At 63.0% G+C, this 57,671-nt stretch carries 47 protein-coding genes, 1 tRNA gene and 1 other RNA gene (2 of these 49 running past the window's edge); 21 read left to right on the top strand and 28 right to left on the bottom strand.

Annotated features, from left to right (window positions below):
* The 5 genes from HY556_09950 to HY556_09970 form a co-directional block, all read right to left on the bottom strand.
* A protein-coding gene (locus HY556_09950; protein ID MBI4394100.1) for a hypothetical protein crosses the window boundary here: on the bottom strand, window positions 1-350 show its 5' portion. Its footprint begins 16 nt before the window's first position; the window shows 350 of its 366 coding nt (coding positions 1-350); its start codon is at window positions 348-350; the stop codon falls past the left edge of the window.
* The gene (locus HY556_09955; GenBank protein MBI4394101.1) at window positions 347-2,050 is read right to left on the bottom strand and encodes a glutamate--tRNA ligase; all 1,704 of its coding nucleotides are present in this window, start codon (window positions 2,048-2,050) and stop codon (window positions 347-349) included. Before HY556_09955 ends, HY556_09950 begins: the two co-directional genes overlap by 4 nt.
* A 10-nt stretch (window positions 2,051-2,060) precedes the next feature.
* Window positions 2,061-3,062 (bottom strand): polyprenyl synthetase family protein, encoded by a 1,002-nt coding sequence (locus HY556_09960; GenBank protein MBI4394102.1) that lies wholly within the window; start codon window positions 3,060-3,062, stop codon window positions 2,061-2,063.
* Between the two features lies 1 nt (window position 3,063).
* Window positions 3,064-4,410 (bottom strand): RNase J family beta-CASP ribonuclease, encoded by a 1,347-nt coding sequence (locus tag HY556_09965; protein MBI4394103.1) that lies wholly within the window; start codon window positions 4,408-4,410, stop codon window positions 3,064-3,066.
* A gap of 204 nt (window positions 4,411-4,614) precedes the next feature.
* A complete protein-coding gene (locus tag HY556_09970; GenBank protein ID MBI4394104.1) occupies window positions 4,615-5,331 on the bottom strand; it encodes a hypothetical protein in 717 nt (238 codons plus the stop codon).
* Window positions 5,332-5,574: 243 nt separating this feature from the next.
* Here HY556_09970 and HY556_09975 point away from each other — a divergent pair.
* Window positions 5,575-5,658: transfer RNA gene (locus HY556_09975), tRNA-Ser, on the top strand.
* Between the two features lie 275 nt (window positions 5,659-5,933).
* On the opposite strand, the gene HY556_09980 is transcribed toward HY556_09975, so the two are convergent.
* The 3 genes from HY556_09980 to HY556_09990 form a co-directional block, all read right to left on the bottom strand.
* Window positions 5,934-6,821, bottom strand: a complete 888-nt coding sequence (locus tag HY556_09980) for a hypothetical protein (protein ID MBI4394105.1) — start codon at window positions 6,819-6,821, stop codon at window positions 5,934-5,936.
* Window positions 6,822-6,926: 105 nt separating this feature from the next.
* Window positions 6,927-7,360, bottom strand: an RNA gene (gene rnpB / locus HY556_09985) — RNase P RNA component.
* Window positions 7,361-7,419: 59 nt separating this feature from the next.
* Window positions 7,420-9,981: an ATP-dependent helicase gene (locus tag HY556_09990; protein MBI4394106.1), complete on the bottom strand. Its 2,562-nt coding sequence runs from the start codon at window positions 9,979-9,981 to the stop codon at window positions 7,420-7,422.
* Window positions 9,982-10,129: 148 nt separating this feature from the next.
* Between HY556_09990 and HY556_09995 the strand changes: the two genes are divergently transcribed.
* Window positions 10,130-10,807, top strand: coding sequence for an HAD-IB family phosphatase (locus HY556_09995; GenBank protein MBI4394107.1), 678 nt, complete (start codon window positions 10,130-10,132; stop codon window positions 10,805-10,807).
* Window positions 10,808-10,840: 33 nt separating this feature from the next.
* Here HY556_09995 and HY556_10000 read toward each other — a convergent pair whose 3' ends face one another.
* A complete protein-coding gene (locus HY556_10000; protein ID MBI4394108.1) occupies window positions 10,841-11,965 on the bottom strand; it encodes a winged helix-turn-helix transcriptional regulator in 1,125 nt (374 codons plus the stop codon).
* Between the two features lie 244 nt (window positions 11,966-12,209).
* On the opposite strand from HY556_10000, the gene HY556_10005 reads away from it, so the two are divergent.
* The 8 genes from HY556_10005 to HY556_10040 all read left to right on the top strand — a co-directional run bounded on the left by HY556_10005 (window position 12,210) and on the right by HY556_10040 (window position 20,080).
* Window positions 12,210-13,583 (top strand): DUF1743 domain-containing protein, encoded by a 1,374-nt coding sequence (locus tag HY556_10005; protein MBI4394109.1) that lies wholly within the window; start codon window positions 12,210-12,212, stop codon window positions 13,581-13,583.
* 2 nt (window positions 13,584-13,585) lie between these two features.
* On the top strand, window positions 13,586-14,566 hold the full coding sequence (locus HY556_10010; GenBank protein ID MBI4394110.1) for a bifunctional N(6)-L-threonylcarbamoyladenine synthase/serine/threonine protein kinase: 981 nt from the start codon (window positions 13,586-13,588) through the stop codon (window positions 14,564-14,566).
* Window positions 14,563-15,405 carry a Kae1-associated serine/threonine protein kinase gene (locus HY556_10015; GenBank protein ID MBI4394111.1) on the top strand — a complete coding sequence of 281 codons (843 nt, stop codon included), beginning with the start codon at window positions 14,563-14,565 and terminating at the stop codon, window positions 15,403-15,405. Before HY556_10010 ends, HY556_10015 begins: the two co-directional genes overlap by 4 nt.
* Before the next feature lies 1 nt (window position 15,406).
* A complete protein-coding gene (locus HY556_10020) occupies window positions 15,407-15,784 on the top strand; it encodes a hypothetical protein (GenBank protein ID MBI4394112.1) in 378 nt (125 codons plus the stop codon).
* The gene (locus HY556_10025) at window positions 15,781-16,290 is read left to right on the top strand and encodes a tetratricopeptide repeat protein (GenBank protein ID MBI4394113.1); all 510 of its coding nucleotides are present in this window, start codon (window positions 15,781-15,783) and stop codon (window positions 16,288-16,290) included. The genes HY556_10020 and HY556_10025 overlap by 4 nt, the downstream gene beginning before the upstream one ends.
* A gap of 88 nt (window positions 16,291-16,378) precedes the next feature.
* Complete coding sequence (locus HY556_10030; GenBank protein MBI4394114.1) at window positions 16,379-16,942, top strand: XTP/dITP diphosphatase; 564 nt, start codon at window positions 16,379-16,381, stop codon at window positions 16,940-16,942.
* A gap of 153 nt (window positions 16,943-17,095) precedes the next feature.
* Window positions 17,096-18,439: a signal recognition particle protein gene (gene ffh, locus HY556_10035; protein MBI4394115.1), complete on the top strand. Its 1,344-nt coding sequence runs from the start codon at window positions 17,096-17,098 to the stop codon at window positions 18,437-18,439.
* A 462-nt stretch (window positions 18,440-18,901) separates the two neighbouring features.
* On the top strand, window positions 18,902-20,080 hold the full coding sequence (locus HY556_10040; protein MBI4394116.1) for a hypothetical protein: 1,179 nt from the start codon (window positions 18,902-18,904) through the stop codon (window positions 20,078-20,080).
* Window positions 20,081-20,962: 882 nt separating this feature from the next.
* Here the strand turns inward: HY556_10040 and HY556_10045 are convergent.
* The 4 genes from HY556_10045 to HY556_10060 form a co-directional block, all read right to left on the bottom strand.
* Entirely contained in the window at window positions 20,963-21,457 is a 495-nt protein-coding gene (locus HY556_10045; GenBank protein ID MBI4394117.1) for a hypothetical protein, read from the bottom strand.
* Window positions 21,458-21,475: 18 nt separating this feature from the next.
* Window positions 21,476-21,946: a hypothetical protein gene (locus HY556_10050; protein MBI4394118.1), complete on the bottom strand. Its 471-nt coding sequence runs from the start codon at window positions 21,944-21,946 to the stop codon at window positions 21,476-21,478.
* On the bottom strand, window positions 21,946-26,904 hold the full coding sequence (locus HY556_10055) for a hypothetical protein (GenBank protein MBI4394119.1): 4,959 nt from the start codon (window positions 26,902-26,904) through the stop codon (window positions 21,946-21,948). Before HY556_10055 ends, HY556_10050 begins: the two co-directional genes overlap by 1 nt.
* A gap of 382 nt (window positions 26,905-27,286) precedes the next feature.
* Window positions 27,287-28,630 (bottom strand): DUF63 family protein, encoded by a 1,344-nt coding sequence (locus HY556_10060; GenBank protein ID MBI4394120.1) that lies wholly within the window; start codon window positions 28,628-28,630, stop codon window positions 27,287-27,289.
* A 122-nt stretch (window positions 28,631-28,752) separates the two neighbouring features.
* Between HY556_10060 and HY556_10065 the strand changes: the two genes are divergently transcribed.
* From HY556_10065 to HY556_10075, 3 genes are all read left to right on the top strand, one after another.
* On the top strand, window positions 28,753-29,511 hold the full coding sequence (locus HY556_10065; GenBank protein ID MBI4394121.1) for an alpha/beta fold hydrolase: 759 nt from the start codon (window positions 28,753-28,755) through the stop codon (window positions 29,509-29,511).
* Between the two features lie 109 nt (window positions 29,512-29,620).
* Window positions 29,621-30,682 carry an NAD(P)-dependent glycerol-1-phosphate dehydrogenase gene (locus HY556_10070; protein MBI4394122.1) on the top strand — a complete coding sequence of 354 codons (1,062 nt, stop codon included), beginning with the start codon at window positions 29,621-29,623 and terminating at the stop codon, window positions 30,680-30,682.
* Between the two features lie 60 nt (window positions 30,683-30,742).
* On the top strand, window positions 30,743-31,177 hold the full coding sequence (locus tag HY556_10075) for a UPF0179 family protein (GenBank protein MBI4394123.1): 435 nt from the start codon (window positions 30,743-30,745) through the stop codon (window positions 31,175-31,177).
* A 57-nt stretch (window positions 31,178-31,234) separates the two neighbouring features.
* On the opposite strand, the gene HY556_10080 is transcribed toward HY556_10075, so the two are convergent.
* From HY556_10080 to HY556_10105, 6 genes are all read right to left on the bottom strand, one after another.
* Window positions 31,235-31,759, bottom strand: a complete 525-nt coding sequence (locus HY556_10080) for a VOC family protein (protein MBI4394124.1) — start codon at window positions 31,757-31,759, stop codon at window positions 31,235-31,237.
* 179 nt (window positions 31,760-31,938) lie between these two features.
* Window positions 31,939-32,784: an FKBP-type peptidyl-prolyl cis-trans isomerase gene (locus HY556_10085; GenBank protein MBI4394125.1), complete on the bottom strand. Its 846-nt coding sequence runs from the start codon at window positions 32,782-32,784 to the stop codon at window positions 31,939-31,941.
* A 104-nt stretch (window positions 32,785-32,888) separates the two neighbouring features.
* Window positions 32,889-33,572 carry a hypothetical protein gene (locus HY556_10090; GenBank protein ID MBI4394126.1) on the bottom strand — a complete coding sequence of 228 codons (684 nt, stop codon included), beginning with the start codon at window positions 33,570-33,572 and terminating at the stop codon, window positions 32,889-32,891.
* Between the two features lie 388 nt (window positions 33,573-33,960).
* Window positions 33,961-34,197: a hypothetical protein gene (locus HY556_10095; GenBank protein ID MBI4394127.1), complete on the bottom strand. Its 237-nt coding sequence runs from the start codon at window positions 34,195-34,197 to the stop codon at window positions 33,961-33,963.
* Window positions 34,198-34,348: 151 nt separating this feature from the next.
* Window positions 34,349-34,834 (bottom strand): hypothetical protein, encoded by a 486-nt coding sequence (locus HY556_10100; protein MBI4394128.1) that lies wholly within the window; start codon window positions 34,832-34,834, stop codon window positions 34,349-34,351.
* A gap of 160 nt (window positions 34,835-34,994) precedes the next feature.
* On the bottom strand, window positions 34,995-36,350 hold the full coding sequence (locus tag HY556_10105) for a PKD domain-containing protein (GenBank protein ID MBI4394129.1): 1,356 nt from the start codon (window positions 36,348-36,350) through the stop codon (window positions 34,995-34,997).
* A 440-nt stretch (window positions 36,351-36,790) separates the two neighbouring features.
* Here HY556_10105 and HY556_10110 point away from each other — a divergent pair, with 440 nt between their 5' ends.
* Window positions 36,791-37,657, top strand: coding sequence for a hypothetical protein (locus HY556_10110; GenBank protein ID MBI4394130.1), 867 nt, complete (start codon window positions 36,791-36,793; stop codon window positions 37,655-37,657).
* Between the two features lie 1,633 nt (window positions 37,658-39,290).
* On the opposite strand, the gene HY556_10115 is transcribed toward HY556_10110, so the two are convergent.
* Window positions 39,291-41,561: an NADP-dependent malic enzyme gene (locus tag HY556_10115; protein MBI4394131.1), complete on the bottom strand. Its 2,271-nt coding sequence runs from the start codon at window positions 41,559-41,561 to the stop codon at window positions 39,291-39,293.
* Between the two features lie 52 nt (window positions 41,562-41,613).
* On the opposite strand from HY556_10115, the gene HY556_10120 reads away from it, so the two are divergent.
* The 7 genes from HY556_10120 to HY556_10150 all read left to right on the top strand — a co-directional run bounded on the left by HY556_10120 (window position 41,614) and on the right by HY556_10150 (window position 45,772).
* On the top strand, window positions 41,614-41,958 hold the full coding sequence (locus HY556_10120) for a hypothetical protein (protein ID MBI4394132.1): 345 nt from the start codon (window positions 41,614-41,616) through the stop codon (window positions 41,956-41,958).
* A 347-nt stretch (window positions 41,959-42,305) separates the two neighbouring features.
* Entirely contained in the window at window positions 42,306-42,866 is a 561-nt protein-coding gene (locus HY556_10125) for a hypothetical protein (protein ID MBI4394133.1), read from the top strand.
* 5 nt (window positions 42,867-42,871) lie between these two features.
* Window positions 42,872-43,180, top strand: coding sequence for a hypothetical protein (locus HY556_10130; protein ID MBI4394134.1), 309 nt, complete (start codon window positions 42,872-42,874; stop codon window positions 43,178-43,180).
* The gene (locus HY556_10135; GenBank protein ID MBI4394135.1) at window positions 43,134-43,775 is read left to right on the top strand and encodes a hypothetical protein; all 642 of its coding nucleotides are present in this window, start codon (window positions 43,134-43,136) and stop codon (window positions 43,773-43,775) included. Before HY556_10130 ends, HY556_10135 begins: the two co-directional genes overlap by 47 nt.
* A gap of 263 nt (window positions 43,776-44,038) precedes the next feature.
* On the top strand, window positions 44,039-44,614 hold the full coding sequence (locus HY556_10140; GenBank protein ID MBI4394136.1) for a hypothetical protein: 576 nt from the start codon (window positions 44,039-44,041) through the stop codon (window positions 44,612-44,614).
* Between the two features lie 8 nt (window positions 44,615-44,622).
* The gene (locus HY556_10145) at window positions 44,623-45,180 is read left to right on the top strand and encodes a hypothetical protein (GenBank protein MBI4394137.1); all 558 of its coding nucleotides are present in this window, start codon (window positions 44,623-44,625) and stop codon (window positions 45,178-45,180) included.
* A 4-nt stretch (window positions 45,181-45,184) separates the two neighbouring features.
* A complete protein-coding gene (locus tag HY556_10150; protein MBI4394138.1) occupies window positions 45,185-45,772 on the top strand; it encodes a hypothetical protein in 588 nt (195 codons plus the stop codon).
* 11 nt (window positions 45,773-45,783) lie between these two features.
* Here the strand turns inward: HY556_10150 and mscL are convergent, their stop codons facing one another.
* The 8 genes from mscL to HY556_10190 all read right to left on the bottom strand — a co-directional run.
* Window positions 45,784-46,227: a large conductance mechanosensitive channel protein MscL gene (gene mscL / locus HY556_10155; protein MBI4394139.1), complete on the bottom strand. Its 444-nt coding sequence runs from the start codon at window positions 46,225-46,227 to the stop codon at window positions 45,784-45,786.
* Between the two features lie 130 nt (window positions 46,228-46,357).
* A complete protein-coding gene (gene fdhF, locus HY556_10160; protein MBI4394140.1) occupies window positions 46,358-49,159 on the bottom strand; it encodes a formate dehydrogenase subunit alpha in 2,802 nt (933 codons plus the stop codon).
* Between the two features lie 68 nt (window positions 49,160-49,227).
* The gene (locus HY556_10165) at window positions 49,228-50,547 is read right to left on the bottom strand and encodes a HAMP domain-containing histidine kinase (protein MBI4394141.1); all 1,320 of its coding nucleotides are present in this window, start codon (window positions 50,545-50,547) and stop codon (window positions 49,228-49,230) included.
* Window positions 50,548-50,613: 66 nt separating this feature from the next.
* Window positions 50,614-52,419 (bottom strand): type II secretion system F family protein, encoded by a 1,806-nt coding sequence (locus tag HY556_10170; GenBank protein MBI4394142.1) that lies wholly within the window; start codon window positions 52,417-52,419, stop codon window positions 50,614-50,616.
* 2 nt (window positions 52,420-52,421) lie between these two features.
* Window positions 52,422-53,255: a type II secretion system F family protein gene (locus tag HY556_10175; GenBank protein ID MBI4394143.1), complete on the bottom strand. Its 834-nt coding sequence runs from the start codon at window positions 53,253-53,255 to the stop codon at window positions 52,422-52,424.
* Between the two features lie 90 nt (window positions 53,256-53,345).
* Window positions 53,346-55,220, bottom strand: a complete 1,875-nt coding sequence (locus HY556_10180; GenBank protein MBI4394144.1) for a type II/IV secretion system ATPase subunit — start codon at window positions 55,218-55,220, stop codon at window positions 53,346-53,348.
* 154 nt (window positions 55,221-55,374) lie between these two features.
* Window positions 55,375-56,244 carry a hypothetical protein gene (locus tag HY556_10185; protein ID MBI4394145.1) on the bottom strand — a complete coding sequence of 290 codons (870 nt, stop codon included), beginning with the start codon at window positions 56,242-56,244 and terminating at the stop codon, window positions 55,375-55,377.
* Window positions 56,244-57,671 carry the final stretch of a type IV pilin gene (locus HY556_10190; GenBank protein MBI4394146.1) on the bottom strand. The gene runs 2,754 nt beyond the window's last position, so the window shows 1,428 of its 4,182 coding nt (coding positions 2,755-4,182); its start codon lies off the right edge, out of view; its stop codon occupies window positions 56,244-56,246. Before HY556_10190 ends, HY556_10185 begins: the two co-directional genes overlap by 1 nt.

The following is a 57,671-nucleotide window of genomic DNA, read 5'->3' on the forward strand; positions in this document are numbered from 1 at the left end:
TGGGCCGAAAGCTCAAAAAACTCGCGTCCGTAGAAGATGTGCACAACGCCTTCTCCGGGCCACGGTGGCTGCGGTGAAATGTCTTGCAGTTTCTTGATAACGGCCAGCCCCTCGGCGTATGGCGTTTCGACTTCCGCCTCGTCGCCGCCATTCGCGAGCCATTTCTGGTGGACGTTTTGAAGAGCCGGTGTCGGGAACGCGACCCCTGTGGCGTTCACGAAGTGCCCGGGTTCGGTCGCGAGAAGGTGGAGTCGCAGCACGGGTCCGTTGTTTGAACCGGGGGTGATGCAGCCTGCGATGGAAATGGCGACGAGGGCGAGAGCAGTGAAGATGCGCGCTTTTTCCCTCACGGATGCGCGTAATAACACAACAACTCCGTCCCCGGCATGTCTATCCTGACAAACCCGAATCTCTCGAACTGCACGACCTTTCCGACCTCTTTCCACGCTTCTGCCTCGACGACTCCTGTGATCTCCGTGCCGTCCGGCATGATGACCCTGCAAGGTCTCGCGTCCGGCGGGCACCAGTGGATGATGCGCGCCCCTTGTTTGAGTATCCCGATGTCGTTTCCGATGTAATGGGCCGTGGGCCCCGTCGGGGTGGTCTTGATGAGGAAGTTCCCGAGGTCCTTGAGCCGGATCTTAACGTCGTTTTGGAGGAGGGGAAGGTCCTTTGGCGTGATGCTTACGGTCAGTTTGCCGCCCTTCGGCGCCAGGTGATGCGTCCTCGTTCCCCGCTCCGGGTGGTCTGGGTGGCGCGGCGGGTGGGCGTTCATCTGCGAGTCGTTGTGTATCTCAAGCGGTTGCGGGTCTTCCACGAAGAAGTAACGGTTCGCGTCGTCGTCAACGAGTTTCCTATTCTCCGCGTAGAGGTTCTCCGCCGGCACTTCGATGTCCTGCATGGACATCCCAAAACTTAGGATGAAGCGGCGAAGTGCTTCCGGCCGGATGCCACGCTTTTCGAGCGATTGGATCGACCATGTGCGGGGATCATGCCAACCCTTGTACTGGCCCGACATTACGTCGGAGCGGGACTTGCTCTTGGAAAGTTTCGCCTCGGCCACGCGAAGAATGCCGAAGTGACTGAAGTGGACGTCACGCTTCGCTCCTTCAAGGGCCCAGATGAAACGCTCCATCTCGTCCTCTATTACGAGGTCCTTTCCCCGAACGACATGCGTGATGCCGAGTTCCTGGTCGTCGACGGCCCAGGAGAATTCGAGCATCGGCCAGACGCGGTACTTCGTCCCGACGCGCGGGTGAGCGCGTGTGCTGATTCGAAGAAGCACGCGGTCGCGAAACGCCGGGTTCTTGTGGCGCATGTCGGTCTTCAACCGCACGATGGCGGACCCTTCGGCGTACTCGCCTGAGAGCATCTTCTCCCAGTCCGAGAGGTTCTCTTCGACAGATTGGGCGCGGTGGGCGCACTCCTCGCCAGCGTCGCGGCGCCGTTTCACCTCGTCGCCCGGGCATTTGCACACGTACGCGTTGCCGGCTGTCAGGATCTTTCGAGCATGCTCGTAGAAGAGCTTCAGCCGGTCGGACTTGTAGACCTCGTCGGCGATTTTGACGCCCATCCATTTCAACGCGCCCCGGATGAGGTCGTACGCCTCGAGAACAGGGAACTTCTCCTCGCTTCCCGCGGTGTCGTCGAAGACGAGAAGCATCTTCCCCGAGTGGCGTCTCACGTACTCGTCGTTCAAGATCACCATGCGGGCGTTCCCGATGTGAAGCGGGCCGGACGGGTATGGGGCAAGGCGCATCACGACCTGTCCGTCCACCGCGCCCGGCAATGGTGGCAGGACGTGGGTCTCGTCTTTCTTTTCGACGACAAGGAGTTCGGGCGCTTCTTTTTCGAGAGCAGCACGTCTCGACGCCGTGTCCATCGCCTTCACGCCCGCGATCGCCTCGCGAACTACTTGGTTGACTTCCTTCGCCCGGGATCGAAGGTCGGGTCGGTCGGCCATTATCCTGCCCATGACCGGCCCGGGCTCCGGTTCGGACCCGTGGAGGACCGCGTTCTGGAGAGCGAAAAGCCGTGCCTTCCGGCGCACTTCCTCCATCCTAGGCGTCCCTCTTGCACGAATAATCGGACAACGAAAGGAGGAGGCGACGAGCGTCCGATTGCGGCAACGTCATGAGGCCTTTGCGGCCCTCGGCCGCATACTCGTCGACCATCTTCTGCGCGGCCTCCAGGGCACCGGTGGAGCGGAAAATGCCGACGACCTCCTGCACCTCCTTGTCGGAGGCCTTGGCGTTGCCGACTATCGCATCCAAGCGCTTACGCCCCGCGGCACTTGACCGGGCCCGCGCGGTGATGAAGATTATCGTGCGCTTCCCCTTACGGATGTCGGAGCCGACGGGCTTTCCGATCTTCTTCTCGTCTCCGAGAATGTCGATGAGGTCGTCTTTTATCTGGAAGGCGATGCCGAAATCCTTCCCGAACGTCCCGAGGGCCTGCGCTTGGTCGCGCGAGGCGCCTCCGACGAGGCCCCCCGCGTAAGCCGCGCACTCGTAGAGGCGCGCGGTCTTCCTGTAGACCATCTCGATGTACTCGTCCTCGTCCACGTCCTTCGACTCGGCGGCCGCGGCGCGGGCCTCGAACTCCATGTCCATCTGCTGGCCCTCGCAGATGACGCGGGCGGCCGCGGCCACGTCGGCGAGGATCGCGACGAGCGTGTCGGAACCGGCGCGCACGCGCGCGAGCTCCTCGAACGCCTTCGCGTAGAGCGTGTCGCCCGCGAGGATAGCGGTGGGCTCGTCGAACGCGACGTGCACGGCCTTGATGCCGCGCCGGAGTTCGTCGCGGTCCATGATGTCGTCATGGACGAGGCTGAAATTGTGGATGAGTTCGAGCGATATCCCGACCGGAAGTGCATCGTCCTGGTTTCCCCCGACGGATTCGGCCGCGAGCATCGCGACTATCGGGCGCAGGCGTTTTCCGCCGGCCGAAGGGTAATGCATGCTGGCCTTTCGAAGCCTCTCGGGAACGATGTCCGAAAGCACTTCGGAGAGCTCACGGTCGACTTTCGCCCTGAGCGGTTTGAATTCGCCGTCGAGTTCCACTTCAGGGCCTCCCGAGAGTCACCTTCTGTCCGTTCCTGATGAAGTGGAGATTACGCCCGAGTTCGTACCCGAAGTCCTCGGCCATCTCGACGTAGTGGGCCTGCATGATGACGGTCCCGTGGTTCGGGATCACGTGCTGGGGTTCGAGCATTCGAAGGAGTTCCCTGTGGTCCTCGCGGCTCCCGTGGCCTGAGACGTGCGCCCCACGAGTGATGCGGGCACCTTGGATCTTGAGCTTCGTCTCCAGCACATGCCGGTTCGCGACGTTGACAGGGTTCGGGATGACGTTGGCCGAGAAGATCACCTGCGTCTTCTTGCCCACCCTGTACGGCGTCTCCTCGTCGGCGATCCTCGACATGAGGCTGTTCGGTTCGCCTTGGTGGCCCGTGGCGACGATGAGGTACTTCTCCGGGCCTTTTCGCATCACGTCCCCGAGGGCCTTGTTTATGGAGTGGGCGTCGCCGATGATGCGGGCCCGCCGCGGAAGATGCAGGTGCTTTCCCTGCACGGAGAGGTTCACGTACTTCTCCATGCTCCGCCCGACGAACATCACCTCACGGTCGAGTCTTTCAGCGAACTCCGAGATGGATTTCATCCGCGCCGTGTGGCTGGAGAAGGTGCTGACGATGATGCCGGAATCCCCGTTGTCCACACCGAAGAGGAAATCCTTGAGAAGGTCCCGGGCGATCGTCTCGCTCGGTGTCTTCGTGTCGTCGCCCGCGTTGGTCGATTCCACGATGAGCGCCAGCACGCCCTCGATGGCGAGTTCATGCATGCGGTCGTAATCGGATTTCGGGCCGATCACGGGGTTGTTGTCGAGCTTGAAATCGCTCGCATAGACGACGGCGCCTCGGGCCGTGTGGATGACCGGCATCGTCGCGTCGCAGATCGAGTGCGTCACGTGCACGAACTCGATGCGGATGTTCTTCGAGAGCTCGATTATCTTCCCCGGCTCCACCTTGTGGATGGGGTTACGGATGAGGCGCCGTCCCCCGCGCGTCGTCACCTCGTCCTCGGCCAGGGCCGCCGCGAAGGGTGCCGCGTAGATGGGGCACCTGTACTTGTCCGCAAGCTTCGAGATGGCCCCGATGTGGTCCAGGTGGCCGTGTGAAAGGAGGATCGCCTTCACCTTGGCGTTCAGTTTCTTCACGGGCTCGTCGTTCGGGATGGCGCCGAGTTTCACGAGAACGGGGCTGTTGGTGTCCTCGAACACCATGTCCTCATGGATCGTTATCCGGTCGAGCCGGATGCCCATGTCTATGATGACAGCTTCATTTCCAACGCGCACGGCCGTCATGTTGCGGCCCATTTCGCCGTAGCCGCCTACGGCCATAACTTCAACTTCCATTCTTGGTCGAGTTCAGAAAGGGAGACGGTTATAAATAGTGGCGGTAGCGCGACGAATGGAAATCACACGCGAGAACACAGCTGAAAAAAGAAGAAAATGTGAGCGTGCGCCGGCCGTCGCGGAGTCTGACTCCGCGCGGCCTTCGCGCGCCCGCAGGTGCGCGCCGGAGGCAGGGCCGGCGCTACCCGCATGAGTCGGATGGCTTCAGGCCTGCGCGGTCGCGAAACTCCACGCCTCGGACCAGGCGCCCTGGTTTCCGGCTCCGTCGGTCGCTGCGACCCGCCAGTAGTAGGTCTGACCGTCACGCAGTTTCTCACTAGGTTCCGTGTCGGACGTGGGCGCCGTAAGGCGCGACTTCGAGGTCGTAAGCGGGATGGTGAATAGCGGGTCGAGCGACCATTCGAGAGTGTAGCTCACGCCACTCGGGTCGGCGACTTGAGTCCATTGCCACGCTGGCGTCAGCGAGACGCCCGAAGCACCGTTCGCCGGTTCGACCGGCACCGGCGCGAGAGGCTTCTTGTTGTCGGGGATCATCGTCTCATAGCTTGCGATGACACGGTTGGAGTTCGCCTCCATGAATTGAACTGTGCCAAGTCCGGCGGCGAGGATCGCTACTTTGTCGCCGTTCTCGATCGGCGCACTCGCATCCTTGCGGCCTTCGACCTGGAACCAGCGTTCAGTGTAGCTCGCCACGGCTCCGAATTTGTAGACCTTCCCGTTCCAGAGGATGTTCACGTCCGCCCACGTGGCCTCGCCCGTCACGCCCGATAACGTGGCGATGGTCCTTTCCGATTCCTCGACGTGGGTCAGCGCGAAGCCGATGTCCTTCGCGGCGTTTCCGACGTTTCCCGCAGGCGACACGCAACCGCCAAGAACGACCAGAAGCCCTATGCACGGTCCAGCGATACGGGTAAGGCCCATCGATACACCGCCCCCCAATCTGTTGGCAAACCCCGTATAAGGGTTCACCAAAATCCCTAAGTATCGAGGGGAAGAGGCGCCGCCGTTCCCCACGTGGCCCGTGGGGCCGCCGGGACAGTTCTATGCACTGGCGCTCGATGACGAACAATATAATGTAGGGGGGTGCATTTGGCGGCCGCGGAGGGTGGATACGGTGGTCGCGCGTGCGCGCTCGCGAGGCCGATTCCCGAAAAATCGCCGCTTGCCGAGGTCGCCTAGTCCGGTAGGGCGCAAGCCTGGAAAGCTTGTGGTCGCAAGGCCTCAGGAGTTCAAATCTCCTCCTCGGCGTTCGCGTTTCCAAAGGTTTTCCGAGCGAACGCCGACTCCAAAGGTCTAGGAGGAGTTTGAACGAGACGGACGAGCCGCAGCGAGTCCGGCGGAGTTCAAATCTCCTCCTCGGCGTCCGAGCGTTGGCCCGCAGGCCAGGGCGAGGATGAGCGGACGAGCGGAACGAGTCCGCGAAGTCGACGATTTTCCGTTGAGAATCGCCGCTGACATTTTCGCCCACATTCAGGCGGCGCCGACTCCAAAGGTCTAGGGGATTTGAACGAGGCGGGACAACGTCACTTCTTCCTTATCCCGACCTCTTCCGCGATCTCCCGCACCCTTGTGGCGATCTCGGCGCACGTCTTGATGTTCCCCTTGAGGATGGGTTCGATAGTCGCCCCGATCGGGACGTCGGGCACGTGCTCCTTCTTGAATTCGGCGATCTCCTGCCAGACGCGTAGTGTCGTCTCCATCGAGCGTTCCTCGACGCCTTCGCTTCGACGCAGAAGATAAGAATCGATCTCGGCCGGGATGTTCACGCCTAGGATTCGAAGGAACTCGATGTCGCGTTTCGAGCCCACGTGCGACAGGCCGAAGATTATCGTCGCGGGCTTCACCGAAAAGAGCCTGCAGAGGTCTTGGTACCTGCGAAGCACCCGCTTCGGGGATTCGGACTCGTAAGTCACCTGGCTTGTGAAAAAGTTTGTCCCGATGAGGGTCTTGTCGAGGAGCTTGCGTTCCTCTTCGCGCCGCGTCTGGATCGTGATGTTCCCAAGGAGCAGGTTCGGAGCGTGCGCTTTCAACGCCTTGTTCGCCTCGAGGACGGTCGGGCCGGGATAGTGGATGTTGCTCCGCTCGCCGCCGACGGCGACCACCGCATCGATGCCGGAACGTTTGGCGGCGTCCACCCAATGCTCGAATTCCTTCCCTCGTAGATGTACCACTACCTTGTTGGCGACGTACCCGGAGGATACGGATTTTCGAAGGAGCGCGGCGTACTCGAGGGGCTCGAGCCTGTCCGGCCCGCCGCCTTTTATCTCCGGGATGTTCACGGCGTCCACTCGGGCGCTTTCGACGATCTCCGCGATCTCCTTCACGTCCGCGAGGTGGTCGTCGGTCCGTTTCACCGGGGGCACCACTTCGAAGACTATGGGGCACTCGGCGAGTCGTTCCCGGAAGGACATCGGCGCAAAAAGGCATCATCCGGGATAAATAGCCGTCTGACGAAAAATGCGCCGCGGTAATCACGAGAGGTTCGCTCGATGGGGCGTCGGATGGAATGGGAGGCCTGGTCCCGGCCGTACGCCCCTTTCTGTTCACTCGCCGCCGTCACCGGCGGCGGGCTGACGGCATTCGCCTTAGCACCCTACTCGGTGGCGTCCGGCGAAGGTCCGCCACGGGGGCGGGCCTCGCGCGGGCTCGGAGCGGACGCCTTGACCACCAGTTTGGGCTTGCTCCGGGAAGGATCGGCCGTTTCAGCTCCTTGTCGCGCGTCGTCAGGACGATGTCCGTCATCCCCCAGAGGGGAGTGGATCTCACTCCGGTGGCATTGAAGCCACTCGTGTGCGCAGGGGAGTATCGTTTCTGCTCCTCCTTCGGGGCTCTCGCCCCGTCCGTGCCGCACCGTGAAGCGCGGCCCGGAATCCCTTTCCGCTTGGAGAGGGGACGTTCCTCCGTTGAAAGAAAGCGTTCTTTCCCAACGGTTGGCCGTCCACCGGGTCCAGGCCCTTCGCCGCCTACCGCGGGGCGCTTAATAACCTTTGCGGGAGAAACGGCGGTGGCTTAAAGGAACCGGCTGGAGGAGGCGTTCCTGTCCAGTAGCGCCGCCGCGAACGGCGACGGGTCCTCGCGGCCAGCGTGGAATTCCAGCGGCATCTTCCCGTGGTAGATCTCGGCGGCGACGTTGGTCGCGGTTTCGAGGTCATAGAGGTCCGTGAACACCTCGCGTTCGAGTTCCTTCATCGGCGGGAAAGCGTTGCCGCGGTGGATGACGGCGGAAAGGAGCGCCTCGCCGCTTCTTGCGACGCGCGAGAGCGGCGTCTGGCGGCCCAGGTAGTTCTTGAGGATTAGCAGTGATCGCGTCGCGACCCGCTTCCAACGCCGCTTCAGAAGCTCGGAATACCGGAGCGAGTCCCACAGGTCCTCGGCGAACCCGTCGGGGTCGAAGAGGTCGCGCACCTGCTCTTTTGAGAACCGGCCGCGCCCTTCGCGCCGGTATTCGCGAAAAGGCACCGTCACGATGAAGCCGAAATCGCCGACCGCGGATGTGGCGGCGCGGCCCCGGAAGCGCGAAAGGCGGTGGGAAAGGACGCGGGCGAGCGGCTCGTTGACGCGCTTGCCGCCGACGTGGTGCACCGTGTACTTGAGTTCGTCCTCGTGGCGCCACTCCTCGATGGTGACACTATCCGAGCGGGGGACTACACCGGTCTCCCGTTGTGCGTCGAAGCGTTCGACGAGCTCCGCCACGTGTCGAGCCGATATGCCGAGGCGGCGCGTCAAGGAGGCTAGCTTCGTCGCGTGTGGGGCGAGCGCCATGTCCATGAGCTGGTCCCGGGCGAGGCCAACGCGTTCGGCCACAAGGGGCGTGAGCGGCATCTCCTCAGAGTACCACGACGGGATGTTCGGCACACGCCCTCCGGCAGGCTCCACCATTATGCCGTTGCCCCGGGCGCCACGGTATTCGAGGCTCTGGCCCGAAAGCGCGAACACGTCGCCGGGTTTCAGCGCCTCGACGAAGCCTTCCGCGAGCGTTCCGACGAAGCGGTTGCCTGTGGTGAAGACCTTCACGTCGGCCTCCTCGCTGATGACGCCGCTGTTAAGGAAATAGATCGGACGCGCCATCCTTCCGCGTCGCCCGAACACGCCCTCGGTCTCGTCGAACCAGAGCTTGGCGTAGACCTTGTGCGCCGCGAGTTCCGGGATGTGGCCGCCGAGGTACGCAAGCGCCCCGGCCAAGTCGTCTTCCGAGAGGTCGCGGTACGGGTACGCCCCGCGGATGAGTTCCAAGGCCTCGTCGAAGCGCCAGCGCTTCTCGATCGATAGGCCCAGGAGGTGTTGTGCGAGCACGTCGAGAGGGGCTTCCGGGATCCGGATCTCGTCCAACTCGCCGTGTTTTGCGGCTTCTGCGACCACGGCGCATTCCAATAGATCGTCGAGGTCCGTCGGGACGAGCCTTCCGACGCTTCTTTTCCCGAGGGAATGGCCGCTCCTGCCTATGCGCTGGATGGCCCTTGTCGGGCTTTTCGGGCTCCCAAGGAGCACCACGAGGTCGACGTAACCGATGTCTATCCCGAGCTCAAGGCTCGTCGAGGTCACGACGCACTTGAGCTTGCCTTTCTTCAACCGCTCTTCAAGGTCGGTGCGCTCTTCGCGGGAGAGCGAACCATGGTGGGCGCCGACGACGTCCACGTAGCGTTTCCCGAAGCGGCGTTTCAACTGGTCGACGACGCGTTCGGTGCCGCTTCTCGTGTTGGTGAAGACCAACGTCGTCCGGTGCTGCCTGATGAGTTTGTCGAGGCACTTGTAGAGGTCGTCGGACGAGACGCGTCCGTCCTCGCCGAGTGTCTTCCACGGGACCTCGACGCGCACGTCCTTGGGGCGGGAGAAATCGGGGGCGGCGATGAGGCAGCGGCGGGGCTCGCCGTTCGGTTCCATCCCCACGAGGAACTTCGCAACACTCTCGACGGGGCTCACGGTCGCCGAAAGGCCCACTCGCACGGGTCGCTTCTTCATCCCATGTTCGAGCCGTTCGAGCGAGAGCGACAGGTGGGAGCCGCGCTTGCCTTCGGCGAGGCTGTGGATCTCGTCGATGATTATCCATCGGACGGTCCTCAACGCCTCGCGGAACTTCGGGGCCGCAAGGAGTATGCCGGCGGTCTCGGGTGTCGTGATGAGGATGTGCGGTGGGCGCTTCGACTGCCGCTGACGCTCGGAGGACGGCGTGTCGCCCGTGCGCACCGCGACTCGAAGCTCCTGGCCCTTGGTCTTTCGTTTCTCGGCTAGCTCCATTATCCCTTGGAGCGGTTCTTGCAGGTTCTTCTCCACGTCGCGGCCCAAGGCCTTGAGCGGCGAGATGTAGAGGACGTAGACGGAGTCCTTGAGTCTCCCCGCCTTCGAGAGCCGGAAGAGCTCGTTGATGCTCGCAAGGAAAGCGCTCAACGTCTTTCCGGAGCCCGTGGGGGCGCTGATGAGGACGCTTTCGCCTTCGTGGATCTCTTTCACGGCGTAGCGCTGGGGCGGCGTGAACTTGCCGAACGTCTTCTTGAACCAATCGCGCACCTCGGGTTCGAGGAGCCTGAATATCTCCGCGTCGGTCGCGGGCTCGGTTATCTTAGTAACGGGCATGGCCGTCCGATTCCCACTGCCATGCACCACCGGCGTTATTAAGGCTAGCACGGGACACCCCCAAAGTACCTACTCATACGTACATTCTTTTGGGGGTGCGTAGGGCACCTTGGCGCACGGTTAAGGCGAAAAAAAGCCATCGAGGGCCGTGGACCGTCGTTTCGACCTCATCGTCTTCGACATGGACGGCACCCTTGTCGATGAGCTCTCCAGCTGGGAATGGGTCCACCGCTCGTTCGGAACGGACAACACAGACTCGTGGCTCGCGTACCAACGCGGCGACATCGACGACATGGAGTTCATGCGCCGCGACATCGACATGTGGCTCGAGAAACGGGGCCGGGTCCACGTGGACGACGTTCGCGCGGTCCTTGACAAGGTGCCGCTCATGCCGGGAGCAGGCGAGCTCTTCTCGGAGATCCGGCGTAGCGGAGCGAGGACGGCGCTCATCACGGGCGGGATCGACATCCTGGCCGAACGCGTCTGCCACGAACTGGGGATCGACCACTTCCTCGCGAACGCAATCGAGGTCGACCACGAGGGTTACCTCAACGGCCGAGCCGCGATGAACGTCCCAATACGTGGGAAAAGCGGCCCCACGAGAAGCGTCCTGGAGCGGTTCAAGGCCACGCGTGAGCGCTCGGCCGCCGTCGGCAACTCCCGCTTCGACGCGGAGATGTTCAAGGAAGTGGGCACCGGTTTCGCCGTGAACCCGTTCGACGACCACATCCGCCGGTCAGCGCATCACGTGTTCGAAGGCAAGGACCTCACAAGACTCATCCCCCACCTCACCCGTCCGGACGGGCTCGCTCGCCCTATGCAGTAGGAGATGGAAAGCGCAGATTCCGCTGGCGCGGCCCTATGCGGCACTCACGGCGGGTGTTGCGACCTGCATCTGGTCCCACACGTCGCCGGGGAAGTACTTGATGACGCGGCCATCGCGTTCTCGCGTGACGAGCGCCATCTCCTCAAGCTTCTTGATGTGCCAGTTCGCCGCACCTGCCGTGATCGCGAAGTTGTCGCAGAGGTCCCTTTGCGGGGCGCCGGGGTGCTCCTTGATGTACTGGCCGATGGCAAGCGTGGTGCCGTTCTTCAAGACCGAGACGGCCGCCTTGACGGGCTCGTCGAAGCGCGCTCCGTTGATGAAGAGGTGGACGGTGCGGCCGAGGCGGCGCGAAGTGATGAGGCCCTGCTTCTCCATCACACGAAGGTGGTAGGAGACGGCGTTCCTTGAAACGCCGCTTCTTGACACGAGTTCGGCAATCGTCACACCGGGCTCGGTGTCGATCGATTGGTGTAGGAGTTCCCGCACCTCATGGTCGAGGAGTTCGCTCTTCTCCAAGCGCGTGTAGAGAGGCATGAGAAGCGGCGTGAGAAGCCGCTTGGGGTCTCGTAGCCACGGGTTCTCGACCGCAAGCGTCGCTCCCGTGAAGACCGCGAAGGGGATCGCCTGGACGGCGAACGCTTGGGCGGCGGCGACGGCGGCCACCTGGGCAAGGGCAGCGACGGAGGCCGCGGCGGCTCCGGGGTCCTTTTGGGTCTCGGAGCCGAAACCCGCGATGAGGCCTATTGCCCCCTTGAAGGCGCCGGCGATGTATTGGATCGTGTCGGTGACCGCTCCCATCAGGGAGGGCGGTGGGTTCTCGGCGTTGACGTCATCGAAGTCGATCTTGCTGTAGTCGATCCCGATCGCCGGGTCGACGACCGTTTCCACCGCATTTTGGGCGTCAGCCTGCTTCGGCTCGGCCTGGGGCGGGTTTTCCGGGGGCTTCGAAGATCCTGCACCGGTCTGTTTCTCCATCTCCGCTAGTATCGCTCCCGCGGTGTCGGATGCGGTGTCCGCAGCGTGGGCCGCGATGGATCCGGCTTGCTCTTCAACGCCGGCGACGTCGACGGCCGCGGAGTCGGCCGAGGCAAGGCCAGCGCCTAGAATGAGGTTTATAAGGACAACTCCGACTAAGGACCTGCTCCTGCCTGACTTCATCCTACTCCCTACTAACACTACGACAGTCCTCGATAGCAATAATAAGGTTTGTGGTCAGTAAATTGCAATTTCCCGGGAAAGTTGACAAAACGGCGACGCGAGGTGGAGATTTGGCACGAAAAGTTGGCTGGGGACCGAATAATCCGGAGAGACTCTCACTAGCCCCGTTGGATGTCCGGCTACGTGACCGCCGTCCCCTGGCGGGCCAAAACTTTCATCGGTCGTAATCCTGTGGGGGGCCAGCATGTGGGTAGCCGTCGACGACACAGATTCGCTTGCCGGCATGTGTACAACGTTCCTCGCGAATCGATTGATGGAGGAGTTCGCGGAATTCGACGTCATCGGGGCGCCGCGGCTCGTCCGGTTGAACCCTACGATACCTTGGAAGACGCGCGGAAACGGCGCCATAGCCGTCCGGTTCGGGCGAGGCCGCGGCGACGAAGAGCCCGTTTCGGGCGTCGGTGGGACGGTGAGACCCGGCCACGCCGAGGCCGATCCAGGCCGCGTGCCGCTAAGCGAAGCATGCGATCGCGCGTCGCGCGTCGTATCGCGTTTCGCCCGCTTGGAGGACGAGCGCACGAACCCCGGCGTCGTCGTCACCGACAGGCTTCCCCGAGAACAATACTACTGGAACGCGGTGCGCAGCGTCGTCACGATGGACGAGGCGCGGTCGGAGGCGTCGGCGATCGGCGCCGAGATCCGGGAATTCAAGAACGGGCGCGGCATCATCGGCGCCCTCGGCGCCCTCGCATGGCCCGGGAGAGCCACCGCCTACGAATTGATCGCATATCGCGAGCATGACCGGTGGGGAACACCGCGCCGCGTGGAGAAGCAGGGCGTCATCGATATCTCCCACGTTTTTCCGACGACATTCGACAATTACGACGCCGAGAACGACGACCTCACGATGGTCCCTTCATCCCCTTGCCCCATCCTCTTTGGCCTTCGAGGCCTCGACGCAAAGGATCTTCGCGCGGCGGTCACGCGGATATCAGGTGAACCCCTTGGGGAGTGGACGCTTTTCGCGACGAACCACGGGTCGGACGATCACATCGTGACGAGGACGATCTCGACCATCCGGGAGAACGGGTCGGTCGCTCTCACGGGCAACGTCCTGAGCACGCCGACGCCAAGGCGGGGCGGCCACGTGTTCTTCGACCTGGCGGACGAGACCGGCATCGTCAAGTGCGCCGCCTTCGAGCCGACGCGCGGTTTCAGGGCCAAGGTCCTCGCTCTCAAGGTCGGGGACAGGCTCACGGTCTACGGCTCCGTCTCGCCCGGCCCGGCCTTGCCAGGTCCCATATGGTGCGTGAACCTCGAGAAGTTCCGGCTCATCCGACTCTCGGCCGTGGAGACCAGATTCGAGAACCCCGTTTGCGCCGAGTGCGGCAAGCACATGAAAAGCGTCGGCGCCGCGAAGGGCTACCGGTGCAAGGCGTGCGGCACGAAGGCCCCCGAGACGGCCGCGCGACAGGGCCTCGCGCGGCGAGACATCCGACCCGGCTGGCACGAGGTCCCCACATGCGCTCGTCGCCACCTCGCTAGACCCGTGCGCCTCATCCTGGAGGCCCAAGGGCGAGAGCCGATCGAGATGACGGCCGCAGCGCGAGGGACATGACGATGATTTCGCTTGGGATCGAAGGGACGGCCCATACCCTGGGAGTCGGGATCGTCGACGAGCGGTGCAACGTCCTCGCCAACCGCATCGACATGCTACGCCCCAAGGAAGGCGGCATCCATCCGCGGGTCGCGGCGAACCATCACGCGGACGTGGTCCCCGGCCTCATCTCGGCCGCCCTCACCGATGCGAAGATCACGCCGTCCCAGGTGGACGTGGTCGCGTTCAGCCGCGGCCCGGGCCTCGGACCGTGCCTGCGCACCGCTGCCACCGCCGCTAGATCGCTTGCCCTGTCGCTTGACGTGCCTCTCGTCGGCGTGAACCATTGCGTCGCGCACCTTGAGATCGGACGCGCAACGACGCCGTGCGAGGACCCCGTGCTCCTCTACGTATCGGGGGCGAACACGCAGGTGATCGCGTTCGCCCGCGGCAAATACCGGGTGTTCGGCGAGACGCTCGACGTAGGACTCGGGAACTGCCTCGACAAGATCGGGCGTGAAATGGACCTTCCCTTCCCGGCGGGGCCCGTCATCGAAAAGATGGCCCTCGGCGCCGACCGGCTGCTCGATATGCCTTACAGCGTCAAGGGGATGGACGTCGCGTTCTCCGGGTTCATCACTGCGGCGGCGGCGCACGCGCGACGGGGGGAGCGTGTCGAGAACATCGCCGGTTCCCTCCAGGAATGGGGGTTCGCGATGCTCACCGAGGTCACGGAACGCGCCCTCGCGCATCTCGAGTACGACGAAGTCCTCCTGGGCGGCGGCGTCGCTCGCAACAAGCGACTTAGGACGATGGTCCAGGCGATGTGCGAGGAGCGCGGGGCGAAGAGCTTCGTCCCCCGCGACGACCTCTGTGTGGACAACGGCGCGATGATAGCGTGGCTCGGGCTCATGATGAAAAGGAGCGGTGTTGTGACACCGATCGATGAAAGCGTCGTCGACCAACGGTTCCGCACGGACGACGTGGAGGTGACTTGGCGATGAAGAAGCGCCTTGGACCGGCCAGTCGCAAGGAAGCGAAGCGCGAGGCGAATGGCCGCGTCGCGAAGCGTGGAGGGGCCGCAAAGACGACCAAAGGCCGGCTGCGGGGAAAGACGGGCCCGGAGATCCGACAAGCCCGGGGCCGGGCAAGAACGGGCCCGAAGGCCCGACAAGACCAGGGCAGGGTAACGACTGGCACGGGCGCCTCGAGCCTCGCCTTGGAAAAGGGGTCGGTGCGCGGCGCGGAGGCGACGCTCACAATGGTCGATTCCAACGGGCGCCCCGCCGTGGAGAAGCGCCGTATCCCGAAGATTTACCGGCATCGTGAGATCGATTCGCGGTTGCGTCGGGAAAGGACCAGGCTCGAAGCGCGCCTGTTGCACGACGCGCGCTCCGCCGGTTGCCGGACGCCGATAATCTACGACGTGGACCTAGTCGCGGGCGTCATCACGATGGAGCGGTTGCCCGGAAGGAGGCTAAAGGACGTCCTCGACTCGTCCGGTGCGGCAGCGGCGAAGCCCCTCTTGGAGGCGGCCGGTTCCGCGGTCGCACGCCTTCACGCCAGCGGCATCATCCATGGGGACCTCACCACAAGCAATATGCTCGTGACGGACGGGTCCATCGCGTTGATCGACTTCGGGCTCGGCGCTTTCTCAGTGGACATCGAGGACATGGGCACCGACCTCCACGCCTTCCAGGAATCGCTCACCGCCTCGCACGCCGTCGGGGCCGCGGGGTTCCGGCACGTGATGAATGGCTACGCGAGGGGGAGATCGGCGAAGGCGGTCGCGAGAAGACTTACGCGAATCGCCAAGCGGGGCAGGTACAAGGGTGGAGAGTGAATTGATCGGCCGATCCACGGCGGTCTTCGTGGTCCTTCTCCTTCTTCCAGGTTGCCTTGCGACGCCCGCGCGGCAAACGACGGACGCACTCATCGCAAGCTTCGAGATCGAAAGGCTCGACCCGGGCTTGGCCGATTACCCGTTCGACGTGAAGGAGGATTTCCTACGCATCTACAACCAGTACGACATCCTCCAGCAAGCCAACGCCTCCTTCGCATTCGTGTCACCGTCGGGAACGTACCATGCGGCGCCAGCGGGGCTTCCCGGCCCTGCCGTCCACGCGGACCGGCCGGAACGAGGGGCCTGGCTCCTTCGCATCGCGGTAGGCGAGGATGGGGAACTGGTGAAGGCCCGCATGAGCGTGGTGGGTAGACGTTGACCGCCACCGGGAAGGACCCGCGGCGAAGGCTCGGAGAAGGCCTTGACGAGGCCGAGCGCCTTTACCTCAAGAACCACAACAAGGAACTCGACGAGCTGTCGAGCTCGTTGGTGGAAGCGTTCCCGCAGTCTCGCGAGGCGTGGGAGTTCCTAGCCTACGCGAGGAACGCGATGAAGGATCCCTCGGGCTCGCTTGCCGCCTACCAGCGCGCAATAGACATCGCGCCGGAGGATTTCGAGTTCTACGACCGGCGCGACATTTTCCTGTCGAGCGAATACAAACAGGACGACCGGATCACTCGAATGGTGGAGAATTGGGAGCAGTATTTGACAAGGCACCCGGAGGACGCGGACGTCTGGTTGCTCCTCGCCCGACTCTACGTCGCCAAACGACGTTACGACGCCGTCGCGGAGGCGGCACAGCGCATCCTCGCCTTGGAACCCGGGAACCGGAAAGCAGAGATCCTCCTCGCCCGGGCCGAGGCAAGATCGGCAAGACAAGGATGAACAAGACGCGCGCCCGCTAGCGCCGGACGCGGCCGACCGTTCGAAGCGAGGGACGTAACATTCTTCTCTGTTACGCCTATCCCCGGCCGTGCCGGTCCCGCTCACGTTCGTCACGTCCAATGCAGGCAAGTTCCACGAGGCGGAGACTCTGCTCTCGGCCTCGCGGGTCGTTCTTCGCCACTCGACCGTCAAGACCGTGGAGATCCAGGCGGATTCCCTGGAGGAGGTCGCCCAGGCGAAACTCCTGCAGCTACGCGGGGAGGTGGAGCCGCCGTTCTTCGTCGACGACGCAGGTCTCTTCGTTGACGCGCTCGCGGGGTTTCCCGGAGTGTACTCGGCGTACGTCTCACGGACTATCGGCTGCCGGGGCTTACTCAAACTTCTTCATGGTGTGGCCGAGCGCGGAGCGCGTTTCGAGGCCGTCATCGCCTACCTCGAGGACGCGAACTCGGATCCGCTGGTGTTCGAGGGCAGTTGCACGGGATCGATCACCACGGAGACGAGGGGAACGCGAGGCTTCGGTTTCGACCCCGTGTTCAGCCCCGAGGGCTCGACCCTCACCTTTTCCGAACTGGAAACCGGCGCCAAGAACGCCCTGAGCCACCGGGGTCGAGCACTCTCGAAGTTCGCCTCGTATCATGACGACGAGTGACCGGGCACAATCGATCGTGAGCCACGGTCGTGGGCCGGGCATCCGAGATGAGCGTTCCCCCGAATCGCGTCGACGCCGGAGAGACGGCGTACGTGCGCCAGGTCCGCGCATCGGAGAAACCTTTATCCCCCTTGACCCACCCTGCCGTGTCGAATGGTCCTCGATAACTTAGGCGACTCGTTGCGAAAGACCCTCGCCAAGGTCGCCAACGCGACGCGCATCGACGCCGACCTCGTGAAGGAGGTGGTCCGCGACATCCAGCGAGCCCTGCTGCAGGCGGACGTCAACGTGAAACTGGTCCTCCAGATAACGAAACGGATCGAGGACCGCAGCCTCACCGAGAAGCCAAAGCCGGGTGCGCACCCGCGAGAGCACGTGGTGCGTATAGTCTACGAGGAACTTGTGGCGATTCTCGGCAAGCCCCGTGAGGTCGCGGTGCGCTCCCAACGGATAATGCTCCTCGGGCTCTACGGCCAAGGCAAGACGACGACCGCCGGAAAGTTGGCCAAGTACTTCCAGAAGAAAGGGCTGCGGCCCGCCTTGATCGCCGCCGACGTGCACAGACCGGCCGCATACGATCAATTGAAGCAATTGAGCGAACAGGTGAAATGCCCCTTCTACGGAGAACCGGGTGTCACCGACGCGCCGGGGATCGTGAAGCGCGGCCTCGCCGCGATCAAGGGGGACGTCTTCATCGTCGATACGGCCGGCCGGCACAGTCTCGACGATGAACTGATGAAAGAGATCGAGGCGGTCGCACGCATCGTGAACCCGCAGGAGAAACTCCTGGTGCTTGATGCCCAAGTGGGCCAACAAGCGGGTCCGCAGGCGAAGGCGTTCGCAACGTCGGTCGCGGGTCTCACTGGCGTCATCGTCACGAAACTGGACGGCACGGCCAAGGCCGGAGGCGCCCTTTCCGCCGTCGCCGAAACGGGCGCTCCCATCGTGTTCATCGGGGTGGGGGAGCACGTCGACGATTTCGAGAAGTTCGATTCGGCAAGGTTCATATCGCGCCTCCTCGGGATGGGCGACATACAGACGCTTCTTGAGAAGGCCCAGGAGGTCGTCGAGGACGAGGCGGAGGCGGAGCGGGCCGCGAAGAAGATCATGAGCGGGAAGTTCACGCTTCGTGACATGCGCGACCAGATGGACATGCTCACCCAGATGGGCCCGTTGTCGAAGGTCATGGACATGATCCCCGGCATTAGCGGCGCCAAGGCGAAGATGCCGGCCGGCCACATGGACGAAACACAGGCGCGCCTCAAGCGGTTCCGCGTCGTCATGGACTCGATGACCGAGGAGGAGTTGGAGAACCCGGACGAGATCAAGGGCACGAGGATCGCTCGGATCGCGAAGGGCGCAGGGGTGACGCCGAAGGAAGTAAAAGACCTCCTAAAGTACTACGAGACCAGCAAAAGGGCCGTGAAGTCGTTCGCCGGCAACAAGAAGATGCAGAAGAAATTGATGGAGCAATTCGGGGGGATGGAGGAAAACTAGGAAGCGGCCGAATAGATCCGGCGAGGATCGCCGGAATAAGTTCATGACCCCCCCCCCGTCCTTCCCTCCTTGGGGAGGAAAATTGGCGGACGCATACGCGACGTTGCTTTCGGCATCCGAATTAGCCGCGATTGCCCTCCTCGGCGGCGGACAAACGACCGCTTCAGAACTGGGCCGCCGTTTGGAACTATCTCGCCAGGGTGCCCACAAGCTCTTAGGGCGTCTCGCTCGTCGGGGTATAGTGGTGACGGCGGGGACCGATCGATTTCGAACCTATCGCCTGAGGACTTTGGACATACAGCTCCATGGCTTGGTCGTAATGAGGCCCGGGTGCGCGGAGGTGACTTTATCGGTAAGTTGTTCGCAGTATCGGTAGCCCTGACTGTCATTTCCGCCGTGGCGCAAACCTCCTTGGCCGAGCCGCCGGAGTACGCCGATTTGTACCCGGCCTCCACAAAAACCATGGACCTGCCGGCAGTCCCGGCCGGCGCCGCAGTCATCGTCGACGTCGCGGGCGATCTGGTCCTTGGGGGTCTCATCGCGACAACTACCGCACCTTTGGAGGGTTCTGACGGGCCCGACATCACCATCCGGGTCGGCGGGACGTTGACCCTCCTCCCTGGCCTCGAAATACGCGCTGCGGACGGCCGCGATGGCAAGAACGCCATGGCGCACGGAATCGCAATGGGTGGGAACGGAGGCAAGGGTGGCCGCGTGTTGATCATCGCCGAAGCTATTGTGGGTGGACCGGCGTCAGTCACGGCGGGGGCAGGCGGCGCGGGAGGGTCGGCCACGGCGTCAGGATTTCGGGACGCAAAGGCCATCGGCGGTGCGGGGGGTTCCGGCGGGTTCGTGAACGTTAGAGGTGAGGCGCGTGCGCTCGTGCGTATCACCGACGGCAACGGCGGCCACGGGGGTGAAGCCGCCGCCGCGGGCCAGGACGGCGAGGATTGCAGCAGCGTCAACGGCACCTCCAGTCGAATGGTGGGAAGGAATGCTAGCCTTGGCGGCGGCGATGGCGAATGGGCGTACTCCTCCGCCCAGGGCGGCTCTTGTGGGCCCGTGGATGGCAAGGGCGGCACCGGCGGAGACGCAGAGGCGTTCGGCGGGACCGGCGGAATCGCCCAGAACGCGACCGGGGGCCGCGGGGGCAATGCGACCGCCATCGCGGGAACGGGCGGAGATGGACTTGCAGCCTGTTATGTTTCGTACGACGCGGGTCTGGCTAGCGGTCACGTTCACGCCGGCGACGGGGGCGACGGAGGACTTTACAGCGCTATTGGAGGTGACGGGGGTGCGGGACTCAACGGTGGAAACGGCGGAGATGCCTATGGCTCCAATCTTGGCGGTCGAGGAGGAAACGCGTCATCTCCAATAAGGGCCGGGACCGGTGGAGCAAATGGCTACTACCCGCCAAAACCGGGCTTCTATCATGGCACCCGAGGCGGCGATGGAGGGACCGGCTTGGCGGGCAGCGGGGGGGCGGGCGGTGCCGCGGTGGTGGACAGTCGGGGCGGCGACCAAGGTAATTCTTCTTGCTTCGATGTCGTTGAACAGCAATCGCGAACTGTTCCCGGGGAGGGCGTTTTAGTGTTGATGGCCTTGGCCCTCGCTGGCCGACGACGGCGACCTTCATTGTAAACCAGCGGTTGACACTCCTTTATGCGCCTAGTTCTCGATTCACCGGCATGAAACCCCAAAGAGGTTTTCTGATTGGTGTGGTGTTTTGCGTACTCCTTGCCCAAAGTGTGCCCGGGGCGTTAGCGGTGACGTCGACTTGCAACATGGCGCAGGGCGTGCCTGGTCTCGACAGCTCAACCGGCAGCGGTGGCGATGGAGGGGACGCGTGCATCGTGTTACGTGGCGACGATGGCGCGACCGGGGCTCAAGGAACGGATGGCTGGCTCAATTGTACGCCGGGGGGTCCGGGCGGCGCCGGTGGATCCGTCACCTCGGGGGCGGCCAATGGTGGAAACGGCGGCAATGGAGTAATGGATGGTGGCGACGGCGGATCGGCCCGCTCGGAGGCATATGGCGGAAAAGGGGGAGACGGCGGCGCGGGCGGCGACATTCTTGTCGGCGGCGCATGCGCAGGCGGTAATGGTGGACCCGGCGGCAACGCTGCATCTGGCACCGCGACCGGCGGCAATGGAGGCACCGGCCTCTGCGGGCGGGGCGGAAAGGGTGGGGACGCAAGAAGCGTCGCGGCGCCCGGAGTCGGAGGTTCCGGCGGCAGCGGGGAGCCTCCCGGCCAACCTGGTCTGCCAGGGACGGCTCAACAGGGCGTCGCCCAGGCGGGTATTGGCGGTCAAGGTCCCGGAATCTGTCCCACGCAAATGATTGAATCCATGACAGCGCCCCTCTTCGAAACGCTGGAAGGCGTGGCCCCTCCAGGCGTTATCCCTCCAGGGTTGCCTGGATCAAATCCAGGAGGGCCACCAGGCGTGCCGGATGATTGCCACGACTATCCCCTAGGTTGTCCGCAGTAAGAGGTGGCATGATGAGGCGGGTCTCTCCCGCCCATCACAAGTATTGCTTCTCTTCCGCGATCATCTCTTCGGCGCGTAAGACGTATTTTCCATCGAGTTCGATGAACGTCTTCACGTAGATGGCGCCCTTGTTCCTGCTTTTTGGCGGCCTTGAGTACTCGACCACCTGTCTTCCCTGGTGGTTGTCCTGCGTGAGGACCAGTTCGCCGAGTTCGTCGCGCTTGTCGACGAGCGGGATGGGTTCGAGCGCCGTCTCGACCGCCTCGGGTTCGGCCGCGCGTTGGAGAAGGAGGATCATCTCGGCGACGAGGAGGACGGCCATCACGGCCGTTCCGCCGTACACGTACGTCTCGAAGGGCACGTTCCCGATGGCGCGTGAATCGATGATGCCGCTGTTGATGCCGACGACGACCAAGAACACGACCAAGGCGAGTACGGGGAGGATGATGAGGAGGAGCGGTGTCTTGACCTGGACGACGAATTCCTTCGTCGTCGCGTCTTGCTTCGGGGCTTTGGTCTTCTTCGCCATCGGTGTACTACTCCTTCATCACGGCGCTCTCGTCGCCGTGCCGCTACGTCCGCAATTGGGGCACGTCTGGACTGGTTTGGCGTCGTCGAAATTGAAGATAGTCGCGCAGGACTTGCATCGGATCCGTTTCACCGGTTGCTTCGGCGTTTCCCAGGAAGGCGCGCTTCCCCCGCCGGCGCCTTGGTCCAAGGCGCGTGCCGCGGGCGGAGGCGTCTCACCCGTCTCGACGGGTTGCGCCTCGATGGTCATCGTATCGGCGGCGAGCGGCTCCGGCTCGGCGAGGTCCATGCCGCTTCCAGTGCGCCTTTGGTCCCTGAACACGTAACCCACGGCGGCGAGGATCACGATGAGCAACAAGAGCAGCAGGTACGCAAGGGCACCGTCGATCGGGCCCGTGGCAAGGAGGACGAAGTAGATTGCCAGCACGACCACGGCCGCCGCGGCGCCGCCTTTGAAGACGTTCCCGCGCGTCGACTCGTCGAGTTCCATCACTTTCGCCTCCGAAGGCCAAGGACCGCAAGGCCCACGGTCGCTGCTGCGAGTATCACCATCGCGGCGGTGAAGAGGCTCCCGCCGGGCGGAAGGCTTCCGCCGCCGGTCACCGTGAAGTTCACACTGTCCGTCGATACGCCTTCGCCCCCGTCGGCGAACTGCGCCACGAAATCGACCTTGTAGTTGCCCGCGGCGTCGAGCGAGAGTCTGCCGCCCCAGATGCCGTCCCCGGCCACCGAATCGCCGTTCGTGCCCGCGTCGTTCAATTGGACGACGACGATGACCTCCGTGCCGCGGGTCACCCGTGCTTCGACGGCGGTGGCGGCCTTTCCGACGCTTGCCTGCAAGACGATCGGGACGCCGACTTGGGCGTTCGAAGGCGGCGAGACGGCTTGGACGAGCGGCTTCTTGTTGTCGACCGTCACGGCGACGCTAGCGGCCCCGTCGGCCGTGCCGTCGTTCGCACGTAGCCGCAGTTCAACGGCCCCATCGGGTAGAAGCGACGTGTTGAGGGACGCGGACCCGGAGTTCGGGAGCCGCTCCCTGAGGAGGACGTAGTCCCCCGCGGACCCGGTGGCCTTGTAATCGATGGTGATGGTCAACGTGTCGGACGCATCCACGTCGGTGGCCGTCCATTGGACGCGGTAGGTGGCGCCGATCGTGTCGTTCGCCTTCGGCGTCAATATCTCGATCTTCGGTGGGTGGTTGGCCACGCGAAGCGTATTGGGCGTCGTTGGGTCCCGGTCGCGGCCGACGTTCTCCAGCTCGTCCTCGGCCCGCGAGTAGTAGGAGATGAGCGTCCCCTTCGGCTTCACCGGGAGATCGGCGGACCACGTCGTGGCGCTTTCCTTCGTCATGAGCACCTGCGTGTAGCCGGCGTCGCCGCCCGCCTTCGCGAACAATGTCAGCGCCATGATGGGGATGTCCTTCGTGGACGACGCGGTCGCGGTCACATGGCCGTCGAGGGTAGATTGCGAACTCACGCTCGGCGGAGTCGTGACGACGAGCACGTTCGTCGTCTTCTTTGTCCCGGAATTGCCGACGTTGTCCGCCGCGAAGTAGCTGATCTTGTAGCTTCCCTCGCCCGCGAACACCGGCAGTTGCCCGAGCCGCAGCGACGCGACCGATGCGTTCACCCGGTCGGAATAGACCGAGGTGCCGCGCTCGATGGTGAAGTTGATGAAGGCCACACCCGAGGAAGCGACGTTGTCCGGCGGGTCGAGATCTACCGCCGTGAAATTGAGCCGTGTCTTGTCGGAGATAAGCGTCGAGTCCCCTTGGAGCACCTTGGGGTCGAGTACTAACGTGATCTCGGGCGCAAGCGCGTCGACACGGAACGTCCACGTGAAGTTGCTCTGGAGCTGTACAGGCGAGAGGTCCTTGGCGGTGACGGTCACTGTGACGAGGTCGCGCGGGCGGAAACCATCCGACGGTTCCACCTGGTACGATAGCCTGTAACCGTTCGTTATCGCGACCTTTTGCGCATTCACCGGGGTCGTCGAGCCGCCCTCGCGTTGGATACTCATTCCGATGGAATCGAGTTGGACACCATTGGCCGCATCGCGCACTTCAACGCTGATGACGGGTCGAAGGTTGGAGAAACCGCCTGCCTTCGGGCTCTCGCCCGAATAGAGCGGGGGAAGGTTCTGCACGCATTGGTACCCGCCGGTTGGGCGGTTCTCAAAGTTCCCGGCGGAATCGGTCGCGGTTATCGTCACAAGGTAGTCGTGGGGTGGCGGAACGCCCAGGTTGGCACAAGTGAGCTCAAGCGTGTAGTTCCCGTCGCCGTCGTCGTCCGTGAGCGTGGCGTCTGTCACTGTGGCGGTGGTTTGGTTCACAACTCGCGCCGTCACCGTGAAGTTCGTGTTGTCCGTCGCTTTCGCGTATATCGTGACGTTGCCGTTTATCTCCTGCCGGATCGGCGTCACTCCAACGTTCGCCTCGTCAAAGACCGGGTCCGTGTCGTCTCCAAGGTTGAAGTTCGCCTGGAAGTAGGTGGGCGTGCGGTTCGCGTCGATCACGGTGATGTTGAACGTGTAGGAACCGGCCTCCGCGAACGCGGTCCCACGGCCCGTGGCCGCCGTGAAAGTATAGTTGCCGGAGCCGTTCGTCGCCGTCCGAAGCCAATGCGTCGTGTCCGACGTGTCGCGCACCATCGTCGCGTTCGCGATCGTGCGTCCCGCCTTCGTGATGAGGATCGTGGCATTACGCACCATCACGTTCTCCAACACGGTCGTGTTGATCTTGAAAGTCTGCGGCGCCTTGAGTCCCGTCGGGCGTACAAGGGTGTTGGTAAGCGCTGCGGGGATCGAGTCCTGGAGGTGGACGGTATAGTTGGTCGCGGGGATTCGGAGTGTGTCGTTCAGCGAATCGGTGAACGACATCGAATACGTGTACGTTCCAATGTCGGTGTCCGGGTCCGATAGGTCGATGCCGGCGATGAACGTGTCAAAGAAAAACCTGACTACTTTCACGTTATTTGCGACGGCCTCGTTGAAGAATGGGCTATCGCAGTCGATTGCGTTTCCGTCGCGAAAGCACGTGACGTTGATACTCATGGGTCCGGAGAACAAGATGCTGGTGGCGTTTCCAAACGTGATGTTCACACGAGTGGGGTCGGTCACATCGTTGATGTTGTGGCCGCTCTTGTCAATTCTCAAAGTGACGTTGAAATAGTTTGTGCCGTTGAATTCGACCCGGTCCGCGGGTTCGACGTTCGACGTGCTGAGGATCTTCGGGAACGACACTATCTTGAAGCTCCTTGCCGGGCCCTCGCCCTTGTTCCCGCTCGGGTCGATCGCGACGACCTTGTAGGTGTAAGTCCCCTTGACGTCGTAGCTCTGGTTGAGGAAGTAGTTCGAGGATGTGCTCGTCGCACCGGGGCAAAGGACCGCCGTGCATCGGGTCATGTTATGAAGAGTCGAGTTGCCACCGACCGTCAGGTTCACTTGGACGGAGGCGAGGTTGAGGTCGTTGTCCGTGACACTGGCGTTGATCCTCACGTAGCTCTTCTTGTTCGCCGGCGCGTCCCAGGACTTGCAGAGCTCCGGCGGATTGGCGTTCACGTCGTTGTAACAGTAGACGATGGTGTTGTTGTTGGGGTAGCGTGGCTCCGTGTAGTTCAGCGCGGGGAATAAGGTCTCCGCATCCAGCCTGTAGCCGTTCTCCACAGTGGGTGCCACGAGGTCGGTGACGACGAACGGGAATTCGTACGTATTCGTCTCGTTCGTCTCGGCCACGATGTCGCTCGTGTCGAGTTCCACGATTATCTTGTGGGAGCCGCCGCCGATCGCGGACGCGGTGAGGTTGTTGAAGAGGAGGCTCGCCTCGTTGTCGGCGGTGCCGTTCGCCGCTCCGAGTTTCGAGACGGTCCAAGGCGTCGGGCTCAAGGCAGTCGAATCCTTCGAGTCGCGCCAGACGGTCATCGTGAACTTCGCGCTCGACGAGTTCGTGCGAGATTGCTCGCCGCCGGCGGGCCAATCGCCGAGGTTCGACACCTTCACCGTGAAACTGATGGGCTCTGTGGCGCCGTACGGCGTCGCCTTGAGCCCTAGGACGCTTGCCGTGATATCCGCCCCTTTCACTGCGATCTCGCGCGACGTGGTGTCGTTTTCAGGCGTCGGCGCCGGCAGGTACTTGTCCGCATCGATCTGGAAACCCACGGTGAAAGTCCCGGCGGCCGTGGCGAGGTCCAACGGGGGGATGTTGGTATTCAGGCCGTAGCTAGCGGATCGGTTCCCGCTGAAATCGGCGCCCACGTCGAGGATGCGTGGTTCCATCCACTTGTTCGTGATTATCGGGATCTTCTTGTTGCAAAACGCTCTTGGTGATGTCCCGCTCTGGACACCCGTGCAGGTCGTGTTGACGTAGATGGGGACGGCGACCCAGGACGTGTTCGCCAAGATCGTGCCCGTGTCCTTGTCGACCGTCGAGTTCGCGAACACCGTGGGGAAATCGCCCCAGTTCACGACGTACGTGTCACGGAAGAAAGTGCAGTACGGCGTGTAGTGAGAGTAAAGGTCGTCGGACGGGACCTGCCGGGTCGTTGCGGCCGGGGTCGAATCGGTGCAGGCGCCGCCGCCGGCGGAGTAGGTCTGCCAGGCACTCCCTCCGATGGAGACGATGCCGAGGTCCGGCTTCTTGCCGACGACGATGCCAGCGTATTTCAGGTTGTTCGAGGGCGATGTCGGATCGTCGTCGTCGATGTCGTCGACGCCGCAGTTGGGCTGCCCACCTACCGTCGCCACTTCGCCGGCTTCGCAGACGTCGAGTCCCGCGTCCACGTGCACCTGGATGCGATGGACGCCCACCTTGTCCTCGGGGGTGGCCAACGTGTATCTCATTTCGATGGTACGCCGGTCGCCGCCACGCAGGCTCTTGATGAAACAACGTGAATTGTTGGTGCCAACAAGGCTCAGGAACCGTTCGTTATCACAACCGCTCTGTTGACCTGCGACCGTGCCATTGACCTTGAACGCCTCCGAGTTGACGGAGTTCACGACGATCCCGTCCAGGTCGCGCACCGTGACGTAGAAGTCCCAGGCCTCGTTGGGGTCCGTGGCCAACTGGGACACGCGGGCGCCGTTGGTGATGTTGAACCGGATAAGGATGACGTCGCCGGTCCTTTCCGGCCAGGAGCCGTTTCCGCCATCCAGCTTGAAAAACGTCGGGTACGGCGCGAGGGACGCCATTTCCGGCCCGCCGCAGTGGGGCTTGCACACGTTGAAGTCTATCTGAAGGTCGATCTCGGACGAGGTCCGCGCAAGGCACGGGTTCGGCGCGTCTGTCGTGGTCTGGTTCCTGATGTGGTGATTCGAGCTGGTGGGGTGGCAAGCGGCCGCCTCCCCAACGGGCGAGAAGTCGCGAATCACCTCATTGGTGACCGGCGCGGCGGTGGCTATGAAGGCGATAACGAGGGCTGTCGTTGCGATCTGTCTGGTTCGAGGGCCTAGCATGGGCTACACCGCGTGCGTCCTTGGCTCCGAACAGGCCCTTCCCTTCCCTCGTAGGCTCGGTGCACGGTCTCGTGCGCCACACCGCCGGCGGAAACTGATCCGCCGGGAGCGGCGTTCAAGTTGGTTTGACGGACTTGAACTTTGCCACGGGGGCCGCGGGCGGCCCATCTAAATATAAGGGTGTCCTCCAAGGCGGGCGCAAAATCGTCTGATACTTAAATAAACCTTGTCTATTCACACGCGTCGGACATACAATAAGCGGCTCACCAACCGCCTGTTTTCGCCTACGGCGCGAAGGCCTCCTCGACGCGTGCGTCCGCTCGTCATGACGCGTCTCATCTCTTTGGCCGATCCTAGGCCAGCGGGGAAGCCGCACGGCCGCCTAAATCCCCATTACCACGCGAAGCACGTCCCTCGTCCCCGGCGCGAACCCAAGGATGAAGACGGCGAGTTTCACGAGGCCGGCCATGTTCTCGTCGTGGCCAAGATCCTGCTTGAGCTCCGAATCGATGACGTGGATGACCACGAGGATCATGAGGAACTTGATGATGGGGAAGCCCCAACCGTCCCCGAACGTCAAGAGGAAGTTGCTGACCGGGTGCTTTTCGCCGTAACCGATGAGGTTCAGCCCGAAGCCCGAAGCGCCATGGCACGGGGCGCTTGGCGAGTTACTCGAACATACCGCGAAAAAAGTCGCGAACGCGTCCAGCATGTGCGCGAAGACAAGTGCCGCGTTCACGCCGACCGCGTAGGGGAGAACATGCGCCCTCCTCTTCGAGAGGAGGCGGCCGGCGAGGAAAACGAGCGCCGTGATGCCGACGGCCGGGACGAGCACGTAGCCAAGGTACGCCGGGTTGAGCGTCACGGCGCCGCCAGGGCCCCACTGGCCTACGGTTATCCAGCGCGTCACCAGGAAGACGCCCGGAAGGACGAAGGCGATGCCACCCGCGAAAAGACTCGCGTTCACGGGGGAAGCCCCACGCTGGAGTTGAAGGCCGAAGAGGCCCGTCGCTAGCAGCCCAAAAAGCAGCATCAGGACCGGGTGCGGGAGGTACGCGAATCTTTCGGGGTCCCCCGTGGTGACGGCCCCGTAGAGGCTCACGAACGCCAACAGGGTCGCCCCGAAGAGCAACATGGCCTTACGCGGCCGCTCGACGTGACGCGCCGCCACGTGGATCCCCACGAGCATGAAGATGAGGACCAGGATTGAGATCTGGACGTAGATCACGGGCGAGATGAAGAGGTAGGAATAAGGGGGGGCAAAGAGGCTTGAATCCTCGAGGCTGCGGGCGACGGGGCCCAGCGCGATGAAGGGGATGAGCGCGGCCAGGAACCCAGCACCCGTTTCGACCCGGTGGCGGCGCAGCACGTGGACGTAGATGCCGAAAACGGCGATGGCGAGTAGGATCCCATAAACGCCCTCCGACACGAGCGTGTAGCCCTCCTTGGCGCCCGTCGAGCCCGCGGGGCAGCGGGGATTGCCGGCCGCGTCAAGCCCCGTGGCGGTGACGCGCCCGGCCGGATCGAGGCAGGCGGCGGAGATCTGATGCCCGTCGGCGTAGAGGGGGCCCCAGAGGTGCTGCCAGATGAATTGGTCGTAGAAGAAGCCAGGCGCAAGGAGAAAACCTGCGCCGATGAAAAGGAGCGGCACGGCGAGGACGGCGAGCCACACCAAGGCGGCGTTTTGCTCGTAGATGGATCGCCAGCCTTCGGGGGTTTCGCGCACGCGACGGCACTCGTTCGCGGCCATTAATAACTTGCCTTGGCCGCTTAGAAGGCGGCTCAAGGCGTGGGAAGTGGCGACGCCGTTTGCGAGGGTTTGTATCCGCCATCGTGGTTTCCATCGCCATGAGAACCGCGATCGCGATCCTCCTCCTCGTCCAGGCAAGCGTGGGTTGTCTCGTGCAGGAAAGGCATTGCGACGCGTCGCAGGCCCCCGTGCCGTCGGAGGGAAGCGTCACGTTCGCCGGGAGCGACGGGTTCCGCCTAGTGGGGACGATGTCGAAGGTATCGGGCGCGATGACCGCCGTCGTCATGATGCACGGCGTCAACGAGGATCGCCGCTCCTTCAACGCGACGGCGGAGCGCCTGGTCGCTGAGGGCTTCACCGTTTTCGCTTACGATCAACGCGGGTCTGGGGAAAGCAAGATCCGCAACGGGTGCGTCGTCGAATGGGAGAGCCTCACGACCCCGGAGATCGGCGGCCTCGTCGATGACGCGCGCCTTGCCGCGGCCTTCACGGTCGGCGCAAGCGACGCGCGCGCCGTGGTCTACGTGGGCGCGAGCATCGGCGCGAACGCCGCCTTGAACGCCGCCGTCTACACGGGCTTTGCCAAGGGTGCGGCACTTCTTAGTCCCGGGATCGATTACCGGGGGATCCGGGCCGATGCCGCGATGACGGTCGTCCCCGCCGGGGTCTCGATACTCATGCAAGTGGCCATGAACGACACGTACTCGAACCAGAGTGCTGCGTTCCTCGCGAACGAGGCGGGCAACAAGGCGACGCTCTCCGTCTACAGCGGCGGCGACCACGGCACCGCCCTCTTGGGACGAAAGGACGCGGTCGATGACCTCGTCTCGTGGTTGAAGACGGTCGCCGAAAAGTGAACGCGGCCAAGCGACGCTCTTCATGAAGGTAATATATGGCGCATACCTTTCCGAACCCGATGCCGAAGGGGAGTCGTGGATTTTCCCGGTGGGAGGCGTGCCGTCCATGATGGATTCCTTCGACAAATCGAAACTCATGGTCTTCCCGAGGAACGTGCTCGTGGGCCACGGCGTGCTCGATCAAGTGGGGGAACTCGCGCGGACGCTCGAACTCGACGGGGGTGTCACGTTGGTCACCGGCGACATGACGCGGACGATCGCCGGCGAGCGCGTCATGGACCTCCTCAAGAAGGCGGGCTACGTCGTCACGATGCACACGATAAGGGAGCCGACGCTCGCGGAAGTCGATGCGGCGCTTTCCACGGCCCGGCGATCCGGGTCCCGTTTCCTCGTCGGTGTCGGGGGCGGGAGCGTCATCGATGTCACGAAACTTGCCGCAAAAAGGCTCGGGCATCCTTTCCTCAGCGTGCCGACGAGCGCCTCCCACGACGGCATCACGAGTCCCCGGGCGAGTATCCGCGATGGACGCGGCACGGCGTCGATAGACGCAACGGCTCCGTTGGGGATACTCGCGGACACGGCCATCATCACGAAGGCCCCGTACAGGACGCTTGCGAGCGGTTGCGCGGATGCGATCTCGAACCTCTCGGCGGTAAAGGACTGGAAACTCGCGCACAGGTTGAAGAACGAGGAGTATTCGAGCTTCGCCGCCGCCCTCTCGCAGACGGCGGCCGAGATGATAATCGAGAACGCCGACGCGATAAAGCCCGGGCTTGAGACCGCTTCGTGGCTCGTGGTGAAGAGCCTCATCGTGAGCGGTGTCTCCATGAGTGTCGCGGGCTCGTCGCGGCCTGCCTCGGGAGCGGAGCACATGATATCCCACACGCTCGACCGGTTGTCGGCGCAACCGGCGATGCACGGCGAGCAAGTCGGGGTTGCGACCATCCTCGCCTTGAACCTCCATGGCGGCGAGTGGGAACGCGTGCGAGAGGCGCTTCGAAAGATCGGCGGCCCGACTACGGCCGCCGAGTTGGGCGTCTCCAGGGAGACGATGGTCGTGGCGTTGACGAGCGCCCACAGGATACGGCCCGAGCGTTACACGATACTCGGCGAGTCAGGCCTCACAGAGGCCGCCGCCGAGCGGGTGCTTCGCGTCACGGGGGTCGCTTGAGTTGACGCACACGCCGTCGCGCTACTTCCTGACCATTTCCTGCCTGGAGGTCAACGGCCTTTGCGCGTGACGCTGGTCGGGGAGGAATGGGCCAAAGTCGGCGCGGAGTTCGAGTACGGGGGGCTCGCCCCCGAATGCGAGCCGTGCAAGCTTCGCAAGGTCTGCCACGACCTCGAACCTGGGATGCGTTACCGCGTCACGGGGGTCCGCCCGGTCCACCACGATTGCCCGGCCGGGTTCTTCGAAGGGGGCTTGAGGGTCGCGTCCGTGGAGACCGTGCCCATTCCAGCGACGATACCCGTTTCAGCGCGCCGGGGCACCGCGACGACCCATTCGTTCGAGGAGTGCGGCGCGGCCTGCCTTTACAAGAGGCTTTGCAAGCCGAGCGGGATCCCGGATGGGACGAAGTGCAAGATCAGCGAGGTGGGTGAGGCCGTGACGTGCTACGTGGGACGGGAGCTCCTCTTCGCCAAGCTGGTCCCGGAAAAAAGATGAGAAGGCGGCCAGGGAAAGATCCCTGGCGCCGGATGGTGAAGCGTTCTCGTTCGCGTCCTAGTTCTTCGACATCTGGATGAGGCCGAAGGAATTGCCGTCGGGGTCGACGAACTCCGCTTCCGCCCCGCCCCACGCCGTCGCGGTCGGCTCCTTTGAGAACTTGACCCCGCGCGCCGAGAGCGTCTCGAAGCTCTTCGCCATGTTGTTCGTGCGGAAGATTATCCCCGTCGGCGTCCCGATACGGCGGCGCAAGGATTCGAGGTCGCCCCAGGCGCTATCCGGTTCGGCGGGCGCTATCGAGGCGTCGCTTTCCGTGACGCCGTACTCGTACCAGTCCATCTTCGGTTCGGAGAAGACCACCTTCATGCCGAGTTTCTCCCCGAAGAACCGGCGCGATTCCTCGACGTCACTCACCCAGAGGATGATGCCCGAAAGGTCCCCGATGGGGCCCGTCTGGCGGGCCGGCCGTCGGCTCGCGGTCACCGTCTTCGACGATGAGCGGGGCGTGGTCTTGCGAGCGCCCGTCTTCTTCGCGGTCGCTTTCTTGCCTGTCTTACCTGCAGTCTTTGATCTACGTGCCATGCGACGATCTCCTGTGCCGCTTCGCCTTCGCGGTCTACCGCTCCAGGCGAGGCCGGCTCGCCCGAGACAGGGTGCGAGGGTAAAAAGGAGATGGCCGGACCGTTGACATCGTCGAAGATCCGGGCGTGGTCAAGAATGCGGGGTCCGTGACGCGGGAAGCCGCCGGTGGATGCGGGCGATCAGTGGCCCGCGTGGGCGTGCGTGGCCTTCTTGGCCGCCGGTTTTGCATCGCCGGCCCCATCCTCGGAAGCGACCGGTAGAGGGGCTTTCGCGGGTGAGGCGGGAAGCGGGGTCGTGTACTCTTCGACGAAGCGTATCGTGCGCACCTTCGTGAAGTTCTTGATGTCGGACACGACGACGTACTTGGCGACGAACCACCGTTGGTCGTACTTGCACGCATCCGGCAACGTGATCGTGGCCACCTCATGTTCGATTCTCGCCTGGAACCCCTCGGTCTTGCCGTGCGCGTAGTCCATGTCGATTATCGTGAGGATCTGGGCGCTCGGGTCGCTCACCTCTTCGACGACCGTGAAGACGTATTTCAGCGCCTTCCCCGCGAGCGGTGGGTTGAAATCGAGTCTCACGCGGCCGGCCGTCACCGACATGACCGTGGCCGTGCGCTGGCCGATGCTGATGCGGGCCCCCGGGTGAGGCTCAACCTCGCGCTTCTGGAACTCGCGTAGGCTCATCGTCTCGAACTTCGCCGGGTCGCGTTCGCCGTACGCCTCGGGCGCAGGGATCGTGACCTCGGCCTTGATGCCCACCTTCGCGTCGAGGAGCGCTTTGTCAAAACCGGGGACGACACGGCCGGCCCCTACGACGAGCGGCAAGGCGCCGTACCAAGCGTCTTCTTGGTACTTTTCGTGCTTGCGGGCCGTCTCCGCGCTGGTAGTGTCGAAGAGTTCGCCGTCGACTTCGATGACTTCGCTTTGCTTCGTCATCTCGTCTCGGCCACTGCGGTGGCCTTCGATGATGTATGCGTCGTAGTCGACTTTGATAATGGTTCCTTTCTCCATGGGAAGCACCGGGTTGGCCGCGAGAACCGGGTGGCGGTATTAAAATGTTCTCTGGGTGAACGGGTCGGCCTCAGCCTCTTGCTTCTTTGTTCCCGTCCGGCGGGTTGGCATCGCTACCGTCGGCACTCAACGTTCCACATGAGGCCGAGATCTCCGGCGAAACCATCGATCGTCGCCGCCGGGTCCGAAACGAGCTCTCGCCAGTTCATCGGGTTCTCATCTGTTTGGCGAAGGATCCCGCCCACGGTGGTGACGTTGGTTGTCTGCGCGAGGGCGACGGAGACGACGCTTGTCCCGGACTGCTGGCAGTTCCAGACCTCGCCCATGATCTTCGCCTCGGCCGAGGACGACGTGAAGAAGCCGGATCTCTCCACTGTGCCGTTGTATTCGAAGAAGAAGGCGGGGTGGCCGCTTTTCAACTGCCGCTCGCCGCCGGTCTCCTGGACGCCGATTCGGATCCCGCGCGCCTCTGCCTCCGCGATGACCGCCGCGCGGACCTTTTCCCGAAGATCCTGTTCGGTGGGAAGCAGCATGCCTTTGAGCGTCGTCACCGAAAGAGACGCCGGGTATCCGTTCGATCCTCCGCCGGGGTCCTGGTAGACTTTCGTCTGGATCGTGGAGAGGCCGAAGTTCGCCTGCCTTGGAGCCGCGTCGGAGCGCGCTTGGACGAACTGCCACCCGTTCGCTCCGAGGAGTTCCCGGGGCACCTCCGCCACCGTGAAAGCACCTATGCAGCCCGTGGAGGCGGACAGGACGATGCCGCCGATTGCGAGGGCCAGCACGGACTTTGCCGTCACGAGAACCGATTGGGGGCCTGGAGAATAAGGTTCCTCTTTTGTGCCACCGGGAAAGATGGGTCTTTTTTCATGGCGCCAAGAGCAGATCGATCCGAGCCAAGATTCCCCCGTCCGCATCGTTCTCTTTCTGACGCTGGGCGCCGGGGAGGGTCTCCGTGACTCTTACTTGGACATGCTTCGCAGGTCCAATCGCGAGAGGGCTCCCGGTGGATCCCGTACGAGCGGTGGAAACTCCCCCTCCGGGCCGTGAATCTTGATGACCTGGCGCCACGCGATGCGTCGTCGCGTAACGCCCCGTGGCGAAGGTCGTCAACCGACTCGATGAGCGTGTCGCGCCACCCAATGGCGGCGCCGCGCGACGCCGGGGTCGTTTTCTTGTACCGGCCGCTCACTCGAAGTCCTTGACCGTGTCCACTAGGAAGCTTCGCATCATGTTGTCGGCGGGAAGCGTCACGTACCTGACCCAGCGACGCGCGCCTTCCTGGTTCACGTACCCGCGCGTTATCGTGATGAACTCGCGGCCGTCGTTCCCGTCGACGACCTTCTTGAGCGCGATCTCGATGTACCCGTTCTTTCCGAAGCTCTTCGTCTTCTCTTTGAGGACAGAGTATTCTGGCATTCTCACCGAGACCAGGAAAATGCGTGGAAGTGACAATCGCTTTTTCCCGTTTGAATGGGTCGAGGCCGTCGAACCTCATTCGGCGCCTTTTTCCTGGCGGGGAGGTCGCCGAAAGTTCCCAAAACAGTCGAACGCGTGCGGGGTCGGGCTCCTGACTTCATTGCAGGAAAAGGGTTGCGGCGCCGCCGAGTTTCTGTGAGTTCACTATGAGGACGAAGTTGTATGCTCCAATTGTCTCGTCGTCGTGCGTCTCGCCAACGTCCACGCCGTATGCGAAATTACCGCCGAACATGTATTCGCGGACCGTCCATGCCGCTCCGTTGGGGTCCGTGAAGGCGAACGTCTCGCCCGTCGGAACGAGTGCTTGGCCGCGCGGGTCCGCGCCGCCCGTCGCGTAGACGATCTTCGGGGTCGCCAATTCGATCACGCCGAGCAGGTCGCCGCCGGTCGCCTTGCCGGAGATGACCGCGAAGTTTTCGTCCACGGCCTTCACGGTCACGAATTGTGTCGCCGAGTGCGAGGATTCCGACGTCACGGCGGCGCCCGCTGTGAGGGCGAGGAGCAAGGGAACCGCGAGCATCGTGGTGAATTTCATCGGCAACTCCAACACGATGTCGGGAGGAGCCGATATGAAGAGTTTCAAGACGGCGTATGCAAAAACAGTGTGCCCCGAGGGGATTGGAGGCGTCGACTTTTGCCGATTCAGGCGTTCCTGGAAATTAGTATATAAGTTCTTTCGTGGACCACTATTCGATTCCGCCGGAGGTGGGGCGAAACCAAGGCCGAAAGGGTGAACCGCGCGTTCACTTGATGGCGACGATGAACGGGCTCCCAAGCTGGTCGTCGATCTGGAATCCGCACTCGGTCGATAACCCAAAGTTGGCCTGGTTGAGGGCGTTCGTCGCCCACCAATAGGCCTCTTGGAGGCTGACCCGCTTGTCCGGCTCCGTGTACGCGGGAAGGCCCATCGGAACGTCGTTCGTCATGTTGTCCGCGGGGCCCCAACCGTCGGCGTCGCCCGAGCGCGCACCCTCATGCCATTCCTGGAAGTAAAGATGGCCCGTCTGGGTATTGCTGAAGCACTCCGTCACAATCGAGTCCGAAACGCTCACGATGCGGCCCGGGCCCGTGACACCCGCGCTCGGCTCCTCCACGGGGCCGTAGATCTTGTCCACGAAGCCGCCGCAGAAACTGCAGGAGATCATGAGGCCGAGCGGCACGCTGGACTTGAGGGGCTTCAGGAGCTCCGCGAGTTCGCGATCGTAGAGCGCGTCGCAATCCTGGTGCTTGCCCGGTACCTGAAGGCAGATGTAGGAGCCGACACGACCGTCGTCTAAGTACGCGTTCCCGTGGTCTTCCATGAAGAGGAGGATCTCGCTTCCCGGGCGCGCGTTGGCGCCGGCGATGATCTGGGCGAGAGCGGTCTTGAAGTTCGCCCTTGTGGCGGCCGGGTACGGGGATGGCCCCGTCACTTTCTCGGTCCGACCGTCGCCGTCCCGAATCTGGCCGTCATCGTAGAGGAATCGCATGTTCTCGCGCTTGAATCCGGCGGATTCGATGGTCTTGCTGATGTCTTCGAGGAGATGGAAACCCGCGTCGCCGAGGTGGACGTCTTCCTCTTGGCCTTCCATGTCCTGCGTGCCATGCGTGATCCCGTTGTGGAGGAAGAGGGCGAATTTGATGGGGGCGATTACAGGGTTGGCGGTGTCGTTGCCGCTCGTGGTCTCGTTTCCTGGGGGATTGACCACGGGGGAGCTTGCCGGGGGTCGTGCGCCTTTTCCGGTGGGTCGCTCGTCCACCGTGACGTCGACCGCGCCAAAGAAGTCGTCTTCCTGGGTGATTATCTTGATGGTGACCCGGTAGGTGCCGTGCGACCAGTACGTGTGCTTGACTGAGGGCATCGAGTGCGATTCGGGGGAGCCGTCCCCGAAGGTCCACGTGTAGCCTGCGGGGTTCGGTGGCCGGCTGGACGCGGGCAAGAAGGTGATCTCGTCGCCTTCGAGGGGAGCGCTGGGCGAAAAGTTGATTCCGATCTCCGTGCCCGCGGGCGTGTAGAGGCTCGATAGGTCATCGTCAGGATTCGTGGGGCCAAATACGCACCCGGCGAGGCTTACCGCGAGTAGGGGGACGGTGACGAGAAGAGTAGCGCGGGCTCTCATATCCGACCTGTTTCTCTCTTTAAATACGATATTAAGGTTTGTTGTGCAGTCGATGGACACCGCCTTAAGAAGCCGCCACCCTGCTAAATCGCATCGTCAAGGCGGAACCTCGGAAATCCCCCCTATCTTGACCGGATCCTTTTCGGGATTCCTGTGGGCGTCAAACTTTCCGCTTCGTCTCTTACTAAGAGGCCTCAGGCAGCCACCGGGCGACCGATAGGTTCTTAGCTCCTTGTGGCGCCTATGGTTGCATGAGGTGGCCGGGCGCCTGCACGATGGTGTTGTGCTCTGTGCTGGTCTCCGGGTGCGTAGGTCCCCTTTCCAATCCGGATTTGAGCCCCGTTGAGGTTTCGAACGCCGAAGGGACCGGCCTGGATCCAGCCGATTGGAGAGAATCGGCAAGATGGCTGGGAATTCCAGCGGGAGATTCGTATGGAATCTTGAGAAAGAGATTCACCGTCAATGACACCTACGAATTCCTGGGCTCCAAGGTACAAGGCCTTGCCATCGAGCAGGAATCATTGGCTGCCGATGCCCACGTTACCTTTTCGGTCTATCGAATCGAAGGCGACGAAGTAGTCTGGTCGACCACCGTGACGGGTTTCTTTCCAGTGGGTGCATCGTCCAGCATTGGTGTTTTGTCGAACGGGGAACCCGTCGAACTGCTTTTCGTGGTGGCGGCGCACACCGCCTCCGCGGGACGGATACGCATCGGAATCCCCATAACGTCCATTCCGCCCAAGGTTTCGGACAACACGACCGCGGGAAGCTGGCTCGCGCATGGTCCTTCGACGATTTCCTTTTATTTACTGCCTGGCCCAAGGTCGTCGACCAGTACCTTTGCTGACGGGCAGCCGGTTTCCAGTGGCGTAATGGAACGAGGAACGCCCTTTTCGCCCACGGGGGCGGCCGCGCCACCGTTTCTGTCCTTGAGTACGCGACACTCGGGGGGCGCTTCGGGCGTCGAATTCGCATTGTCTCTGGTGTCGGGCGCAGGAGGAGCGGCCGTCGTCAATGCGACTTGGAGCGGGGATGAGGCCCAGTGGTTTTCCACGCGAGCCACGCCGCCAAACCGGCCCGCTGGCCACGTGGCAGCGGGCTTCTACGAGGGGGAAACGGGAACCGAGGTGGCCATCACGGGCGCCCTCGCGGTCCCTTCCATTCGCTTGGTTCATGTCAGCGTGCCCTTCGATTTGGCAACGCTGGATCTCAAGCACAGGCCTTATTTCTCGGGCGCGGGGATGACGGTTCCAGCAACGAGTGGTGGAACGTGCGTATCGGCGCCCTCAGGCGGTGTCTGTGCCTGATATTGCTCTTCCCTGGAATCACGTTGGCCCGCTGCCGGCGACACAACACGTCGGGGTTATCGCGTTTCCAACAGGCCACGACTCCCGCTAAGGAGATGCACTACCTGCCAAACAAGGACTCCGGTGGTTACGGCGATGCCAGCCAACGAAACGAGAACAAAAAGCCCGGGGAACACGGCTGGTGAGACATCCTCAAGACGAGGTGGACCGATCGCCGTGATTGCGTAAGATGCCGGAGGGCCTATGACAAGTAGAAACACACCGATTTGCGCGATCAGCCTCGGTGCGGCCAACGGAATCAGAAGAGCTAACGCGGCGGCGGCATAGTACGTTGCTGCCGCGCCAAGACCGCTTCCGACCATTCGCATTTCGGGGGTTGGTGTAAATGGGAGTGGAAGGTACCTTACGGTGCCGGCTAAGAATATCGCCGATAGCGTGCATGTGCTTAGGACAAGGAAGCCGACCTGAGCACCCCGCCGCGTTTCCGGGAGCTGGTTGAGGATCCCGAATGCCAGGAATCCAATCAGCCACCCGAGTGGCACGAGGGGCACACCTAGAGGAAGCGAAAATAACGACGCGGTGAGCAAAATCATGCCCACAACGTGCAGGATTCGTGGGTTTTTCACTGGTGCTTCTCCTGAATCGCTGACTCGGTCGACCCCAATTATGCGTTTTTCCGCCATGGAATCCAAGTAACGTTATGCGGGGAATCGTGGTTCTTGACCCGCCTGTTGCCCCCCATGTCAAATCCGCGAGTGAAGTGGTCCAGGCCGGTCCAGAGTCGTGGCGCTCATACAACCGACCGCCGTTTGGATTCCGCCCATTGTATTTTTCCGCGGATCAGGGTAGCCATCCAAGTTCCCGCGAATAAGTACTCAGCAACGTGTCCGCCCCCATGCCAACCCCACAGGCGCGGCCATTCGGGCCCGTAACGCAAACGATTTCTCTAGGCACGCATGACAACCCTGCGCAGGCGGCCGCACGAGCAGCTCCGTCGGCGTCCACTTGATAGATTATCCCGCGAAACTCGCCAAGGAGCCGGGCACGAAATCCCCATTCTGGTGGGGCGACCTGCGGATTGTAATGATCGCCGGCGTCCTTGATCATCTGAATGTAGTCGCCAGGCTCCCCTGTCCAGGTGTTGGATGTACAACCACCCGACCAACCGCCGGAACTCCAATCGCCCTCCCCGGAGCAGGTCATCGTGTCTGGGCCGTCGCTCCATCCAGTGCCATAACAGGTCGTGACCCCGGTGCACGACGCACCTGCCCCGCTTCCGCAACCGCCACCGGCCGAAACGCTGGTCGCCCACAGGTCGTGATTCGCAGAATTGTAGACTTCGATCTTGTTTTCCTCGCTAGGGCATTGGTCTGCGCAGTCGGGGTGATCGCTGTCAAACGAGCAAGCCCCAGCATCCGCCGACGGAATGCCGGCGACCGAACCCAAAATCATCGCGACGCAAAAAAGACGTTTCATGTGATTTTCACCCTCTCTGGCGCGTGAGGCAAAACGCCCCCCGTGTGCCGAACATGGACATCTGGGTTGATATAGTTTGGTGGGCACGCGCAGCCGTTCCGAGCCGCCGGGAAACGTGGCGTTGGTAGTGCCTTCGGGCGCGCGGTCAAAATAGAGGTCAGGGGAAATTCCGCCTTTTCCCCGCCTCGACGACCGCTATGGCCGTCATGTTCACGACATCGTTCACGTCGTCGCCGCGCTGCAGGACGTGGACCGGTTTCGCCATTCCCCGAAGGATCGGCCCAGTCGCCTCGGCGTCCGCAAGCCGCTGAAGGAGCTTGTACGCGATGTTCGCCGATTCGAGATCCGGGAACACGAGCACGTTCGCCGCGTCCGTGAGCTTCGAGAACGGGTAGGTCCCTCGGAGGATGTCAGGAACCACGGCCGTGTCCGCTTGCATCTCGCCGTCCACTTCGAGCGTGGGTTGCCGTTGCCGCACGATCTCGACGGCGCGTCGCACCTTGTCGGCTCGCGGGTGCTGGGCGCTTCCGAAATTGCTGAAGCTCAACATCGCGACGCGTGGTTTCACGTCGAAGCCTCGGGCCCCTTCGGCCGCCTGTATCGCGATCTCCGCCAGGTCTTCGCTCGTGGGCTCGATGTTCACCGTCGCGTCGGCGAAGAAGAACACCTTGTTCTTGATGGTCATCATGTAGATGCCGACGACCTTGTCCACACCCTGCGCGACACCGATGACTTGGAGGGCAGGCCGGAGCGTCTCCGCGTAGTGGCGCGTGAGGCCCCCGATGAGCGCATCGGCATCGCCAAGACGCACCATCATCGAACCGTAGTAGGCGCGTAGGCGAAGCAGGCTCTCCGCCTCGGTCATCGTGACGCCTTTCCGTTTTCTCGCTTCGAAGAACTCGTTCACGTAAGCGTCGCGGCGTGGGTCCGTGAATATGTCCACGATCTCGGTCTTGAAGTCGAGGCCGAGGGCCTTCATCTTCGAGCGGATCTTCTCCTGGTTTCCGAGGAGGATCGGGTAGGCTATCCCCTCGTCGGTGAGGATCTGGCAGGCGCGGAGGATCTTGTCGTGGTCGCCTTCCGGGAACACCACGCGCTTCGGTGAGCGCTTCGCCTTGTTGAGGATTATCCGCATCATCTCGAAGGCCTTGCCGAGTTTGGCTTCGAGTTCGTCGCGATACTTCGCGATGTCGACGGATCTCCGGGCGACGCCGGAATCCATCGCGGCCTTCGCTACGGCCGGGGCGACCCAGAGGAGCACACGCGGATCGAGGGGTTTTGGGATGATGTAATCGGGGCCGAACTTCAACGCTTCGAGTCCGTACGCGTCGAGTACGGAATCCGGCACGTCTTCGCGTGCCAAGGAGGCCAAAGCCTTCGCCGCGGCGCGCTTCATGTCCTCGTTGATGGCGCTTGCCCTCACGTCGAGTGCTCCCCTGAAGATGAACGGGTAGCCGAGGACGTTGTTCACCTGGTTCGGGTAGTCCGACCGGCCCGTCGCCACGATCGCGTCCGGTCGGGCCCCACGCGCCTCCTCGTACGGGATCTCCGGGTCGGGGTTCGCAAGAGCGAAGATCACCGGCTTCGCGTTCATGGGTTTCAGCATGTCTCCCGTGACGACGTTCGGCGCGGAGAGGCCGAAGAACACGTCGGCGCCATGAAGCGCCTCCTTGAGCGACCGGGCACTCGTCGCGCCCGCGAACTCCTCCTTGTACGGGTTCATGTTGTTGGGCCGGCCCTTGTAGACGACGCCTTCGCGATCGACGAGGGTGATGTTCTCGCGTTTGGCGCCGAGTGTGACGTAGAAACGCGCGGAGGCGATCGCCGCGGCCCCAGCCCCGGATATCACGATCTTCACGCGTTCGATGCGTTTCCCGGTGAGTTCCAGCGCGTTCATGAGGGCCGCGCCCGAGATGATGGCGGTCCCGTGCTGGTCGTCGTGGAAGACGGGGATCTTCATCTCGCGCTTGAGGCGCTCTTCGATGTAGAAGCACTCGGGGGCCTTGATGTCCTCGAGGTTGATCCCGCCGAAGGTGGGTTCGAGCCGTTTCACGGTCTCGCAGAACCTGTCGGGGTCGAGTTCGTCGATCTCTATGTCGAAGACGTCGATGTCCGCGAACTTCTTGAAGAGAAGTCCCTTCCCCTCCATCACGGGTTTCCCGGCGAGAGCCCCGATGTGGCCAAGTCCCAGGACGGCGGTGCCGTTCGTGACGACGCCCACGAGGTTGCCTTTCGCCGTGTAGCGGTAGGCGTCCTCGGGGTTCGTCTTGATGTCGAGGCAGGGGATCGCGACCCCCGGCGTGTAGGCGAGCGAGAGGTCGCGTTGCGTGGCGGTGGGTTTCGTCGCCACGACCTCGATCTTCCCGTGCGGTAGGCGCTCGTGGTATTCGAGGGCCTCTTCCTTGGTAGGTTTGTGCGGTTTCTGCATCGTTTCCGGCGTCGCCTATGGATTTCCTGGTTTAAGCGTTTGGCGCGTCAGGGTGACAGAAACAGGGCATTTCATCGTCAAACGCACGCCCGGGGCGATAGGCCTCCAGATGAAGCGAGTGCCGTTGGCGGGAACCGTTCGGCGCGCAAAACTTGCAAAGGCTTATCTTGACAGACAGCGAGACAAGGAAGTGACTGCGGCACTCGTTCCCTCGAAGCCGACGGCGGCCCCGCCGATGTGCGGCAACTGCAAGCGTTCTGCCACCCACATCCTCGGCGGTAGCTTCTCGAAGTTGAAATCGCCGCGAGTCTACTTCTGCGCCGATCACGCCCGCGAATGGAACCTCGCCCACAAATTCGGTGAGAAGGCGGCCGTGATACGCGCGGCTCCGGCGTAGTCGCCTCGACAGGATGACGCGGGGCGCGATCCGGCATCCGTCCCGGCGCACATGTTCGGCGATCGACGCCCGACTTGTGCGCGATTCCGGGTAGCCCTCCCACAGGTCGGTTTGAAGGGCGACCACTCGCTGCTCCCTCCACAAGAGGCCTCGCCTCGTGACCCCGTCGGAGCGCGTAACACGCCGTCGGCTCGGTCGTGTCGTGGCGACCTCCGATGGCTGACCTTTATCCTTGGCAGGGAACGTATGAGCGTTTCGGCAAACGTTTAAGACCGGGAGGGGCCAGGGCTAGGTTCTGAAGAAGGCTGAAACCTTTGGCAAGAGACAATCCAAAGAGGGTGGGCCCGTTGGGACCGTCCAGGCTGCGACGTCGCCACATCGTCTACAACGCGATCCTGTCAAGTCTCCTGGTCGCGTCCGCCGCCATCGCGGCCGTCACGATAACGTACAACACGTCGAGCACCATCACGCCATCGCTCAAAGCACCGCCGATGATCTGGGCGGGAGGGCCCGACAGTTCCGGCAACAATTTCGTCGCCTCGTTCTCGTTGAGCAGCAATGCCACGTATTACACGATCACGATCAAGCCGGTGCCAGAGGCGAACGTGACGTTCAGCAACTTCACGACGCTCCGGAACCAGGCGAGCGAGGCCTACACGGTCACCGTCACCGGGACGAGCGTCTCATCGAACACCAAGATACTGGAGATGAAGATGGTCTTCCACAACTACGTGTCCGATTCGGTCGTAGCGACGCTCGATTTCCGCGCGGGTTCGCCGTCCGCTAGCCTTGGAAGCGTGTCGGCCTCCGCCTACATGTACACCGTCCTCTTCATCAAACTCGACACCGGGACGAACGCTGCCGACCTGCCATCAAGCGTAACAGTGTCCCTTACCGTAGCGCCGTGATTCGCATGACGGAGATCACCGACCCAGAGTTCCTCATGAAGGCCGCCACCCTCCTTGGAGTGGCCGTGAGCGCCATCGGGGCGAATTGGCAAAGGCTCGACGGTCGCGAACAGGCGTCATGTCTTATCCTCGCCGGCGCCGGGGCCCTGCTCATGATAGGGAACGCGGAGATCGCCGCCCGACCTTATGGGCTTGCGCTCGACATCGCGTACCTGGTGGCCGCCTCCGTGCCGGTGGCCCGCCACTTGGTCTACGAAGCGCTCGAGTATGGAGGAGAGCGACGCACCGGGCCGGTGGGAAATCGAAGGCGTTAGAACGGCCGGTGGTGACGCCACGCGCCGCACGCCGCTGATCGTCTTTCTCGTCGTAGCAGGCTTGACGCAAGGCGTGAGCATCATCTACAACACCGGTTCCGAGAACGCCGTCTCGCTGTTCCAGCAGTCGGAGATCCCGATACAACTGGCTGCCGGTCCCCAAGGGTCGACGACCATCAATGCGAACAAGACCGGTTCGCTTTCGTCAGTCACGGGAGGGCTCGCCGCCGCATCCTTCAACACCACGTTCGTCAACGACACGTCTGCGACGGCCTACCGCATCCGTTTCACGCACGTCTCGACGTCGGGGACTTTCTCGGAGTGCGTCCAGTGTGACATACAACTACGGGCGGGAACGACCACCAGCACCCAGATCAGTTACTCGCTTGGTTCACTCGTGACGAGTCAGGGCGCATACCAGACCATCGATGCACCCGGTGGGGCGGCATCGAGTTGGCACATCTGGGCCGTCGCAACGCGAACCGTCCTCGCGGACCAGGTCGTGACCGTGGCCTACGTGATGGAAATAGTCCCCACGGGGGGCACGTCGCCTAGTGTCGTTTACTTCAACATGACCATGAAGTTCACCGTGTAGGGGACGTTTTCTTGGCACCGCCGCATCGGTGTCGTCAAGTCGGGCCCTTTGGGCAGAATGTGCCTTTCCGCCATGCGGCGGTTCTTGGGATTTGAACCGGTCCCAGTCGTCGTCACGGCTTAAGAAGGGGCTGTTTGGAAAGGCCGCCGTGCCATTGGCCGAAGCGCCCGTTGGACGTTTTTCACAACTTGTGGGGTTTATCTCAGCGCGACATCTCAACGTTCATCGGTGTCCGATTGACGACGAGACCTTCAGCCGCGAACGTGATTGGAAAGTTTGGAATCGGGTCGACGCGGGCCGAAAGCCTTCTGCCGCTTCTTACCGTGCCCGTCGCTTTGGTCCTCGTCGCCGGGGCCGCGCTCGCAGCGATGACGGTCTCGTACGCCAACACGTCCTCGACCTCACACTCGCTCAAAGCACCCCCCATAATCTGGATCGCGGGCCCCGACAGTTCAGGAAACAACTTCGTCTCCTCATGGAGCCTTTCGAGCAACGCCACGTACTTCAGCGTCACGTTGATGCCCGTCCCGGAGGCGAATGTGACATGGGGCAACCTCACGACCATCAAGAACCAGGACACGTCGGCCTACACGGTGACGGTCACCGGGAGTAGCGTGTCCGGAAGCTCCAAGGTCCTCGACTACAGGATGGAGTTTCGCAACTACGTGACGGACGCGCTCATCGGCACGCTGAACCTGCGCGATGCCTCGCCATCGGCAAGCCTCGGCTCCATGGCGGCGGGCGCGCAGTGGTACGTAAAGACTTACGTGAAGCTCGACACGGCGACCAACGCCGCCGATCTCCCGTCGAGCGTCACCGTCTCCATCTCCCTCGCGTAGGTGAACACATGGAAACCGTCTCGACCGAGCTGATGATGAAGGCGCTGACGCTGGTGGGCGTCGTGTCTTCGTCCGCGACCATGAGCTGGACGCCTATCCCGGTGCGTCGCCGCGCGGCGCTCCTTGCGATAGCCGGTGCGGGCGTCATCCTGATGTTCATGAACGCAGCCATCGCGGGCTCCCCGCTTGCCATGTGGGTGGACGCCGCCTACGCGACGCTTGCGATCGGTGCCTCGGGAGCATGGTCATTTGATTCGACACGGCCCGCGGGCCGGCCCATGAACGAGGCCAAGAGCCAGGCTGCCGCGAAGGCGCCGGCCGTAGGCCTTCACGCGGCGTCTGCCCTGCTCCCGCCACCCCTGTCCACTCTTGGCATCGGTCGCATCGACTGGCATCATGCGCCGGCCTTCACGCCGCTGCCGGGAAGTCCCATTCCTGACATGCCGGGCGCCGCGGTCGCCTCGACGCCGCGCCCCGCCCGCCACAGTCCAGCCGCGCCGCCGACCGTCATGGCCCGCCGCACGCGTGGCGCCGCCACCGACCAAGAGCGCCAGGGAGCGACCTGAGACCGTGCGCGGATCGGGCTTCGCGGCCGTCGCCATGGCACTCATGCTCATCGGCCCCGTCGAAGCCGTCTCCAGCGTCGCAGGTACGGACAACACGATAACGCATTCGCTCCTTACGGGAAGCGGCGTGCCCGTGCAGCTTTTCGCCGGCGTGGACGGAGCCACGACCGTCGGGTCCGCAAACACTAGCGTCGTCTCGCACGTCACGGGTGGTCAACTATCCGCGAGCACGTACAACACGACCCATGTGGAGAACAAGGGGTCGCAATCGGTGCGCGTCCGCATCGCGTTCGTCTCATGGACGGGAACGACCACCGATTGCGTGACGTGCAACATCGAACTTCGACGTTCATCCACCACTGCGAGCCAGATAGTCATTTCCAACGGCGTCGTGACACAGAGCGTCGGCTCGTGGGTCACGATCGATGGGACCGGCGGCGCCGCGACCAAATGGTACGTCTACGCGGTCGCCCGACGCACGGTCCTCGCAGACAACGTGGTTCCCGTCGATTATTCTATCGAGATCGCCCCGTCGACATCGTTGTCGCCTTCGGTCCAGTACCACAACAACACGATGGAGTTCACGGTCTGACGTTGGGCTTCCTAACCGACCGATGACGTGCAATATGGGCATCGCTTTGCACCCAACGGAATCGTCATGGCGCACTCGGGACAGGGTTTCGTCGTTGCCGTGCGCCCCTTCGGGCTCTCGGCGAGACGGTTGATCGTCCGTATCATCATGAAAAGGGCCGCCGCGACTATCGTGAAGGTCATGAGGGAGTTGAGGAAAAGACCGAACCGCCAAGTGACCGCGCCGGCTGTCTTGGCAGCGTCGAGCGTCGCGTAGGGCCCCGAGGGCGCCCCCTGCCGCAAGACGACGAACAGGTTCGTGAAATCCGTCCCCCCCATGAGAAGGCCGATGACGGGCATCAGGAGGTCGTCGGTGAAAGACTTGATTATCGCCCCGAACGCAACGCCAATCACGACCCCGACGGCGAGGTCGACCACGTTCCCGCGCATGATGAACTTCTTGAACTCTTCGATCATGAGGGATCGTGCGGGAATCGCGACCGGCGTATTTATGGCGTTGGGGCGTGCACGAATACGCGTTCCACCCGCACTGCACAGAACTTGCACCCCGGCGACCCTGAAAAGGGTCGATCGTTCCGGCGGGGTCTCAGCTTCGCCTCGACCCCACCGTGTTTGGTCCTGCGCGTTCCACCCGCACCGCACAAAACTTGAACTCAGGTATCTTCGCGTACGGGTCCAACGCATCGATTGTGAGAAGGTTCGCCGCTGCCTCCTTGAAGTGGAACGGGATGAATACGGTCTTCTTAGGCACGCGCCGACCGACTTTCGAGCGCAACGTGACATCCCCGCGCCGCGAGGAGACCTTCACGGTCTCGCCATCCCGTATCCCGGTCAGTTCCGCATCCTCCTCGTGCATCTCGACGAACGCGTCCGGGCTAATGTCGTCGAGCACCGCGGCCCTTCGGGTCATGGTGCCGGTGTGCCAGTGCTCGAGGACGCGCCCCGTGTTGAGGACGAACGGGAACCCTGCGTCGGGGAGCTCCTTGGCCGGCAGGAACTCGACGGCTTTGAACAGCCCCTTGCCGCGGGGCATCGTCTCGTAGATGCGCATCCCCGGTTTCGTCTCATCGCGGGCGGGCCACTGGATCGGACCCGCTTCGATGCGTTCGTAGGTTATCCCCGCGTAGTCGGGAACGAGGCGCCGCATTTCATCGTGGATCTCCTGCGGCGAAGCGTAACGCATCTCGTAGCCCATGAGGTTCGAGATGTCCTGTATTATCATCCAATCCTGGCGCGCCTCCCCCGGGGGCTTCACGACTGCCCGGCCCAGTTGGACGTGGCGGTCGGTGTTGGCGTAGGTGCCTTCCTTTTCGAGTCCGGTCGCGGCCGGGAGGATGACGTCCGCGTATTCGGCCGTCTCCGTCATGAAGATGTCCTGCACGGCGAGGAAATCGAGGGAGCGGATGCAATCGTCGACGTGGTTCATGTCCGGGTCGGAGAGTATGGGATTCTCGCCCATGATGTACAGGCCGCGTACGCGTCTATCCGCCGGCACGTCCGATGCAGCGGCCTTTACGATCTCGGTCACGGTCATCCCGCGTGCTGGCGCCGTCGGGACGTTCCAGGCGGCGGCGAACTTTTCGCGGACCCTCGGATCGTCGGCGCTCTGGTAGCCGGGATAGTACATGGGGATCGCCCCCATGTCGGATGCCCCTTGGACGTTGTTCTGACCTCGTAGCGGATTGAGCCCTGTTCCTTCGCGCCCGATGTTTCCTGTGAGCAGTTGAAGATTGATAAGGCAGAAACTATTGTCGCTTCCTGTCGTGTGCTGGCTGATGCCCATCCCCCAGTAGACGGCGGCGCGTTCCGCCTGTCCGTACGCGAGCGCGGCTTCGCGAAGGAGCGCCCTCGGGACGCCCGTTATCTTTTCCACACGTTCCGCGTCGTACGGCTTCGCCGCCTCGACTAGCTCGTCGTACCCTTCAGTGTTGGAGAGCACGAACCCCGTATCGACAAGTCCCTCGTCGATGATGATCTTCATCATGCCAAGGTAGAGGGCGACGTCTGTCCCGGGGTTCTGTTGGAGATGGAATCTCGCGAAGCGGGCGAGTTCGATGCGGCGGGGATCGACCACGATGAGGGTCGTCTTGCCCCTCGCCGCCTGCTTTATCAGGTTGGCGATGACCGGGTGGTTGTCGGTCGTGTTCGACCCCGTGACGATGATGACGTCCGCCTCCTTGATGTCGTAGATGGCGTTGGTCATCGAACCAGTGCCTATCGCCGTCTGGAGCGCGTATACGCTCGATGAGTGGCAAAGCCGCGTGCAGTGGTCGATGTGGGGTGTGCCAAGGCAGGCGCGCACCCACTTTTGGAAGATGTAATTCTCCTCGTTCGTGCATTTTGCCGACGAGAATCCAGCGAGCGAGCCGCTCCCGTGTTCGCGCTTGAGCCGTGATAGGCCGTCGGCCACCGCCTTCATCGCCTCGTCCCATGTCGCCTCCCGGAAGACATCCTCGATGCGACGGGTCCCCAGGGGACCTCGGGAAACCCCGTTCCTGCGAATCAACGGCCGTTTGAGCCGTTCCCGGTGCTCGGTGTAATCCCATCCGAAGCGTCCCTTGACGCACAGGCGCCCGTGGTTTGCGGGCCCGTCCTCCAGCCCATCGGCTCTCACGACTCTGTTGTCGAGAACGTCGTACAAAATCGCGCATCCGACGCCGCAATATGGGCAAATCGATTCAACGGTGGTCAATGCGTCCTGCCCCACAGGTTGCGGAAGCGATGCCACGCGTTTTTCGACGAGGGCGCCTGTCGGACAACGCTGTACGCATTCCCCGCAGGTGACACAGCCCGAATCGCCCATCGGGTCCGAGTAATCGAAGACGATCTCCGCGCCAAAACCGCGTCCTGCTATCCCGATGACCTCGTTCACCTGCACGTCGTCGCATGCCCGCACGCAGCGGTAACAGTTGATGCACGCTTCGGCGTTGAAGATTATCGCGCTGTTGGAGGCGTCCTCGCTGCGAGGCCGCACGGACGATGGGAATCGCGCCTCGGCCACGCCTACCTTCGCCGCCCACTTCTCAAGCTCGCAACCCTCCGGCATGAAATTGGCCTTGCACGGCGCATGGTCCGCCATGAGAAGCTCCAATACCATGCGGCGCGCGGCCGAAGCCTTGCCCCCGGAGGTCTTCACTTTCATCCCGGCCTCCGCCGTCCGCGCACACGCTGGGACGAGCGCACGGCTTCCCTCGACTTCCACCATGCAAACGCGGCAAGCCCCGGCGACGGGAAGCGACGGGTGATAACATAGCGTGGGAATCTTTCGTCCGCGGCGTTCTGCGGCGAAAAGAAGGGACGAGCCCGGGGGAACGGTCACGGATTCCCCGTCCACCTCCAATGTGACGGAATCGGCTTTGTCCTCTGGCCTGTGCCGCGGCGGGCCCACGGTCAGGGAGAGACCGGCCGATTGAAATCATTGTCGCTTGATGGCGCCACCGCGATCTTCAGAGGCTCTCATGGACTCGGGCGCGCGCCAGGGATCTCAAACCCGAAAAGGGCACCCTTGCCTTCGCCGTCGCTTTGCGCCCAGACGTGCCCGCCGTGCTGTTCGATGATGCCCCGGGATATGAAGAGACCGAGGCCAGTGCCGGAACGCGCCCGACCCATGTGGTGGAGTTGGGAAAACGGTTGGAAAAGTAGGTCGAGTTTTTCAGGCGGTATCCCTGCACCGTCGTCTTTTACCCACGCGACGACGGACCTGGCTCGTCGTTCCGCGTGGAGTACGACGTGGCCGCCTCGCGGCGTGAACCTCAAGGCGTTGGAAACGAAATTGTCAAGGACCTGCGTGAGCCGTCTCGGGTCGGCGGAGATCACGAGATGCTCGGGGGCCTCGACGTCGAGACTCACGCCGGACTTCCCCGCCGGCTCCTTGTAGAGTTCGAGGGTCTCGCGAAGCACTGTGCCGACGTCGGTCGGCTCAGCGTCGAGTCTCAAGCGCCCTGATTGCAAGCGTGACGCGTCCGACAGGTCCTCGACGAGGGACGTGAGGCGGCGGAGGTTGCGTTCGAGCACCTCCAACGAACGCCTCTGGCCGGCCGACAGCGGGCCGTAATCGCCGCCGGAGAGAAGCGCCAACTGGATGTTGATCGGAGTGAGAGGCGTGCGGAGTTCGTGGGAAGCCGTGTTCATGAACGTGTTCTTGAGTTCCGCGAGCTCCTTGGTGCGCGCGACCATCTCCTCCGATTGTCGTGCCCTTGCCTTTTGCGCCACGATCCCGGCCCGAAGGCGATCGCCGAAACCCACAAGGAGGAGGATCCCGACTCCGGAGGCGACCGCGAAGGAGAAGATGCGGAAAGCGACGAGCGCCAGGGGGCTGGGCGTAGGGGCCAATGTGAGATTGAGGGCGACGAGGACGTTTCCGGCGATCCAACTGGCGGCGGCCACTGCATACAGGAATCGACCCGAGGCAAGGGTCAGTGCGAGACACAAGAAGACCATCGGCACGAGGATGACGGCAGGCGAACCCGGAAGGACGATCGAGTACGCAATCGCGCCTCCAAACAGTCCGACTCCCAGGATTGTGAGCGCCGCGCCAACCCGTTCCTTATCCAAGTCTCGTCTCGCGATCACAAAGCACGCGCCGACCGCGATGGCCACCGCCGCGCCCTGGAACCATATGGGGTCTCCCGTAGAAAGACCGGCGGCCACCTCGATGATTCCAACTATGAAACCGACGAGACTGAAACCAAGGAGCGCGATTGGAAGGTTGATTCCCGACGCGAGCTTCACAACTGCCCGAGGAAGACCATGGTCTGCCGTCACCCGTTCGCTCATTTACGTGCCGGTCTTCCTTTGGCCACGACCACCTTTACATCTTGACCGAAACCCTTAAATCTTGCTTCACGTCAGGATGAACGCGAACGTCACGTACGTGAAGAGCACCATGATGAAGCTGTGGCGTAGGCCCATTACGGCGCGCCCGGATTCCATGATGCCGGCCACCACACCGTTACCCACCGCTTGGACGAGCGTTGCCACGAAATAGAAGGTGCGGTACTCGTCGACGCTTATCTTTCCGACGCTCAGACCGGCGAGCTGGACGCTGGACCCTCCGCCGACGCCGGCCGTCGCTTGCGCGATCTGGGGGACGAACGTCCCGTAAAGCGTCCCAGCGATGCCAAGGAAGACGAGGAACGCGATGTAGATGATGGCCGTGTAAAGAAGCATCGACGTCGCCCTCTCGGTCTCAAGGTTCTTTATCTCCCGCGCGTCGCGCGCGGCCGCAAGGAGGACGTCCGTCACGTTTCCGCCTGTTCGCGACGCTTCAAGGATGAGTGCCACGGCCCGTTCGATGAGCGGGGTCTTCGCCCTTTCGCCGAAGCGCTCCAGCGCATCATCGAAGGCGACGTTCCAGCTCAACTGGTCCGCCATGCGGACGATCTCGGGTGTCAGGGCCCCGTATTCCCCCTTCGAGGCGATCTTCACCGCGGCCGGGAGTGTGAGCCCGGCCTTGCGGCTTGCCGCCAGGTCTCGAAGGAAATCGGGGAAGCGTTCCTCGAGCCGTTTCACGCGGCCGCGTCGCGACGCGGCGTAGAACCCGTATGGCCCGATGAAGACGAGGATGGAGAACGTGAGGAAGTCGAGCCAACGCGTGGTCGGGATGCCAAGAAGAGCTATGCCCGCAAACAGTGCGCCTGCGGTCGCAAGGAGGACCCCGCCAAGAAGACCCGAGATCGCAAGGAGGAGGAGGCCCGTGCCGGTCTCCGTTTCCGTCGGGACCTTGTAAAGCGGCGTCGAAGGCGCCCGGGCCAGCCTGAACGAGGCGACGACGCTCGCGATGAGGACGAGGACGACGAACCCGAAGACCCCGAGCAGTACGGAATTGCGCGGGATCTCTTGGAGTATAGCGACGACACCCACCCCGAAGACGAGGAGGAGCAAGACGACGAGGAAGAGAAGGGCGAACGCGGTGACCGCCGGGAACGTGACCGCGGAGGCACGCGACAGGCCTGTGGTCGCTCCGTAAGTCTCGCGTCGTTCCGTGAAGACGCTGTAGATGGTCGGCAGCGAGCGCGCGATGAAAAGGGTGAGGCTGAAAGTCACGTAGCCGGCGAGAAGGAGAAGCGGCGAATCACCTGGGTTGAGAGTGAGAACACCGACGACCGAACCACCGACGGAAGAGGCCCAGAATGCGGCCGCCGCAAGGACAAGCGTGAGGCCGAGGCCGACGATCTGGAACGGCCCCTCAAGGCCTGTCGAGATGCGTTCCGGCGGGCTTTTCAGGGAGAAGAAGTGCGCGGCGGCGGAATCAAGCGCCAATACGGCGACGAGGATGGTCGCGATGCGCAGTATGGGCGTGGAGGGGACGCTTGCACCCGTGCGAGTGAACAGGCCGGCGACGATGACCGTGATGGAGAAGAGCGCGAGGAGGTTGAGTAGGACCGCGGACGACTTGAGCGGGCTCCAATAGCGTGACAGCTCGCGGCGCACGTAGGGCGTCGTCGGTCTTTTCTGCTCCAACGCCTCGATGCCGCGCCCGAGTTGGATCGTCGCCACGTTCACGACCAACCCGGCGACCGAGAGGAGGATCCCGCGAGCGTAGGTCGCGTCCGTGTTCGCGATCACGGCGCCGGCGACCGTAAGGAGTGTGGCGAGGACCAGGCCTGCAAGGAGGAGCGCTTCCCGGGTCTTTCGCTCGATGGCCAACTTCACGCCTCCGGGGTGATGGCCTTGATCGTCACGGCGAAACCCGCCTGCGCGACGGGTAACAGTATGAGCATCATGATGTACCCGATCGTGATGGCGGACCGGCCGCCGCTCCCGAAGGCCGTCATCACAGTGAGCAGCACGATGAGGAGGAGCGGTGCCGCGACGACCACGGTCACGTAGGACTCGGCGAGGACCGCGAGGCTCTCGATGAACTTCTTCTGGTCCTGCCTGTTCTCGTAGACGTACTGCTCGCTCTTCGTGAGGAAGTAGTTCTTGAGATCGGACCCTGATTGGATGGCCGTGATCGCCCCTTGGAGAAGGTCCTGGAATTTGACCGAGGGGCTCCGATCGATCGCCGCCGTGAGGGCCGTGACGATGTCGCGGCCCAAGATCGTGAGGTCGCGGCTGATGTAAGCGGATTCGTTCGCGACCTCACCGTAGATGGGTTGGCGCGCAAGGCTTCCGAAGATCTTGTCCGGGGTTATCCCGGCCGAGGCGAGGGTGGCGATGTAGTTGAGAGCGTAGGGGAGCTTCGCGTCGATGTCGCGGGCCCTGCCCGAGGCGCGGATGTCGGGGACCACGAACGTGAGAAGGTAGATGGTGAACGCGAGGACCATCGGAAGGGGGACGAGGACCGCGAAGACGACGGGCGGCACGACCACGCTTTTCGCGAAGACCAGGATCGCGAGGATCAATATCGGAAGCAGGCTCGCGGCGAACGCGATCACCATGTTCATGTAGGAATAGCTGAGGTAGAGCTCGGGCCGCAAGTCGATCTGGGCCTTTTGGAGCGAGAAGCGCAGGTGCACGTTGCTACGCGCACTACGTTGCACCGAGCGCCCGAAGACGCGGTAGGCGAAACGCTGGTACTTAGTCGGTGGAATGGTCAGCGCCCCCGCTTGTTACCGCGCCGTGTGGCGGCATCAGGTCCCCTTGCCCTGCCCAGGCCGCGGCCTTGACGTCTCGGCCACCCGGGCAAGAAGCGTGTCGGGCGTCGAGTAGTATGCGGACACGATGTCGCCGACGTCGCGGACGTTACGTATGCCCTTCTCCACCATCCATTCGATTATCCGAGTCCTTCGATCCCATTCGGTCTCAAGGTCGGCCCTGCCGAGGCTCTTCGTCTCCATGATCGCCTCGAGGATCTGGCTTTTCCCCATGTACTCGTGCTTGTCGGCCTTCGAGTCCCATCGGAAGACGGTGTTCGTGAGGAGATCGCCCGTGTCGGGGTCGATCCCCACTATCTCGACGACCTCGCGGATACGCCGCACGAGCCGTTGGTTTATCCTCACCTGGATCTGGATGGCGATGGCATCAAGGGTCTGCAGCATCAATCGTGGCACGTTGATCGGCTCGTTCTCAAGACGATACACGGCGGATTGTGCGCTGTCGGCGTGCATGGTGCTGTAACAGGCGTGGCCCGTCGCCATCGCCTGGAAGAGGGTGAGGGCCTCCGCGCCTCTCACCTCGCCGACTATCAGGAACTCGGGGCGTTGACGAAGCGCCGCCTCCAAGAGCTTGTACATGTCGACCGCTCCCGACGGGCGGCCTTGCACTATGTCGCTCCCGAAGCCTGCCCGCGTTAGACCTGCGATCCAGTTCTCGTGCGGCAGGTTCACTTCGCGCGTGTCCTCGATGGAGACGACCTTCTTCTGTGGCGGGATGAACATGCTCGCGGCGTTGAGGCTCGACGTCTTGCCGCTCGCGGTGCCGCCGGCGAAGACCATGCTGAACCCCTCTTCCATCGCCAGCCAGAAATAAGCGGCCATGGAGGCGCTGAAGGTCCCAAGGCGCACGAGATCCGGCGGTGTGAGGGGGTCGGACCTGAACTTACGGACCGTGAACGACGAGCCACGCGTCGTCACTTCGCGAGACAACGTCGCCTGGAGACGGCTCCCGTCGGGAAGAGTCGCGTCGAGGATCGGCTCGGCGATGGAGATGTGCTTCCCGCAGCGCTGCGCGAGGCGGATGACGAAGGAATCGAGCACGGTCTCGTCCTTGAACATGAGGTTCGTCTTGATCGACTCGTACTGGCGGTGGAAGAGGTAGATGGGGATGTTCGGTCCGTCGCATGAGATATCCTCGATGAGGGGGTCTCGCAACAGGACGTCGACGGGGCCGTAGCCGAGGAAGTCCCGGAGAAGGAAATACTGCACCCTCTGTTTCGACACCTCGTCGACCAGCACCGAATGATCGACAATCGCCTGGTCGATCGCGTCCATGAGGAACTGTTCCCAATCGGTCTCGTCCTCGAAGCGGCCGGGAAGCGTCCGGATCAACGTGTCGCGCAGGAATCCCAGGACGTCCTCTTCCGGCTGCGTGAGGACGGGTTCAATGGCCTCGTAGAGGTATTGGTTACGCGCCTTGTCGTAAAGGATCCGGATGTAGGCCTTGCCTTCCTGGATGGTCGAGAACTCCACTTGGGCGAGCTTCTCTCGGTCGATCTCCGGGATCTCCGTGATGGGGCGGTCCGTCGACACCCCGAGTTTGGGCATCAGGTCCTTCACGTACTGCTGGTGCTTCACCGCCTCGTCGCGCACCTTCTGGTGCTTCGTGACCTTTGATTGGACGGCGCGCGAGCGTTTCTCGAAGTCCTTCTGCTCCGAACGTTCGGCCGCGGCCTTCGCCTTCTGGTCGTGCTTCAGCTCCTTGAGGATGTCGCGCGTCTCGCGGCTTGCGACTTCGGGGGGCGGGGTCTCGGGTGGCTCGACCTCGGGAGCGGTGAACTCGCCCGTGGGCTTCTTCTTGGGCCGGGGGAGACCTTCGCCGGCGTCCTCACCCTCCGTCTCTTCGCTCAAGTCGTTTCACCTCGCTGGAATTTAAGCGGGCCTGGTAAATGAAAATGCCGGATTACTGACGGGGCCGAAAGAGTGGCCGCCGATGGTTTTTCCGGAACCCCACGAGGGGTCGCCGCGCGTCGCGCCCATGGGCCCCCGACGCGGTGTTTGCCGATCAACCCCGGACCTCCACCCGGATGTCCCCGGTGATCGTCGTCCAACCGGTGGCCGCGTTCATCACGTAGAGATCCACCGTATCGACGTCGTTCGTGTCGCTGTCGTAGCAGAAATGCTGCGTCGACGCCGTGCAGTCCGCGATGTTCTCTCCCGTCAGGTTCGCCGCCCCGAAAGTGCGGTTGAACGCCGACCGCCACGAATACGCGGCGACATTGTCGATGAGAAGATGCGCGTTACCGGTGGCCTGCGTCGTCCGGGTGATCCCGGTCACGGTCGAGAGGACCTGGATGTCCCCGCCGGAGGCGACGTCTTGCGAACCTCCGCCGATGGTGGGGGCCTGGACGGTGACGTAGAGTTTCCCGGCGCCAGTCCGTTGCGCCGTGATGAGACTTCGAAGGTCAACGTAGCTACTGCGCGACTGGTTCACTTCAAGCGCCCCCAATACGTACCGGAAAGTCTGTGCTTCGAAGTGGGACGGGCTGGTCGTCATGGCCATGGCGCCCGATGCAGTGAAGACGGTCGTGGCCCCGTTCCCGACGGTGATCGTCGGAGCCGTCTCGACGCGGATGCTTCCGGACGATTGCCCAGCGCCGAGGATCGGAAGGCCCGCCGTGCCGGCCGGGAGGTTGCGGCTGAACGAGCGGTTGTTGAGCTCGCGCGAGATGTGGTCCTCGGCCGCGTCCGCCCATCCGCTCATCGCGGTGCGCACGGAATCGCTGTGCGACGCCTCCCAGTCGGCGGCCCACGCGGGGACGAAATTGAGGTTGAAGACGGTCAGGAACGCCACGATGCCGGCGATGACGAGGATCGCGCCGAGGACGTTGACGACGGCGGAGTCTCTGCGGTGAAGCATACCGCGTCGAGTCATCAGACCACCTTCACGAATATGCGGAACGCGTCGTTCACGTCGGCGACCGCCGCGGTGACCGTCTCGGAGTTGGTCGACCGCGTCTCGACCAGGAACTCGTACAGCGCGCCCGCGTTGTTTGGGGGCGTCATGATGACGATGATGTGTGTCGTGTTGTCGGCGACGCCTCGCACGGAGAAGTCGATCCACCCCGGGGCCCAGGGTGTGGGGTCGCGGATGTTCCAGTTCGCCGTACCGTTCGAGGCCCCTTGGGGCGGTACAGAAACGGCCCACCCGATGGGGATCCAAAGGCGCGTGTTGGCGGTGATGGCGTCAGCCCGCATGGTCCAACGGAACGCGACTTGTTGGGCCGTCGCCGCGGTCCGGTTCTGGAAGCCCGTGACCGTGTCGGTCCCGTCGAATCCGAAGATGTTCAGGTTTGCCCCGGTCGGGTTGTGGCGGACGTTCTGGGAACCTCCGGTGATGGAGATGGAAGGCGAGCTGAAATTGACTTGGGCGAAAAGCTCCGTAGAGCCGGCCGTTGTGGTCGAGGCCGTCGTGAAGGACAGCATGAAGATCTTCATGCTGTATGCTTTGAGCGTCACTGCGGCCGCCGGATTGCAGGTGACGTCGCTTCCGCCCGAACCGGTGAGAGAACAGGCTTCAAGGTCGTCGTCGGTCCCGCCCGCGACGCTCGCCGTGGTGAAGAAATTGTTCGTTGCGAGCAATGGGGTGATGAAGAGGCGGACGAGATCGATGTCGTAGTCGGACGGAGTGGGATTCACTATCGTGAGGCCGATCTGCACGATGTTGGCGTCCTCCTGCTCCGCCGTGTAGACGAGCCTCAGCTGCACCGAGTTGACCGAGTCCCCGTTTTCGGCGAACACGTTCCCTTTGTTCGTGACGGTCACCGCGAGTCGTGCCGCCGTCGTGTTGGTTGCGGATGCGGTGAGGACGGACTTCGCGCCTCCTCGCCAATCGACGTATTTGAAGTTCGCGGAAGTCGACGCCGTGCCGATCGTCACGGTCGTGATGGGCGTCGTTCCATCGGTCGCGTTGAGGAAATAGCCGATCGTGCTGTTGGTCTCCAGCGTTATGGTGAGGGGAGGCGAAACGGGCGAAGCGGCCCCGCCACCGTCCGTCGTCCGCAGCGTGACCGTGTAACTCGTCGACACCATCCCCGGTAGAAGCGTCGTGTTGCTCGTCGTGAATTCCAGATAATACGGCGGCGGCGGCCCGATCCCGTCCCCGGAGCCGCCGCTCGACGGTGGAGTGCCGGTGATCGTTATCGGCGTCATGGCGGCAGTCGTGTTCGTCGCCACGGCGAGAAGCATCGACGTCGCCCCTCCTTGCCCGTCCTTGTACTTGAAACTGGCCGTCGTCGAGGCGGTCCCGATGGTGATGCTGTTGATGATCGTCGTGCCATCGGTGTCGTTGAGGAAGACACC

It is taken from the genome of Euryarchaeota archaeon (genome assembly GCA_016207515.1).
Lineage (GTDB): Archaea > Thermoplasmatota > SW-10-69-26 > JACQPN01 > JACQPN01 > JACQPN01.

Bases quoted from the DNA above. Each gene is read 5' to 3' on its own strand.
- ffh (MBI4394115.1), top strand. From the start codon at position 17,096: ATGGTCCTCGATAACTTAGGCGACTCGTTGCGAAAGACCCTCGCCAAG.
- HY556_10115 (MBI4394131.1), bottom strand. From the start codon at position 41,561: ATGCAGAAACCGCACAAACCTACCAAGGAAGAGGCCCTCGAATACCAC.
- HY556_10080 (MBI4394124.1), bottom strand. From the start codon at position 31,759: ATGGCACGTAGATCAAAGACTGCAGGTAAGACAGGCAAGAAAGCGACC.
- HY556_10055 (MBI4394119.1), bottom strand. From the start codon at position 26,904: ATGCTAGGCCCTCGAACCAGACAGATCGCAACGACAGCCCTCGTTATC.
- HY556_10000 (MBI4394108.1), bottom strand. From the start codon at position 11,965: ATGAAGTCAGGCAGGAGCAGGTCCTTAGTCGGAGTTGTCCTTATAAAC.
- HY556_10130 (MBI4394134.1), top strand. From the start codon at position 42,872: ATGACGGAGATCACCGACCCAGAGTTCCTCATGAAGGCCGCCACCCTC.
- HY556_10050 (MBI4394118.1), bottom strand. From the start codon at position 21,946: ATGGAACTCGACGAGTCGACGCGCGGGAACGTCTTCAAAGGCGGCGCC.
- HY556_10070 (MBI4394122.1), top strand. From the start codon at position 29,621: ATGGATTCCTTCGACAAATCGAAACTCATGGTCTTCCCGAGGAACGTG.
- HY556_09990 (MBI4394106.1), bottom strand. From the start codon at position 9,981: ATGCCCGTTACTAAGATAACCGAGCCCGCGACCGACGCGGAGATATTC.
- mscL (MBI4394139.1), bottom strand. From the start codon at position 46,227: ATGATCGAAGAGTTCAAGAAGTTCATCATGCGCGGGAACGTGGTCGAC.
- HY556_10065 (MBI4394121.1), top strand. From the start codon at position 28,753: ATGAGAACCGCGATCGCGATCCTCCTCCTCGTCCAGGCAAGCGTGGGT.
- HY556_10045 (MBI4394117.1), bottom strand. From the start codon at position 21,457: ATGGCGAAGAAGACCAAAGCCCCGAAGCAAGACGCGACGACGAAGGAA.
- HY556_10005 (MBI4394109.1), top strand. From the start codon at position 12,210: ATGTGGGTAGCCGTCGACGACACAGATTCGCTTGCCGGCATGTGTACA.
- HY556_09970 (MBI4394104.1), bottom strand. From the start codon at position 5,331: ATGGGCCTTACCCGTATCGCTGGACCGTGCATAGGGCTTCTGGTCGTT.
- HY556_10165 (MBI4394141.1), bottom strand. From the start codon at position 50,547: ATGAGCGAACGGGTGACGGCAGACCATGGTCTTCCTCGGGCAGTTGTG.
- HY556_10135 (MBI4394135.1), top strand. From the start codon at position 43,134: ATGGAGGAGAGCGACGCACCGGGCCGGTGGGAAATCGAAGGCGTTAGA.
- HY556_10015 (MBI4394111.1), top strand. From the start codon at position 14,563: ATGAAGAAGCGCCTTGGACCGGCCAGTCGCAAGGAAGCGAAGCGCGAG.
- HY556_10185 (MBI4394145.1), bottom strand. From the start codon at position 56,244: ATGACTCGACGCGGTATGCTTCACCGCAGAGACTCCGCCGTCGTCAAC.
- HY556_10105 (MBI4394129.1), bottom strand. From the start codon at position 36,350: ATGAGAGCCCGCGCTACTCTTCTCGTCACCGTCCCCCTACTCGCGGTA.
- HY556_10145 (MBI4394137.1), top strand. From the start codon at position 44,623: ATGGAAACCGTCTCGACCGAGCTGATGATGAAGGCGCTGACGCTGGTG.
- HY556_10010 (MBI4394110.1), top strand. From the start codon at position 13,586: ATGATTTCGCTTGGGATCGAAGGGACGGCCCATACCCTGGGAGTCGGG.
- HY556_09980 (MBI4394105.1), bottom strand. From the start codon at position 6,821: ATGTCCTTCCGGGAACGACTCGCCGAGTGCCCCATAGTCTTCGAAGTG.
- HY556_10040 (MBI4394116.1), top strand. From the start codon at position 18,902: ATGGACCTGCCGGCAGTCCCGGCCGGCGCCGCAGTCATCGTCGACGTC.
- HY556_09965 (MBI4394103.1), bottom strand. From the start codon at position 4,410: ATGGAAGTTGAAGTTATGGCCGTAGGCGGCTACGGCGAAATGGGCCGC.